49 protein-coding genes, 2 tRNA genes and 2 pseudogenes (2 of these 53 cut by a window edge) are annotated in these 55,969 nt (G+C 74.2%); 26 read left to right on the forward strand and 27 right to left on the reverse strand.

Translation table 11 applies throughout. The features are described from left to right. The 7 genes from ACH4TG_RS17820 to ACH4TG_RS17850 form a co-directional block, all read right to left on the reverse strand. Positions 1-291: the start of an ABC transporter ATP-binding protein gene (locus tag ACH4TG_RS17820; RefSeq protein WP_398243251.1), read on the reverse strand. It extends 519 nt beyond the left edge of the window; the window shows 291 of its 810 coding nt (coding positions 1-291); its start codon is at positions 289-291; the stop codon falls past the left edge of the window. Then, on the reverse strand, positions 278-1,207 hold the full coding sequence (locus ACH4TG_RS17825) for an ABC transporter permease (RefSeq protein ID WP_398243252.1): 930 nt from the start codon (positions 1,205-1,207) through the stop codon (positions 278-280). The genes ACH4TG_RS17820 and ACH4TG_RS17825 overlap by 14 nt, the downstream gene beginning before the upstream one ends. An 83-nt stretch (positions 1,208-1,290) precedes the next feature. Continuing rightward, the gene (locus ACH4TG_RS17830) at positions 1,291-2,145 is read right to left on the reverse strand and encodes a glycosyltransferase family 2 protein (RefSeq protein WP_398243456.1); all 855 of its coding nucleotides are present in this window, start codon (positions 2,143-2,145) and stop codon (positions 1,291-1,293) included. Between the two features lie 44 nt (positions 2,146-2,189). Then, entirely contained in the window at positions 2,190-2,969 is a 780-nt protein-coding gene (locus ACH4TG_RS17835; RefSeq protein ID WP_398243253.1) for a CDP-alcohol phosphatidyltransferase family protein, read from the reverse strand. Continuing rightward, positions 2,947-4,008: an iron-containing alcohol dehydrogenase family protein gene (locus ACH4TG_RS17840; protein ID WP_398243254.1), complete on the reverse strand. Its 1,062-nt coding sequence runs from the start codon at positions 4,006-4,008 to the stop codon at positions 2,947-2,949. Before ACH4TG_RS17840 ends, ACH4TG_RS17835 begins: the two co-directional genes overlap by 23 nt. Continuing rightward, entirely contained in the window at positions 3,996-4,772 is a 777-nt protein-coding gene (locus ACH4TG_RS17845; RefSeq protein WP_398243255.1) for a sugar phosphate nucleotidyltransferase, read from the reverse strand. The genes ACH4TG_RS17840 and ACH4TG_RS17845 overlap by 13 nt, the downstream gene beginning before the upstream one ends. Then, positions 4,769-6,691: a DUF5941 domain-containing protein gene (locus tag ACH4TG_RS17850; RefSeq protein WP_398243457.1), complete on the reverse strand. Its 1,923-nt coding sequence runs from the start codon at positions 6,689-6,691 to the stop codon at positions 4,769-4,771. The genes ACH4TG_RS17845 and ACH4TG_RS17850 overlap by 4 nt, the downstream gene beginning before the upstream one ends. 407 nt (positions 6,692-7,098) lie before the next feature. On the opposite strand from ACH4TG_RS17850, the gene ACH4TG_RS17855 reads away from it, so the two are divergent. Next, positions 7,099-8,046 (forward strand): cation diffusion facilitator family transporter, encoded by a 948-nt coding sequence (locus ACH4TG_RS17855; protein ID WP_398243256.1) that lies wholly within the window; start codon positions 7,099-7,101, stop codon positions 8,044-8,046. 140 nt (positions 8,047-8,186) lie between these two features. Next, positions 8,187-8,801, forward strand: a complete 615-nt coding sequence (gene idi, locus ACH4TG_RS17860; RefSeq protein ID WP_398243257.1) for an isopentenyl-diphosphate Delta-isomerase — start codon at positions 8,187-8,189, stop codon at positions 8,799-8,801. Positions 8,802-8,810: 9 nt separating this feature from the next. On the opposite strand, the gene ACH4TG_RS17865 is transcribed toward idi, so the two are convergent. Then, positions 8,811-9,281: an ATP-binding protein gene (locus ACH4TG_RS17865; protein ID WP_398243259.1), complete on the reverse strand. Its 471-nt coding sequence runs from the start codon at positions 9,279-9,281 to the stop codon at positions 8,811-8,813. A 261-nt stretch (positions 9,282-9,542) separates the two neighbouring features. On the opposite strand from ACH4TG_RS17865, the gene ACH4TG_RS17870 reads away from it, so the two are divergent. Both ACH4TG_RS17870 and ACH4TG_RS17875 read left to right on the forward strand, forming a co-directional pair. Further along, positions 9,543-10,412, forward strand: a complete 870-nt coding sequence (locus tag ACH4TG_RS17870) for an enoyl-CoA hydratase/isomerase family protein (protein ID WP_398243260.1) — start codon at positions 9,543-9,545, stop codon at positions 10,410-10,412. Between the two features lie 3 nt (positions 10,413-10,415). Next, entirely contained in the window at positions 10,416-11,534 is a 1,119-nt protein-coding gene (locus tag ACH4TG_RS17875; protein ID WP_398243261.1) for a winged helix DNA-binding domain-containing protein, read from the forward strand. Positions 11,535-12,161: 627 nt separating this feature from the next. On the opposite strand, the gene ACH4TG_RS17880 is transcribed toward ACH4TG_RS17875, so the two are convergent. Both ACH4TG_RS17880 and ACH4TG_RS17885 read right to left on the reverse strand, forming a co-directional pair. Next, entirely contained in the window at positions 12,162-13,049 is an 888-nt protein-coding gene (locus ACH4TG_RS17880; RefSeq protein WP_398243262.1) for a DMT family transporter, read from the reverse strand. An 82-nt stretch (positions 13,050-13,131) separates the two neighbouring features. Continuing rightward, the gene (locus ACH4TG_RS17885) at positions 13,132-13,992 is read right to left on the reverse strand and encodes a TrmB family transcriptional regulator (RefSeq protein WP_398243263.1); all 861 of its coding nucleotides are present in this window, start codon (positions 13,990-13,992) and stop codon (positions 13,132-13,134) included. Positions 13,993-14,299: 307 nt separating this feature from the next. On the opposite strand from ACH4TG_RS17885, the gene ACH4TG_RS17890 reads away from it, so the two are divergent. Further along, the gene (locus ACH4TG_RS17890; RefSeq protein WP_398243264.1) at positions 14,300-16,327 is read left to right on the forward strand and encodes a putative Ig domain-containing protein; all 2,028 of its coding nucleotides are present in this window, start codon (positions 14,300-14,302) and stop codon (positions 16,325-16,327) included. 117 nt (positions 16,328-16,444) lie between these two features. On the opposite strand, the gene ACH4TG_RS17895 is transcribed toward ACH4TG_RS17890, so the two are convergent. Then, the gene (locus ACH4TG_RS17895) at positions 16,445-16,846 is read right to left on the reverse strand and encodes a hypothetical protein (protein ID WP_398243265.1); all 402 of its coding nucleotides are present in this window, start codon (positions 16,844-16,846) and stop codon (positions 16,445-16,447) included. Positions 16,847-16,989: 143 nt separating this feature from the next. Next, positions 16,990-18,624, reverse strand: coding sequence for an ABC-F family ATP-binding cassette domain-containing protein (locus tag ACH4TG_RS17900; protein ID WP_398243266.1), 1,635 nt, complete (start codon positions 18,622-18,624; stop codon positions 16,990-16,992). Between the two features lie 195 nt (positions 18,625-18,819). Between ACH4TG_RS17900 and ACH4TG_RS17905 the strand changes: the two genes are divergently transcribed. The 6 genes from ACH4TG_RS17905 (at position 18,820) to ACH4TG_RS17930 (ending at position 26,260) form a co-directional block, all read left to right on the forward strand. Continuing rightward, complete coding sequence (locus ACH4TG_RS17905; protein ID WP_398243267.1) at positions 18,820-19,635, forward strand: TIGR03084 family metal-binding protein; 816 nt, start codon at positions 18,820-18,822, stop codon at positions 19,633-19,635. A gap of 47 nt (positions 19,636-19,682) precedes the next feature. Continuing rightward, positions 19,683-21,221, forward strand: a complete 1,539-nt coding sequence (locus ACH4TG_RS17910) for an acyl-CoA carboxylase subunit beta (RefSeq protein WP_398243458.1) — start codon at positions 19,683-19,685, stop codon at positions 21,219-21,221. Between the two features lie 198 nt (positions 21,222-21,419). Beyond that, a complete protein-coding gene (locus tag ACH4TG_RS17915; RefSeq protein ID WP_398243459.1) occupies positions 21,420-23,639 on the forward strand; it encodes an acetyl/propionyl/methylcrotonyl-CoA carboxylase subunit alpha in 2,220 nt (739 codons plus the stop codon). Continuing rightward, on the forward strand, positions 23,636-24,826 hold the full coding sequence (locus ACH4TG_RS17920) for an acyl-CoA dehydrogenase family protein (protein WP_398243268.1): 1,191 nt from the start codon (positions 23,636-23,638) through the stop codon (positions 24,824-24,826). The genes ACH4TG_RS17915 and ACH4TG_RS17920 overlap by 4 nt, the downstream gene beginning before the upstream one ends. Positions 24,827-24,911: 85 nt before the next feature. Further along, positions 24,912-25,652 (forward strand): enoyl-CoA hydratase family protein, encoded by a 741-nt coding sequence (locus ACH4TG_RS17925; protein WP_398243269.1) that lies wholly within the window; start codon positions 24,912-24,914, stop codon positions 25,650-25,652. Further along, positions 25,640-26,260, forward strand: coding sequence for a TetR/AcrR family transcriptional regulator (locus ACH4TG_RS17930; protein ID WP_398243270.1), 621 nt, complete (start codon positions 25,640-25,642; stop codon positions 26,258-26,260). The genes ACH4TG_RS17925 and ACH4TG_RS17930 overlap by 13 nt, the downstream gene beginning before the upstream one ends. Positions 26,261-26,426: 166 nt before the next feature. On the opposite strand, the gene ACH4TG_RS17935 is transcribed toward ACH4TG_RS17930, so the two are convergent. Both ACH4TG_RS17935 and ACH4TG_RS17940 read right to left on the reverse strand, forming a co-directional pair. Further along, entirely contained in the window at positions 26,427-27,020 is a 594-nt protein-coding gene (locus ACH4TG_RS17935) for a DUF1349 domain-containing protein (RefSeq protein ID WP_398243271.1), read from the reverse strand. Then, a complete protein-coding gene (locus ACH4TG_RS17940) occupies positions 26,998-27,933 on the reverse strand; it encodes a GNAT family N-acetyltransferase (RefSeq protein ID WP_398243272.1) in 936 nt (311 codons plus the stop codon). Before ACH4TG_RS17940 ends, ACH4TG_RS17935 begins: the two co-directional genes overlap by 23 nt. A 348-nt stretch (positions 27,934-28,281) precedes the next feature. On the opposite strand from ACH4TG_RS17940, the gene ACH4TG_RS17945 reads away from it, so the two are divergent. Together ACH4TG_RS17945 and ACH4TG_RS17950 are read left to right on the forward strand one after the other, a co-directional pair. After that, the gene (locus tag ACH4TG_RS17945; protein ID WP_398243273.1) at positions 28,282-28,593 is read left to right on the forward strand and encodes a DUF6343 family protein; all 312 of its coding nucleotides are present in this window, start codon (positions 28,282-28,284) and stop codon (positions 28,591-28,593) included. Between the two features lie 160 nt (positions 28,594-28,753). Next, complete coding sequence (locus tag ACH4TG_RS17950) at positions 28,754-29,572, forward strand: DUF899 family protein (RefSeq protein WP_398243274.1); 819 nt, start codon at positions 28,754-28,756, stop codon at positions 29,570-29,572. 104 nt (positions 29,573-29,676) lie between these two features. On the opposite strand, the gene ACH4TG_RS17955 is transcribed toward ACH4TG_RS17950, so the two are convergent. Together ACH4TG_RS17955 and ACH4TG_RS17960 are read right to left on the reverse strand one after the other, a co-directional pair. Continuing rightward, a tRNA-Met gene (locus ACH4TG_RS17955) sits at positions 29,677-29,750 on the reverse strand. A gap of 95 nt (positions 29,751-29,845) precedes the next feature. Then, positions 29,846-30,217: a hypothetical protein gene (locus ACH4TG_RS17960; RefSeq protein WP_398243275.1), complete on the reverse strand. Its 372-nt coding sequence runs from the start codon at positions 30,215-30,217 to the stop codon at positions 29,846-29,848. Between the two features lie 372 nt (positions 30,218-30,589). On the opposite strand from ACH4TG_RS17960, the gene ACH4TG_RS17965 reads away from it, so the two are divergent. The 5 genes and pseudogenes from ACH4TG_RS17965 (at position 30,590) to ACH4TG_RS17985 (ending at position 35,655) form a co-directional block, all read left to right on the forward strand. Next, positions 30,590-32,206, forward strand: coding sequence for an ABC-F family ATP-binding cassette domain-containing protein (locus ACH4TG_RS17965; RefSeq protein WP_398243276.1), 1,617 nt, complete (start codon positions 30,590-30,592; stop codon positions 32,204-32,206). 151 nt (positions 32,207-32,357) lie between these two features. Further along, complete coding sequence (locus ACH4TG_RS17970) at positions 32,358-33,299, forward strand: pseudouridine-5'-phosphate glycosidase (protein ID WP_398243277.1); 942 nt, start codon at positions 32,358-32,360, stop codon at positions 33,297-33,299. Then, a pseudogene (locus ACH4TG_RS17975) lies at positions 33,296-33,685 on the forward strand (carbohydrate kinase family protein); the annotation flags it as partial. The gene ACH4TG_RS17970 and the pseudogene ACH4TG_RS17975, both read left to right, overlap by 4 nt. A 165-nt stretch (positions 33,686-33,850) precedes the next feature. Next, positions 33,851-34,582, forward strand: a pseudogene (locus tag ACH4TG_RS17980) (carbohydrate kinase family protein); the annotation flags it as partial. 188 nt (positions 34,583-34,770) lie between these two features. Then, entirely contained in the window at positions 34,771-35,655 is an 885-nt protein-coding gene (locus ACH4TG_RS17985; protein ID WP_398243278.1) for an endonuclease/exonuclease/phosphatase family protein, read from the forward strand. Between the two features lie 25 nt (positions 35,656-35,680). On the opposite strand, the gene ACH4TG_RS17990 is transcribed toward ACH4TG_RS17985, so the two are convergent. Together ACH4TG_RS17990 and ACH4TG_RS17995 are read right to left on the reverse strand one after the other, a co-directional pair. Continuing rightward, positions 35,681-36,475: an aminotransferase class IV gene (locus ACH4TG_RS17990; protein WP_398243279.1), complete on the reverse strand. Its 795-nt coding sequence runs from the start codon at positions 36,473-36,475 to the stop codon at positions 35,681-35,683. Between the two features lie 94 nt (positions 36,476-36,569). Continuing rightward, the gene (locus ACH4TG_RS17995; RefSeq protein ID WP_398243280.1) at positions 36,570-38,909 is read right to left on the reverse strand and encodes a helix-turn-helix domain-containing protein; all 2,340 of its coding nucleotides are present in this window, start codon (positions 38,907-38,909) and stop codon (positions 36,570-36,572) included. Positions 38,910-39,028: 119 nt separating this feature from the next. On the opposite strand from ACH4TG_RS17995, the gene ACH4TG_RS18000 reads away from it, so the two are divergent. Continuing rightward, the gene (locus tag ACH4TG_RS18000) at positions 39,029-39,226 is read left to right on the forward strand and encodes a hypothetical protein (RefSeq protein ID WP_398243281.1); all 198 of its coding nucleotides are present in this window, start codon (positions 39,029-39,031) and stop codon (positions 39,224-39,226) included. A gap of 100 nt (positions 39,227-39,326) precedes the next feature. On the opposite strand, the gene ACH4TG_RS18005 is transcribed toward ACH4TG_RS18000, so the two are convergent. Continuing rightward, complete coding sequence (locus ACH4TG_RS18005; RefSeq protein WP_398243282.1) at positions 39,327-39,968, reverse strand: TetR/AcrR family transcriptional regulator; 642 nt, start codon at positions 39,966-39,968, stop codon at positions 39,327-39,329. Positions 39,969-40,178: 210 nt separating this feature from the next. On the opposite strand from ACH4TG_RS18005, the gene ACH4TG_RS18010 reads away from it, so the two are divergent. Continuing rightward, complete coding sequence (locus ACH4TG_RS18010) at positions 40,179-40,979, forward strand: SDR family oxidoreductase (RefSeq protein ID WP_398243283.1); 801 nt, start codon at positions 40,179-40,181, stop codon at positions 40,977-40,979. Between the two features lie 82 nt (positions 40,980-41,061). Here ACH4TG_RS18010 and ACH4TG_RS18015 read toward each other — a convergent pair whose 3' ends face one another. Further along, on the reverse strand, positions 41,062-41,514 hold the full coding sequence (locus tag ACH4TG_RS18015) for a RidA family protein (RefSeq protein WP_398243284.1): 453 nt from the start codon (positions 41,512-41,514) through the stop codon (positions 41,062-41,064). 180 nt (positions 41,515-41,694) lie between these two features. Between ACH4TG_RS18015 and ACH4TG_RS18020 the strand changes: the two genes are divergently transcribed. Together ACH4TG_RS18020 and ACH4TG_RS18025 are read left to right on the forward strand one after the other, a co-directional pair. Beyond that, positions 41,695-42,558 (forward strand): Scr1 family TA system antitoxin-like transcriptional regulator, encoded by an 864-nt coding sequence (locus ACH4TG_RS18020; protein ID WP_398243285.1) that lies wholly within the window; start codon positions 41,695-41,697, stop codon positions 42,556-42,558. After that, positions 42,555-42,740: a DUF397 domain-containing protein gene (locus ACH4TG_RS18025; RefSeq protein WP_398243286.1), complete on the forward strand. Its 186-nt coding sequence runs from the start codon at positions 42,555-42,557 to the stop codon at positions 42,738-42,740. The genes ACH4TG_RS18020 and ACH4TG_RS18025 overlap by 4 nt, the downstream gene beginning before the upstream one ends. 169 nt (positions 42,741-42,909) lie before the next feature. Here the strand turns inward: ACH4TG_RS18025 and ACH4TG_RS18030 are convergent. The 3 genes from ACH4TG_RS18030 to ACH4TG_RS18040 form a co-directional block, all read right to left on the reverse strand. Then, positions 42,910-42,993, reverse strand: a tRNA-Leu gene (locus ACH4TG_RS18030). Positions 42,994-43,150: 157 nt separating this feature from the next. Beyond that, a complete protein-coding gene (locus tag ACH4TG_RS18035; protein WP_398243287.1) occupies positions 43,151-43,816 on the reverse strand; it encodes an NAD(P)-dependent oxidoreductase in 666 nt (221 codons plus the stop codon). A 172-nt stretch (positions 43,817-43,988) separates the two neighbouring features. Then, the gene (locus tag ACH4TG_RS18040) at positions 43,989-44,342 is read right to left on the reverse strand and encodes a chorismate mutase (RefSeq protein ID WP_398243288.1); all 354 of its coding nucleotides are present in this window, start codon (positions 44,340-44,342) and stop codon (positions 43,989-43,991) included. A gap of 164 nt (positions 44,343-44,506) precedes the next feature. Here ACH4TG_RS18040 and fdhD point away from each other — a divergent pair, with 164 nt between their 5' ends. Both fdhD and ACH4TG_RS18050 read left to right on the forward strand, forming a co-directional pair. Beyond that, positions 44,507-45,352 (forward strand): formate dehydrogenase accessory sulfurtransferase FdhD, encoded by an 846-nt coding sequence (gene fdhD / locus ACH4TG_RS18045; protein ID WP_398243289.1) that lies wholly within the window; start codon positions 44,507-44,509, stop codon positions 45,350-45,352. 90 nt (positions 45,353-45,442) lie between these two features. Continuing rightward, on the forward strand, positions 45,443-45,817 hold the full coding sequence (locus ACH4TG_RS18050; protein ID WP_398243290.1) for a hypothetical protein: 375 nt from the start codon (positions 45,443-45,445) through the stop codon (positions 45,815-45,817). Positions 45,818-45,860: 43 nt separating this feature from the next. Here ACH4TG_RS18050 and ACH4TG_RS18055 read toward each other — a convergent pair whose 3' ends face one another. Further along, positions 45,861-46,391 (reverse strand): DinB family protein, encoded by a 531-nt coding sequence (locus tag ACH4TG_RS18055; protein ID WP_398243291.1) that lies wholly within the window; start codon positions 46,389-46,391, stop codon positions 45,861-45,863. Then, positions 46,309-47,379 carry a bile acid:sodium symporter family protein gene (locus ACH4TG_RS18060; protein WP_398243292.1) on the reverse strand — a complete coding sequence of 357 codons (1,071 nt, stop codon included), beginning with the start codon at positions 47,377-47,379 and terminating at the stop codon, positions 46,309-46,311. Before ACH4TG_RS18060 ends, ACH4TG_RS18055 begins: the two co-directional genes overlap by 83 nt. A gap of 71 nt (positions 47,380-47,450) precedes the next feature. Here ACH4TG_RS18060 and ACH4TG_RS18065 point away from each other — a divergent pair, with 71 nt between their 5' ends. Both ACH4TG_RS18065 and ACH4TG_RS18070 read left to right on the forward strand, forming a co-directional pair. Then, positions 47,451-48,344, forward strand: a complete 894-nt coding sequence (locus tag ACH4TG_RS18065; protein WP_398243293.1) for a LysR family transcriptional regulator — start codon at positions 47,451-47,453, stop codon at positions 48,342-48,344. A 358-nt stretch (positions 48,345-48,702) separates the two neighbouring features. After that, positions 48,703-50,529 (forward strand): AMP-dependent synthetase/ligase, encoded by a 1,827-nt coding sequence (locus tag ACH4TG_RS18070; protein WP_398243294.1) that lies wholly within the window; start codon positions 48,703-48,705, stop codon positions 50,527-50,529. 19 nt (positions 50,530-50,548) lie between these two features. Here ACH4TG_RS18070 and ACH4TG_RS18075 read toward each other — a convergent pair whose 3' ends face one another. After that, positions 50,549-52,522 (reverse strand): metallophosphoesterase family protein, encoded by a 1,974-nt coding sequence (locus tag ACH4TG_RS18075; RefSeq protein ID WP_398243295.1) that lies wholly within the window; start codon positions 52,520-52,522, stop codon positions 50,549-50,551. Continuing rightward, positions 52,519-55,969, reverse strand: the 3' portion of a protein-coding gene (locus ACH4TG_RS18080; protein WP_398243296.1) for an FtsK/SpoIIIE domain-containing protein. It continues 1,142 nt past the right edge of the window; 3,451 of the gene's 4,593 nt are visible here — the last part of the coding sequence; the start codon falls outside the window, past its right edge; the stop codon is at positions 52,519-52,521. Before ACH4TG_RS18080 ends, ACH4TG_RS18075 begins: the two co-directional genes overlap by 4 nt.

A 55,969-nucleotide genomic window follows, 5' to 3' on the forward strand; every position in this document is an offset into this window, starting at 1 on the left:
GGCGATCGCCCGCAGGATCGTGGACTTGCCCGATCCGTTGGAGCCGATGATCCCGATCGCCTCGCCGCGGTAGGCGGTGAAGCTGACGCCCTTGACCGCGTGCACCCGGCGGATGTTCGGGTTCGCCTTCCGGGACAGCAGCCGGGCCAGGGCCGAGGTCGCGCTGCCCTTGCCGGTGCCGGCGCCGTAGACCGTGTAGACGATGTGCACGTCGTCGACGATCACGGTGGGGACGGGGGCGCCCGCCGCAGGGGTGGCGTCCGCGACGGTCTGCTGCTCAGCCACGGCCATAGGACTCTTCAGCCTTCCAGAAGTAGACGTATCCTCCGACGCCGACCAGCACCGCCCAGCCCACGGCACTCACCCAGATGTGCGGCGGGAGCTGCGCGGAGGTGACGCTGTCGATCAGCGCGAAGCGCATCAGGTCGATGTAGACCGCGGCCGGGTTGATGTCCAGCAGGATCCGCACGATGTGCGGGGCCTTCGCGGCCAGGTTCGAGATGCTGTACATCACACCGGACATGTACATCCAGGTCCGGAGTATGAACGGCATCAGCTGGGCGAGGTCCGTCATCTTACTGCCGAGCCGGGCCATGATGAGCGCCAGGCCGGTGTTGAAGACCCACTGCGTCAGCAGGGCCGGGACCATCAGGAACCAGGACGCGTCCGGCACCTCGCCGGTCATCAGCACGATCGCCACCAGCACGAACATCGACATCATCAGCTGCTGGAGCTGCATGAGCGTGAACGCCACCGGCATCGAGGCGCGCGGGAAGTGCAGCGCCCGGATCAGCCCGAGGTTACCGGAGATCGCGCGCACGCCGCTGAGGACCGAGTTCTGCGTGAACGTGAAGATGAAGATGCCGGTGACCAGGTAGGCGATGAAGTTGTCGATGCCCTTGCTGGTGCCGATGAGCAGACCGAAGATCAGGTAGTACACGGCCGCGTTGAGGAGCGGCGTCATCACCTGCCACAGCTGTCCCAGGCGGGCCTGGGTGTACTGGGCGGCGGTTCGTGCCTTGGCGAACTCGTTGATGAAATGTCGCCGGCCCCACAGCTGTCGGGTGTACTCCGCCAGCCCGGGCCGGGCGCCACTGACGGTCAGGCCGTACTTGGCCGCCAGCTGGGAGGGGCTGAGGCCGTCGTCGGCCGAAGGGGCCGGCAGGGCCCCGACGGCGACCGCACCATCGTGCGTTGTCTCGCTCACAGTTGACACTTTCGTCCTCAAGGTGCGCTCCGGGAGGCAGGGGGGTTCCCGGACTGCGCCTGATGCTCTCAGGTCTGAGCTTGTCAGATGATCGGGGGTCGGCCTAGCCGGGTCAACCGCCAGACCGTTCGCCATCGCATGGGCCGGCGTTCACCGCACGGGGTGCGCCACCCCTCGCGGAATCCGCCGAGCCAGGCGCGCAGCGCCGGACGTGACGGACGTCGCACCAGGGTCAGTGCGAACCACACGCCGAGGTACACCGGGACCAGCGGCCACGGCAGGTTGCGTCGCGCCAGCCACACCCGGTTGCGGGCCACCAGCCGGTGGTAGACCGCGTGCCGGGCGGGGGACGTGGCCGGATGGTGCAGCACGAGGTCGGAGCGGTAGTCGATCAGCCAGCCCGCGTCAAGAGCACGCCAGGCCAGATCCGTCTCCTCGTGGGCGTAGAAGAACTCCGCGGGCAGCGCGCCGACCTGCTGGATGACGCGGGTGCGCACCGCGCTGGCCCCGCCGAGGAAGGTGGTCACCCGCGAGTTGCGCATCGGGTCGGCGGCCCGCAGCCGCGGCACGTGCCGCCGCTGCGTGACGCCGGTCTCCGGGTCGGCGATCCGGAAGCTGACGATGCCCAGCTGCGGGTCCTCCTCGAACGCGCGGCGCACCAGTTCACCGGTGTCGTCGCCGGGCAGCAGCCCGTCGTCGTCGAGGAACAGCAGGACGTCGACGTCCCGGCCGCCCGGCCCGAACAGCTCGATGCCGACGTTGCGGCCGCCGGGGATGCCGAGGTTCTCCGGGACCTCCGCGGTGCGCAGCCCGCCGGGCAGCGCGGCGAGCGGGGGCAGCGGCGAACCGTTGCCGACCACGGCCACCTCGATGGCCGGGCCCTGCTGCTTGGCGACCGAGTCCAGCAGGTCCTGCAGCTCGGCGGGCCGGTTGCCCATGGTGATGATGACCGCGCCGACCTTCAGCGGCGTCCCCGGCGTACTCACTTCAGCCTGCTCGACGCGAGGACGGACACCAGGTGGAGCAGCGTCTGCAGCATGGCGATCGCGGCGAGCACCGCGACGCCGAGCCGGGTGAAGAACAGGTCGCCGTGGATCTGGTCCAGTATCGCCAGCAGCAGGATCAGCAGGGACGCCTCGACGCCGAGCACCAGCCGGTGGAACTTCAGCGCGGCGGCGGCCCGGCGGGCCAGCGCCACCCCGGAGGAACGCGGCTCGGACGCCGCCTCCTTGACGGGGGGCAGCCCGCCCTGGTGGCGGGCCACGCCGACCAGGTCGGTCTCGGCCTTGATCAGCACCGCGCCCAGCGCGGCGAGGGTGCCCAGGAACGCCCACAGCCAGTCGATCCGGCCGTCGCCGAACAGGTCGGCGGCCCGCAGACCGAGGCCGACGAGCACCGCCGCGTCGCACAGGTACGCGCCGACCCGGTCCAGGTACACACCGCTGAGCGAGAACTGCTGCTTCCAGCGCGCGATCTCACCGTCGACGCAGTCCAGGAGCAGGTACAGCTGCACCATGAGCACACCGAGTACGGCGCCCGCGATCCCGGGCACCAGCAGTGCCGGGGCGGCGAGCACGCCGAAGACGGTCATGAGGTACGTCAGCTGATTGGGCGTGATGCGGGTGAGCACCAGGTGCCGGTCTATGCGGAGGGAGAGCTCCCGCATGTAGAGCCGGCCGGCCCAGTGCTCGCCGCTGCGCCGGTCCTTGACCCCCGGGGGGTGAACGACCGGGCGCAGTTCAGCTACTGATGGCTTTGGCATAGTCGGCGTACGCGTCTCTGATCTCGGTGTCGGACAGGTCCAGGTGTTCCAGGATCGTGTAGCGGCCGGGGCGGGTCTGCGGTGCGTAGCGCACCACCTCGACGAACTCCGGGTCGGTGAAGCCGGTGTCGGAGGCGAGCACCGGCAGGCCGTGCCGGCGCAGCACCTCCGCGATCAGCCCGGCCTGCTCGGTCGCGCCGCGCAGGTGCATGGCGAACGCGGCGCCCAGTCCGGCGCCCTCGCCGTGCGCCGGCGCCCGCTGCGGGAAGAGCAGGTCGAAGGCGTGCAGGATCTCGTGGCACGCGCCGGACGCCGGGCGGCTGTCGCCGCTCACCGACATCGCGATGCCGGAGAGCACCAGCGCCTCGGCGAGCGTGGTGAGGAAGTCGTCGTCGCCGATGCCGCCGGTGTGCCGCAGCACGGCCTCGCCCGCGGTGCGGGCCATGGCCGCGGCCAGGCCGTCGATGCGCTCGCCGGTCTCCCGGTGCGACAGCTCCCAGTCGGCGATCGCGTTGATGTTGGAGACGGCGTCGCCGATGCCCGAGCGCACGAAGCGGGCGGGCGCCTGGCGCACCACGTCGAGGTCGATGACCAGCGCGATCGGCGAGGGGACGCCGTAGGAGCCGCGGCCGTTGTCGTTGTCCAGGGTGGCCACGGGCGAGCAGATGCCGTCGTGGGAGAGGTTGGTGGCGACCGCGACCAGCGGCAGCCCGACCCGGGCGGCGGCGTACTTCGAGGCGTCGATGATCTTGCCGCCGCCGAGCGCCACCACCGCGTCGTAGCGGCTGCCGCGCATCGCGTCGGCGAGCTTGACGGCCGCGTCGATGCTGCCGCCGCCGACCTCGATCCAGTCCGCGCCGGGCAGGGTGGCCGAAAGTCGCTCCCGCAGTGCGGCGCCGGAGCCGCGGCTGATCGCCACGGCCAGCCGGCCGAAGCTGGAGATGCGCTGGTCGGCGAGGAGCGTGCCGAGGCCGTCCAGCGCGCCCGGCCTGATGTCGACGACGACCGGCGACGGGACGAGCCGGGTCAGTACCGGCATGCGATCTCCCTGCCCTTGGCGAGGTCCTCGTGGTTGTCGATCTCCACCCAGGACACCTCGCCGATGGGCGCGACGTCGATGGTGAAGCCGCGGTCGACCAGCTCCTGGTAGCCGTCCTCGTAGTAGAGGTCGGGGTCCCGCTCGAAGGTCGCCTTGAGCGCGTCGGCCAGTTCGGCGGCGGCGTCGCCCTCGATGAGGGTGACGCCGATGTACTCGCCGGTGGCCTCGGCGGGGTCCATCAGCTTGGTGATCCGGCGCACGCCCTTGCCGGGCTCGGCGACGACCTTCATCTCCTCGTCGGCGAGCTTCTTGACGGTGTCCAGCGCCAGGATGATCCGCCGCCCCTCACCGCGGGCGGCGAGCAGCGTCCGCTCCACCGACACCGGGTGGACCGTGTCGCCGTTGGCGAGGATCACGCCGTCCTTGAGGGCGTCGCGGGCGCACCACAGGGAGTAGGCGTTGTTCCACTCCTCCGCCTTGTCGTTGTCGATCAGGGTCAGGCGCACGCCGTACTTGGCCTCCAGCGCCTCCTTGCGCGCGTAGACCGCCTCCTTGCGGTACCCGACGACGACCGCGACCTCGGTCAGCCCGATCTCGGCGAAGTTCGCGAGGGTGAGGTCGAGCACGGTGAGGCTCTCCCCGCCGGCTTCGGCTCCGTCCGTCCCTCCCGCCCTTTCGACCACCGGCACCAGCGCCTTCGGCAGGGTGTCGGTGTAGGGACGCAGACGGCGGCCGGCGCCGGCCGCCAGCACGAGGCCGATCATGCGGGTTCTCCTGATTCGTCGTGGACGGCGGGCGCACCCGCCCGGTGGGCGGACACCCAGAAGCGGATGCTCTCGGTCAGGACCAGCAGCGCGAGGGCGACGGCGAGGACCGTCAGCGCCACGGTGAGTCCCGTGTGGTGCGCGAGAGCGGCCGCGAGGACGGCCACCAGCAGTGCCCGGCCCTCGTGCCCGCCGGCCGCCCGCACCAGGGCCCGAGGCGGCGCCCCGGTGCCGCCGCGGATGCGGTACACCGTGTCGTAGTGATGGTAGGCGACCGCCGCCACCAGGCCGAAAGCAGCGGGCAACGCCCCGTTTACCCCTGAGATGGCAGAAAGGGCCAGCAGGGTTCCGTATTCGGCGGCCCGGAAGAAGGGCGGCACCAGCCAGTCGAGCGCGCCCTTGAGCGGGCGGGCCACGGCCAGCCCGGACGTGACGACGTAGACGGCGGCGGCCGCGACCACCCACCAGCTGCCCGCGGGCGCCAGCGCGGCGGTCGCCACCAGCACGCCGCCGCCGGCCAGCGCGACCGCGGGCGGAGCGAAGGCGGGCAGCCGGGCGGCCAGCGGGCGGGCGGCACCGGCCACGGCCTCGGCCAGCGGGCCGCTGTCCGCCAGGTCGTGGAGGGCCTGCGCGGCCCGGTCGGTCCGGCCGGCCCTGCGGGTCAGCGAGCGCAGCACCCGCCCTGCGGTGGTGTAGCAGGCGGCCAGCGCGCAGCCGACGAGCAGCACCACGAAGGTGATCCTGGGCGTGGTGACCGCGGTCAGCACCGCTATCAGGGCCCAGCGCTCGCCGATCGGCAGCACGATCATCCGGCGCACCCAGACCGTCCAGCCGACGCTGTCCAGCCGGTCGGAGAGGGCCGCGGTGGGGCTGGTGTTGCCGGTCGCGTCGTGGTTGGCCTCGGTGAACGCGAAGTCGACGACGTGCCGGCAGGTCTGCAGCACCATCGCGCCCAGGGCCAGCGCCCACACGTCGTCGCCGCCGCGGGCCGCGCCCAGCGCGAGACCCGCGTAGTAGGCGTACTCCTTGGCCCGGTCGAAGGTCGCGTCGAGCCAGGCGCCGAGCGTGGAGTACTGCAGCGAGTAGCGGGCCAGCTGGCCGTCGGTGCAGTCGAGCACGAAGGAGGCGATGAGCAGCACGCCGGCCGCGACGAACCCGGCGCGGGTGCCGGTCGCCGCGCACCCGGCAGCGATCAGCGCCACCAGCAGCGAGGCGGTGGTGACCTGGTTGGGCGTGAGCCCTCGGCGCGCGCACCAGCGGGCGACGTAGCGCGAGTAGGGGCTGATGAAGTGGGTGGTGAAGAAGCCGTCGCGCGCCTTGACGGCGCTGCGCAGCCGCACCGACTCCTCGTCGACCGCGCCGACGGCGGCGGTGGCCGCCGCGTGCGCGTCCGCGTCGGCGGGCACGGTGGCGACCAGCACGCCGAGCTCCGGCCGGTGCGGGGCGGCGCCCTCGGTGTCGAGGGCCGCGGCCACCGCGTCGGGCAGCACGCCGGCGCGCCCGGCCGGGTCGCCGGCCGCCTGGCCGGAAACGGTCCCGGAGGCACCGGGTGCGTCGGCCAGCGCGGTGCCGGTCTGGTGGCCGCCGGCCGCGCTGACGGCTGCCGGGGCGCCGGCGGCGAGTCCGCCGAGCGCCCGGACGAGGGCCGGGCGGGCCTTGGCCTGCACCGAGACGGCGCCCGGTACGGCGGCGGCGTCGAAGCGCGGGTCGGTCAGCGCCAGCCGCAGCGCGTGCCGGTGGCCGACGAACCGCGGGTCGACCAGCGCGACCCGGTCCGCGGCGGGGACGGCGGCCAGCCGGGCCGCGGCGTCCGCGGCGTCCACGGCCTCGGTGACCTGGAACCCCAGCGCCCGCAGGTCGTCCGCGAGCGGAGACGGCGCCCCGGCGGCGGGCGGGCCGGTGAGAATAGCGGTCGGCAGAGGAACCCACTCCCTGGAAGCGTGCGGAGGCGTGCCCGCGGGGCCGCCCGTTGAGGCGGGGCCGGGCCGGACACGACGGCGAGGCTATCGGATTCACGACGGCAGGCGTTCACTGCCTGTTCGCCTGAACGTGGCACCCCTGGTGTGATCATCATCTCGGATCACCCCCACCAGGGACAACGCCCCTGCACGCTGAGCCGTCCGGGGGATGTCCCCGCCAGGTCGCCTGACACCCGCCGCGGGGTCCGTCGCCGCAGCTCACCGCACATGACAATGGTCTCCAGTACCGGCTTGCCCACGGTGCGTGACCGGTGTTGACTGGGCCGCCGCACGGCAGGGCCGGAGGACCGGCCGGCCGACTCCGCAGCCGGAGGAGCCGGCGGAACCCGACGAAGGGAAGCGCCGCGATGGGGGCAGGGCACCAGCACGGCCATGGTCACGGCCACGGCCACCGGCACGGGCCCGGAACCGCCGGCTCGGCCCACCGCGGCAGGCTGCGGATCGCCCTGGGCATCACGCTGCTGGTCCTGGTCACGGAGGCGGCCGGCAGCGCGGTCACCGGCTCGCTCGCCCTGCTCGCCGACGCCGGCCACATGGCCACCGATGCGGCGGGCCTGGCCATGGCGCTGCTCGCCATCCAGATGGCGGCCCGACCGCCGAGCGAGCGCCGTACGTTCGGCTTCGCCCGCGCCGAGATCCTCGCCGCCGCGCTGAACGCGGGGCTGCTGTTCGCCGTCGGGGCGTTCGTCTTCTACGAGGGTGTTCGCCGGCTGATCAGCCCGCACGCCCTCGACGGCGGCGCGACCGTGGCGTTCGGCCTGTTCGGGCTGGCCGCCAACTCGGTGTCGCTGATGGTGCTGATGCGCGGGCAGCGGGAGAGCCTGAACGTGCGCGGGGCGTTCCTCGAGGTCATGGCGGACGCGTTCGGCTCGTGCGCCGTGGTGGTCGCCGCGGTCGTCTACCTGACCACCGGCTGGCGGCAGGCGGACGCGGTGGCGTCGCTGCTGATCGGCGTGCTGATCGTGCCGCGCACCTGGCAGCTGCTGCGCGAGGCGCTGGACGTGCTGCTGGAGGCGGCGCCCAAGCACGTCGACATGGGCCAGGTCCGCCGGCACATCGTGTCCCTCCCCGGGGTGGAGGGCCTGCACGACCTGCACGTGTGGACGATCACCTCGGGCATGCCGGTGCTGTCCGCGCACGTGGTGGTCGGCCACGGCGTCCTGGAGGAGGTGGGCTACGAGAAGATGCTGCACGACCTGCAGGGCTGTCTGGGCACGCACTTCGACGTGGAGCACTGCACGTTCCAGCTGGAGCCGGCCGGGCACGCGGTGCACGAGGCGCGGCTCTGCCACTGAACGCCCGCCGCCCGTCCGCCGGAGCCGCCGGTGGCCGGTTCCGCGCCTCAGGGCGCCGGTGCCGGTCGGCGCAGTTGGGCGCGGGCCGGGGCCCCGGGTGAGGCAGACTAAGGGCTTGTCGTCGAACGCGAAGGATGGATATGCCCACCAGTCCTGCCACCGGCCGACCCGGCTCGTCTCCCGCCGCGCCGCCCTCGCCCAACGGGGTCGCGGAACAGATCCTGCTCGAACTGGTCGACGAGGACGGCGTCACGATCGGCACGGCGGAGAAGGTGTCGGCGCATCTGGCCCCGGGGCGGCTGCACCGGGCGTTCTCGGTGTTCCTCTTCGACGAGGCCGGCCGGCTGCTGCTGCAGCGCAGGGCGCTGGGCAAGTACCACTCGCCAGGCGTGTGGTCCAACACCTGCTGCGGGCACCCGTACCCCGGTGAGCAGCCGTTCGTGGCCGCGGCCCGGCGCACCGCGGAGGAGCTGGGCGTCGCCCCGGCCCTGATGCGCGAGGCCGGCACGGTCCGCTACAACCACCCGGACCCGGCGTCGGGCCTGGTGGAGCAGGAGTTCAACCACCTGTTCGTGGGCGTGGTGCGCGATCCGCTGCACCCGGACCCCGAGGAGATCGGCGAGACGGCGTTCGTCAGCGCGGCGGAGCTGGCCGCGATGCGCGAGCAGGGCCCGTTCTCCGCGTGGTTCCAGACGGTGCTCGACGCGGTGCTGCCCGCGGTGCGCGAGGTGACCGGCGGCGCCGGCGGCTGGTGAGCCGCCGGCTCAGCCGGCCGCGCCGAACAGCGGCATCGCCGCCCAGATCACCTTGCCGCCGGTCGGCGTGGGCGCGATGTCGCAGGAGCCGCCGGCCTCGTCGGTGATCGCCTTCACCAGGAGCAGCCCACGGCCGCCGGTACGCCCGTGGTCGTTCTCCAGCGCCTTGGGCCGGTACGGGTGGTTGTCCTCGACGGCCACCCGGATCCACTCGGCGCCGACCGCCACCTCCACCGCGACCTCGGGGGACAGCACCGCGGCGTGCTTGACCGCGTTGGTGACCAGCTCGGAGACGATCAGCAGCAGCCCGTACAGCACGTCGCCGTCGACCGGCACGCCGCGGTCGCGGACGAGCGAGCGGACCGCGTGCCGCACCTGGGGCACCGAGGAGTCCAGCGCCGGGGCGGTGAACCGCCACACCCCCTCGTACGGCCTCGGCGCCGGAGCCTGACCCTGCGGGACGCTCCCGCGCACCTCCATGACCGCACCCACCATCGCCTTCTGACATTCCGTCTGGCGGTGAACCGGCCGGTCCGACCGGCCGGTTCCCCCTCACCGTTCGAGTGTCCGTGACCGCTGCAATTGCACGTGCAGGAGACCGTAAGTCCGCGCCTTTCAGCGATTCCCGACCGGTGGTGAACGGTTCTGGCGTCCCGCCGACCGATTCCGGCCGCGGGAGGCGTGGCTAGGATCATGACCGCCGCTTCGCGGCCCGCCGCCGACTGCGTACGAGGAGCCCGCATGTCCGACGCCGATCCGCTCGCGCCACGTTCCGCTTCCGGCCCGTCGGTGGCGGACGCCGGGTCGCCGCAGGGCCCGGACCGGCCCGTCCCGGCGGGCCCCACCGGCTCCCCCGGGCTGCTGGTGGCCACCGGCGACGGCACCGCCACCGTCACCATCAGCAACCCGGCCCGCCGCAACGCGATGACGCTGGCGATGTGGCGGTCGCTGCCGCCGCTGCTGGACGCGCTGGCCGGCGACCCGACGGTGCGGGTGCTGGTGCTGACCGGCGCCGGGGACACCTTCTGCGCGGGCGCGGACATCGGCGACCTGGCCGGGCCCGACGGCATGCGCGCCATCCGGGAGGCGGCCGTGGCGGCGGAGGAGGCGCTGGCCGTCTTCGCCAAGCCGACGATCGCGGCGGTCCGCGGCTACTGCGTCGGCGGCGGCTGCCAGCTCGCGGTCGCCTGCGACCTCCGCTTCGCGGCGCAGGGCGCGCGCTTCGGCGTCACCCCGGCCCGGCTCGGCATCGTCTACCCGGCCTCCTCCACCCGGCGGCTGGCCTTGCTGGCCGGGCAGTCGACGGCCAAACACCTGCTGTTCTCGGCCGAGTTGATCGACGACGAGCGGGCGCTGCGCACCGGCCTGGTCGACGAGGTGCTGCCCGCGGACCGGCTCGACGCGCGGGTACGGGAGTTCACCGCCGTACTGCGGTCCCGGTCGCAGCTGACGCAGGCCGCCGCCAAGGAGTTCGCCGCGGGCGAGCCGCCCGCGGAGCGCCTGGCCCACTGGGCGGAGCAGGCCGCCGCCAGCGGCGACGCGGCCGAGGGCGCCGCGGCGTTCCTGGAACGCCGCGAGCCGCGGTTCACCTGGACCCCGGGCAAGGGCTGACCGGTGGGGGCGTTCGGGGACGACGAGGTACGGCGGCTGCGGGCGCAGGCCCAGGGGCTGCTCGGGCCCGGCGGCCGCACGGTGGCGGACGCGGTGCGGCTGGCCGCCGGGCTGCAGGCCCAGGACGCCAAGGCGTGCCGGCTGCAGGTGCGGGCGCGCAGCCGCGGCCTGACCGCGGGCGACGTCGACGCGGCCTGCGCCGCCCGCCCGCCGGCGGTGGTGCGCACCTGGCTGATGCGCGGCACCCTGCACGCGGTGGCCGCCTCCGACGTGCGCTGGCTGACCGCGCTGCTCGGCCCGCGCGCCGCGGACATGTACCGCGGGCGGCGCGCCCGGCTCGGCCTGGACGACGACCTGCTGGCGCGGGCGCTCCCCGCGCTGGAGCGGGTCCTGTCCGGGCGGGCGCTGCAGCGCGACGCGCTGGTGGAGCGGCTGGCGGAGGAGGGCGTCGCCCTGGACCCGCGCGGCCAGGCCCCGGCGCACCTGCTGCTGTACGCCGCGGCCCGCGGCGTGGTGTGCCGCGGGCCGGAGGCGGCGGCCGACGCGGCCACGTACGTGCTGGCCGAGGAGTGGCTGGCGGGCGTCGCCGACGCGGGGCCGGCCGGCGACGAGGCGCTGGCCGAACTCGCGGTGCGGCACGCGGCGTCCTATGGCCCGGTGTCCGCGGCCGACCTGGCGCGCTGGTCCGGGCTGCCGATGACCGCGGCCCGCCGCGGTCAGGCGGCCGCCGCAGGCCGGCTCGCGCCGGTCGGAAGCCCGCGGGGTCCGCTGCTGGCCCCGGCCGGCGCGGCGTCCCGGGTGCCGCCACCCGGCGCGGTGCGGATGACCGGCCACTTCGACCCGTACCTGCTCGGCTACCGCGACCGGGACCTGATGCTGCCGCCCGCGATCGCCCCGCGCATCGCGACCGGCGGCGGCTTCCTCATGCCGTGCGTCCTGCGCGACGGCGCGGTGGTGGCGACCTGGCGGCACGAACGGCGGGGCTCGGGCCTGGCGGTGCGGGTCGAGTCGCTGACCGGCGACCCGGACCGCGCCCTGTCCGAGGGCATCGACGCGGAGGTGGCCGATATCGGCCGGTTCCTGGGCCTGCCCGCGGCCTGGGAGTGGACGACGGGACTGTGACCCGGCGACCCGGCCCAGGCCCGAGGGCCTCTCCCGGCGGACGCGGTCCTCGCGGGGGCGTGTCCTGGCAGCCCGGCCCAGGCACGAGGGCTGTCCGGCGGACGCGGTCGACGCGAGGGCATGTCCTGGCAGCCCGGCGCAGGCCCGAGGGCTGTCCGGCGGACACGGTCGACGCGGGGGCGTGTCCTGGCGACCCGGCCCAGGCCCGAGGGCTGTCCGGCGGACACGGTCGACGCGAGGGCATGTCCCGGCGGCCCGGACCCCGAGGGCCTCTCCCGGCGGAGGCGGTCGACGCGAGGGCAGTCCAGGCGACCCGGGCCCAGGCACGAGGGCTGTCCGGCGGACACGGTCGACGCGAGGGCAGTCCAGGCGACCCGGATCCGACCCGACGGCTTGTCCCGGCGGCCCGGACCCCGAGGGCCTCTCCCGATGGACGCGGTCGGCGGGACTGCATATCCCGGCAGCCCGGCCCAGGCCCGAGGGCGTGTCCCGGCAGCCCGGACCCCGAGGGCCTCTCCCGGCGGACGCCGTCCTCGCGGGGGCGTGTCCCGGCCGGAGGCCGTCGGCGGGAGGGGGCTCGCGGTGGGCGCGTGAGCCGGACGGCAGGGGTCTTCGGCGTGCTCGCGGTCAGTTGATGCGGCTGGCGCCGACCGGCTGGCGCTCGGTCACGCCGGTCGGCATCGCGGGGTGGCGGCCGAGCAGGATGATGCCGATGACCACCGCGGCCAGGCCGGCGGCCTCCCAGGCCAGGGCTCCCGGGGTGACCCGCAGCCGGTCGCCGAGGAACCCGACGCCGCAGGCGATGCCGGCCAGCGGCTGGGCGGCGGTCAGCGACGGCAGCGACATCCGCAGCGGCGCGGTCTCGAAGGCGCTCTGCACCAGCAGCAGCCCGGTCAGGCCGAGGACGGCGATCCCGTACGGCTGCCAGTGCACGAAGAGCGGCGGGATCCCGTGGTCGCGGATGATCTGCCCGCACACCCGGGTGAGGGCGTCCTGCAGGCCGTAGAGCAGGCCGGCGGCGAGCGCGAGCAGGGCCGCCTCCGAGGAAGGCGGCAGCCGGCGGGACCTGATCGTGAGCAGCAGGGCGAGGCCGGCCACGATGCCGAAGACCAGCCAGTGCCGCAGCGGTCCGGCCGGGCCGCTGCCGCCGCTGGGCCGCCCCGCCACGATGAAGGCGGTCACCCCGAGGGCGAGCAGGGCGACGCCGCCCCAGCCGCTCCAGCCCAGCGGCTGCTTGGTCAGCCAGCGCGACAAGGCCATGGCGAACAGCAGGTTGGTGGCGGTCAGCGGCTCGACCAGCGAGACCTCGCCGTAGGCCAGCGCGACGGCGCCGAGCACCAGGCCGCTGACGAAGAAGGCGATGCCCAGCAGCCAGTCCGGCATCCGGATCAGGTCGAGGAGCAGCCGGAAGGAGAGGAAGTCCGCCAGCGGCGCACGGGCGGCCGCGCGCTGCTGCAGCACGAATCCCAGGCCGAGGCAGCAGGCGGCACCGACTCCGAGCAGGAACACGGCCACGCCGTCACTGTAACCCCCCACATGCCCGACCAGCCCCGATCCGCACGAGTGCGCCCTGGTGGGTCCCGGTCTGCGCCGCTTTTCAGGCCGGCTCGGCGGGTGCGGCGGGATCGGCCGGATCGGCGGGATCGGCGGGATCGGCCGGTGCGGTCTGCGCGCCGTCCCACACGGTGAGGAACGCCATCCGCAGGCAGGCGGCGAGCGCCGGGTGCTCGATGTACAGGGCGGTGGTCGAGCCGGTGCCGGCGACCGGGTCCGGCATGTCGCACAGCACGAGCGAGGCGTCCGCCACCACCAGCTTCAGCGGCAGGTCCGCGGCGAACCGGCACTCCTCCCCCGCCGCGCTGGACCGCCGGACGTTGTCGAGGGTCTCGGGGTCGGCGAGCGCCTCGTGGGTGTAGATGGCGCGGACCGAGCCGCCGTTGCGCCGCAGCCGCCGCACCGCCCTGATCCCCGGGGTGTTCAAGCCGGGGGCGACGAACGGCGGTTTGGAGAAGCTGAGCAGCTCGTGCTGGGCGTGGTTCTGGATGTCGGTGAACGCCTCGGATATCGACTTGGGGTCGCGGAGGATCTCGATGTAGTCCAGCGGCACGGTGTGCGACCGCCCGTCGGCCCAGATCGGCACCAGGCCGGCGGTCAGGTTCGCCGACACCCGGTCCAGCCGTTCCAGCGCCTCGCGCTGCAGGGCCATCAGCCGGGCCACCGCCAGCTCCGGGGCGACCGCCGTGAACGTGGCGACCCGCCCGGGATGCGCGGTGGCCAGCCGCCGCCTGACCAGGGCGTCCAGCACGTCGTACACGCGCTGCCTGGGGACATCGGCCTCGCGCGCCACCTCTGCCGCGGTGTACGACTCGCGGCGCACAAGGGCGAGGTAGACCCGCGCCTCGTAGCGGGCGAGACCCAGTGAGACCAGGTCGTTGACCGGTCCTTCCTCCGACTCCATGGCGCCACAAGCTATACGCCGGAGATCGTTCCGGGGAAGCGAGGGAGGGGGTCCCGGAAGGTGACTCGAGGTCAATCCTTTGCCATTACCCGGTAGTTCCTTTAAACCGGTCTCACTACCTTCATCATGGCCACCACTGCACGGGGTGGCAGTCAGCACGAATGGCTGAAGTCGTCAGCCAGATCACCAGTGAACGAGCGCCACATGCTTCCCGGGCGTAGCCGCACGATGATCGGTTGTCATGACCTTGACAGATCTGCCATCGTCGGGCGCCCCCAGGCTCGATCCCCCCATGGAGGGCAGTTCATTGCAGTCGACAAGTCCCGGCCGGTTGAGAGAGACCGTCCGCCGCGCAACCCTCGCGGTGGTCGCCGCGGGGGCCCTGGTGACCGGCGGCATGGTCGCGGTGGCGGCTCCCTCGGTCGCCAGCACGCCCGCGTCCAACGCCGGCTCGTCCGCCACCGGCGCCACCGGCACCACCCTGGGCAAGGCCCAGCACCTGTGCGCCTCGCCCGCCGAGGGCCGGATGTCCTGCCTGTCGCTGGTGCGCACGGACGTCGTGCACCACATGGGTGTCACCCCCAACGCCACCCCCTCCGGATACGGTCCCAGCGACCTGCAGGGCGCCTACGCCCTGCCGTCCGGCGGTTCGGGGGCCACCGTGGCCATCGTCGACGCCCAGGACGACCCCAACGCGGAGTCGGACCTGGCCACTTACCGCTCGCAGTACGGCCTGCCGGCCTGCACCACGGCCAACGGCTGCTTCAAGAAGGTGGACCAGAACGGCGGCACCAGCTACCCCACCGCCGACTCCGGCTGGGCCGGCGAGATATCGCTCGACCTCGACATGGTCAGCGCCGTCTGCCCGTCCTGCCACATCCTGCTGGTCGAGGCCACCTCGGCGAGCATGAGCGACCTGGGCATCTCGGTGAACCGCGCGGTCACCATGGGCGCGAAGTACGTGTCCAACAGCTACGGCGGTTCCGAGTCCTCCTCGGACACCTCGTACGACAGCTCGTACTTCAACCACCCGGGCGTCGCCATCACCGTCAGCTCCGGTGACAGCGGCTACGGCGTGGAGTACCCGGCCGCGTCCCAGTACGTGACCTCGGTCGGCGGCACCTCGCTGAGCCGCGCCAGCGGCACCTCCCGCGGCTGGACCGAGTCGGTCTGGGGCAGCAGCGCCGGCGGTGAGGGCGCGGGCTCCGGCTGCTCGTCCTACGACCCCAAGCCCAGCTGGCAGACCGACACCGGCTGCTCCAAGCGCACCGTCGCGGACGTCTCCGCGGTCGCCGACCCGAACACCGGTCTGGCGGTCTACGACTCCTACGGTGCCAGCGGCTGGCAGGTCTACGGCGGCACCAGCGCCTCGTCGCCGATCATCGCCTCGGTCTACGCGCTCGCCGGCACCCCCGCCTCGGGCACGACCCCGTCGTCCTACCCGTACGCCCACACCGGCTCGCTCAACGACGTGACCAGCGGCGCCAACGGTTCCTGCAGCAGCAGCTACCTGTGCACCGCCAAGGCCGGCTACGACGGCCCGACGGGTCTGGGCACGCCGAACGGCACCGCCGCCTTCACCAACGGCACCTCGACCGGCAACACGGTCACCGTCACCAACCCGGGCAGCCAGTCCACGGTGGTCAACACCGCGGCCAGCCTGCAGATCAGCGCGAGCGACTCGGCCTCCGGCCAGACCCTGACCTACTCGGCCACCGGTCTGCCCGCGGGTCTGTCGATCAACGCCTCCTCCGGCCTGATCTCCGGCACCCCGACCGCGACCGGCAGCTCCAGCGTGACGGTCACCGCCAAGGACTCCACCGGCGCGACCGGCTCGGCGAGCTTCACCTGGGCGGTCACCGGCACCGGTGGCGGCGGCTGCACCGCCGGCCAGCTGCTGGCCAACCCGGGCTTCGAGTCCGGCAACACCGGCTGGACCACCAGCTCCGGCGTCATCGACAACAGCACCGGCGCCCCGGCGCACACCGGCTCCTACAAGGCGTGGCTGGACGGCTACGGCAGCACCCACACCGACACGCTGTCCCAGTCGGTGACCATCCCGTCCACCTGCACCAGCGCCAACCTGACCTTCTACCTGTACATCTCCACCCAGGAGACCACCACCACGACGGCCTACGACACCCTGAAGGTGACCGCGGGCAGCACCACCCTGGCCACCTACTCCAACCTCAACCACACGACCGGCTACGTGCAGAAGTCGATCAACCTGTCCTCGTACATCGGGCAGACCGTCACCCTGAAGTTCACCGGCACCGAGGACTCCCTCTACGCCACGTCGTTCCTCATCGACGACACCGCCGCCAACGTGAGCTGATGCCCGCGCGCATGGCCTGGCAGCACCGCACGACGCGCTCCGGCGCGGCAGAACACGACGGACCCGGGTCGGCCCCCACTGCCGACCCGGGTCCGCCGCTCTCCCCCGGTGTGCCGGTCACCGCACGTCGACGGTGACCTTCCACCCGACGATGGCGTGACAGGACACGCCGCCGGGTGTCGCGCTCGGGCAGGCGTGCCGGAAGCCGCTCAGCTGGGCACTGCCGGCCCGTGCGCCGCGATAGACGCCGGGCGAGACCTGGGTGAGTGCCGTCCCGTGCTCGACGGCCGGCACCCATCGGTCGTCCAGTCGCAGCCGCAGGGTGCTGCCCACGCTCAGGCACAGTTCGCGCGCGTTGCTGGAGGCCAGGTCGACGACGACGTCGCCGCAGTCCTGCTGCGTGCTCGTCGGGGCGGCTTCCGGTGCCCCCACCCGGACCCCGTTCGCCGAGCCGCACCCCGTCACCAGCACGAAGGACGCGACGGCCGCCCCCACGGCCGCACCTGTCCGAGCGCGCATGCCCCAACCTCCCTCGCCCGGGCCGCCCTTGGTCGGAAGGCGGCCGGTCATGGGTGTGACGCAGCACGGCGCGGGCCGGTTCCCTCCGGTTGTGGACGGCCCGGCTCCAAGGACGCGTTCGGCGCCCGGTGACCCGGCCGCGTTCAGCGCTCGGTGATCCGGCCGCCGTCCACCTCGATGCGGCGGGTGGTGTGCACCGCGTCCAGCATCCGCCGGTCGTGTGTGACCAGCAGCAGGGTGCCCTGGTAGGAGGCGAGCGCGGACTCCAGCTGCTCGATGGCGGGCAGGTCGAGGTGGTTGGTCGGCTCGTCGAGGACCAGCAGGTTGACGCCCCGGGCCTGCAGCAGGGCCAGCGCCGCGCGGGTGCGCTCGCCGGGCGAGAGGGTGGCGGCGGAGCGCAGCACGTGGTCGGCCTTGAGGCCGAACTTGGCCAGCAGGGTGCGGATCTCGGCCGGATCCATCTCGGGTGCCGGGGCGCGGAACGCGTCCAGCAGCGTCTCCTCGCCGCGGAACAGGGCGCGGGCCTGGTCGACCTCGCCGACCTGCACGCCCGGGCCGAGCGCCGCGGTGCCCTCGTCCAGCGGCAGCCGGCCGAGCAGGGCGGCGAGCAGCGTCGACTTGCCGGAGCCGTTGGCCCCGGTGATCGCCACCCGGTCCGCCCAGTCGATCTGCAGGTCCACCGGGCCGAAGGCGAAGTCGCCGCGCCGGACCCGAGCGCCGCGCAGGGTGGCCACCACGGCCCCCGAGCGGGGCGCGGCGGCGATCTCCATCCGCAGCTCCCACTCCTTGCGGGGCTCCTCCACGACCTCCAGCCGCTCGATCATCCGCTCGGTCTGCCGGGCCTTGGCGGCCTGCTTCTCGCTGCCCTCGACGCGGGCCTTGCGGGCGATCTTGTCGGGGTCGGGAGCCTTGCGCAGGGCGTTGCGGGTGCCCTTGTCCATCCAGCCGCGCTGCATCCGGGCGCGGGCCTCAAGCCCGGCCTTGGTGTCGGCGTAGTCCTCGTACTCCTCGCGGGCGTGCCGCCGGGCGGTCGCGCGCTCCTCCAGGTAGGAGGTGTAGCCGCCGCCGTAGACGGAGACCTGGTGCTGGGCGAGGTCGAGCTCGACGACGCTGGTGACGGTGCGGGTGAGGAACTCGCGGTCGTGGCTGACCAGGACGGTGCCGGCGCGCAGCCCGGTGACGAACTTCTCCAGCCGCTCCAGGCCGTCCAGGTCCAGGTCGTTGGTGGGCTCGTCGAGCAGGAAGACGTCGTAGCGGCTGAGCAGCAGGGAGGCGAGCCCGGCCCGGGCGGCCTGGCCGCCGGACAGCCCGCGCATGTCCGCGTCGAGCGCGACGCCCAGGCCCAGCGAGGCCGCGGCCTCCTCCGCGCGGTCCTCCAGGTCGGCGCCGCCGAGCGCGAGCCAGCGGTCGAGCGCGGCGGCGTAGGCGTCGTCGGCGCCCGGCGTTCCGTCGACGAGTGCCTGGGTGGCGGTGTCCAGGGCGGCCTGCGCGGCGGTCACCCCGGTACGGCGGGACAGGAAGTCGCGGACGGACTCCGCCCGGCGGTCCGGCTCCTGCGGCAGGTGGCCGACGGTGGCGTCGGCGGGGCTCAGCCGCAGCGCCCCCTCCTCGGGGGCGTCGAGGCCGGCGAGGATCCGCAGCAGCGTGGACTTGCCGGCACCGTTGGCACCGACCAGGCCGATGACGTCTCCCGGGGCGACGACCAGGTCGAGGCCGGAGAACAGGGCACGGTCGCCGTGTCCTGCGGCGAGCTTCTTGGCAACGAGGGTGGCACTCATCTCAGGCCGGATCCTACCGTTTCGCCCCCGCCCGCGACCAAGGCGTTTCCCCGGCGGCGGCTTCCCCGTCCCCCTCCCCCGGGTCCGGTGGATTCTCCGCGCAAAAAAATGCATGCACGCTTGATTGTTTTTTGGCGGGCTGCCACGCTCGGGGCGCACGCTGTCATGTACCGGCGGTTTGTCCGAGGGGTGGCCATGGCCGATCCGCAGTCCGTACGCACCGTCCTGGACGATCTCCGTGCCGAGAGCGACGCGCTCGACAGCCTGGTGGCGGACCTGCCGGCCGGGCGCTGGGGCGCCGTCACGCCGGCCGAGGGCTGGACCGTCGCCCACCAGATCGCCCACTTGAGCTGGACCGACCGCCAGGCGCTGCTGGCGATCGAGGACCCGGACGCGTTCTCCGCGGAACTCACTTACGCTCTGGGCCACTTGGACACCTATGTGGACGAGGCCGCGACCCGGGACGCCGCGATGCCGCCCGCCGCGCTGCTGGAGCGGTGGCGGTCCAGCCGGGCCCGGCTGTGGGCGACGCTGGTCGCGCAGCCGCCGGGGGTGCGGCACCCCTGGTACGGACCGCCGATGAGCACCGCGGCCGTCGCCACCGGGCGGCTGATGGAGACCTGGGCGCACGGCCAGGACATCGCCGACACCCTGGGCGTGCTCCGCACGCCCACCGCGCGCCTGCGGCATGTCGTACGGATCACGGTGCGCGCCCGGGACTACGCCTTCGCGGCGCACGGGCGTCCGGCCCCGCAGGCCGAGTTCCGGTGGGAACTGACCGCGCCCGACGGGTCGTTGTGGACCTTCGGCCCTGAGGACGCCGACCAGCGGGTGAGCGGGCCCGCGGAGGACCTGTGCCTGCTCGCGGTGCAGCGCCGGCACCGCGACGACGTGGCGCTGACCGCCGAAGGGGCCGACGCCGACGCGTGGTTGTCGATCGCCCAGGCCTTCGCCGGACCGCCCGGCAAGGGCCGGCCGGCCGGGGCGGCGTCCGGCGGCGGTGCCGCGTGAGGGGCACGGTCCTGCGCGGGACGGAGTTCGCCGAGCGGCGCGCGACGATGCTGGAACGGCTGGCCGAGGTGGCCGCAGCGCACGCCGAGGCGCTGGCCGGCGGCGGCCCCAAGTACCAGGAACGGCATCGCGGTCGGGGCAAGCTCCTGGCCCGCGAGCGGATCGAGCTGCTGCTCGACCCGGACACCCCGTTCCTCGAACTGTCCCCGCTCGCCGGGTGGGGCAGCGACTTCACCACCGGCGCCTCCCTCGTCACCGGCATCGGCGTCATCGATGGCGTCGAGTGCCTGGTGACCGCCAACGACCCGACCGTGCGCGGCGGGGCGAGCAATCCGTGGACGCTGAAGAAGGCGCTGCGGGCCAACGAGATCGCCTTCGCCAACCGGCTGCCGGTGGTGAGCCTGGTGGAGTCCGGCGGCGCCGACCTGCCCAGCCAGAAGGAGATCTTCATCCCCGGCGGGGCGCTCTTCCGCGACCTGACGCGGCTGTCGGCCGCCGGAATCCCCACCGTGGCAGTGGTGTTCGGCAACTCCACCGCGGGCGGCGCGTACGTGCCGGGGATGTCCGACCACGTCATCATGGTCAAGGAGCGCTCGAAGGTGTTCCTCGGCGGCCCGCCGCTGGTGAAGATGGCCACCGGCGAGGAGAGCGACGACGAGGAACTGGGCGGCGCCGACATGCACGCCCGCGTCTCGGGCCTGGCCGACTACTTCGCCCTGGACGAGCCGGACGCCCTGCGCACCGCCCGCCGGGTCGTCGCCCGCCTCAACTGGCGCAAGGCGGGCCCCGATCCGCGGCCGGACCCGCGCCCCCCGCTGTTCGACGAGGAGGACCTGCTCGGCATCGTGCCGGGCGACCTGCGCACCCCGTTCGACCCGCGCGAGGTGATCGTGCGGATCGCCGACGGCTCGGAGTTCGACGAGTTCAAGCCGCTGTACGGGCCCAGTCTGGCGACCGGCTGGGCGGAGGTCCACGGCTATCCGGTCGGCATCCTGGCCAACGCGCAGGGCGTGCTGTTCAGCGCGGAGTCGCAGAAGGCGGCCCAGTTCATCCAGCTGGCCAACCAGCGCGACATCCCGCTGGTCTTCCTGCACAACACCACCGGCTACATGGTCGGCCGCGAGTACGAGCAGGGCGGCATCATCAAGCACGGCTCGATGATGATCAACGCCGTCTCCAACTCGCGGGTCCCGCACATCTCCCTGCTGATGGGCGCGAGTTACGGCGCCGGGCACTACGGCATGTGCGGCCGGGCGTACGAGCCGCGGTTCCTGTTCTCCTGGCCGAGCGCGAAGTCCGCGGTGATGGGCCCGGCGCAGCTCGCCGGGGTGCTGTCGATCGTGGCCCGGCAGTCGGCGCTGGCCAAGGGCCAGGCGTACGACGAGGCGGCGGACGCGGCGCTGCGGGCGATGGTGGAGCAGCAGATCGAGGCGGAGTCGCTGCCGATGTTCCTGTCGGGGCGGCTGTACGACGACGGGGTGATCGACCCGCGGGACACCCGCACGGTGCTGGGGCTGTGCCTGTCCGCGGTGCACGGTGCGCCGGTTGAGGGCGCCCGCGGCGGCTTCGGCGTCTTCCGGATGTGAGGGGCGGCAGGCATGAGCAGTGGGAGCGGTCGGCCGGACGGCTCGAAGGCGCCGGTGGATGCGACGGAGGGCACGGCCGCGGGCACATCCGCGGGCGCGGGTACGGGCCGGGCGGCGGGCAGTTCGACCGGGACGGCGGGGGAGGCGAGCGCGGGTACGGGGGCCGGCGGATCGGCCGGGACGGCGGCGCGGCCGGCGGTGATCGGCCGCCTGCTGGTGGCCAACCGCGGGGAGATCGCCCGGCGGGTGTTCCGCACCTGCCGCGGCCTGGGCATCGCCACCGTCGCGGTGCACTCCGACGCCGACGCGCGGGCTCTGCACGTCCGCGAGGCCGACGCCGCGGTGCGGCTGCCGGGGAACGCCCCGGCCGACACGTACCTGCGCGCCGACCTGCTGGTCGCCGCGGCGCTGGCCGCGGGTGCCGACGCGGTGCACCCGGGGTACGGATTCCTGTCCGAGAGCGCGGAGTTCGCCCGTGCCGTCCAGGACGCGGGCCTGGTCTGGATCGGGCCGCGGCCGGACGCGGTCGCGGCGATGGGCTCCAAGACCCGCGCCAAGGAGCTGATGTCGGATGCCGGCGTGCCGGTGTTCGGCGCGCTGGACCCGGCGCGGGTCGGCGCCGGCGATCTGCCGCTGCTGGTGAAGGCGGCCGCGGGCGGCGGCGGGCGCGGCATGCGGATCGTGCGCGAACTGGACCGGCTGCCGGAGGAGTTGGCGGCGGCCGCGCAGGAGGCGCGGTCGGCGTTCGGTGACGGCGAGGTGTTCCTGGAGCCGTACGCGGAGGGCGCCCGGCACGTCGAGGTGCAGGTGCTGGCCGACACCCACGGCACCGTGTGGGTGCTCGGCGAGCGGGACTGCTCGCTGCAGCGGCGGCACCAGAAGGTGATCGAGGAGGCCCCGGCGCCCGCGCTGCCGCAGGAGGTGCGCACCGCCCTGCACGCGGCGGCCGAACGTGCGGCCCGCTCGATCGGCTACACCGGCGCGGGCACCGTGGAGTTCCTGGTCGCCCGCGACGGCCGGCCGTACTTCCTGGAGATGAACACCCGCCTGCAGGTGGAGCATCCGGTCACCGAGTGCGTCACCGGGCTCGACCTGGTGGCGTGGCAGATCCGGGTCGCCGAGGGCGCCGCGCTGCCACCGAACCCGCCCCAGCCGCGCGGCCACGCCGTCGAGGCGCGGCTGTACGCGGAGGACCCCGCGCACGGCTGGCAGCCGCAGCCGGGACTCCTGCACCTGCTGGAACTCCCGGGAGTGGACGCGGAGTTCGCCGTGCCGCCGGGCCGTGACGCGGGTCTGCGGCTCGACGCCGGGGTGACCGGCGGCGACACCATCGGCGTGCACTACGACCCGATGCTGGCGAAGGTCGTGGCGTGGGCGCCGACCCGGGCCGAGGCCGTCCGCCGGCTGGCCCACGCGTTGGAGCGGGCCCGCTTGCACGGCCCGCGCACCAACCGCGACCTGCTGGTCCGCACGCTGCGGCACCCGGAGTTCACCGCGGCCCGGCTCGACACCGCGTTCCTGGCGCGGCACGGCGCGGAGCTGGGCGTGGGGCAGCCGGCCGACCCGGCGGCCCCGGCCGGCGGGCTCGCCGGGTCATCGACGGAGGCGTCAGGCGGCCAGGCGGCCGGAGCGCCGGCGGGCGGATCGCAGGCGTCCGGCGCGCAGGCGGCCGGAGCGCCGGCGGGCGGATCGCAGGCGTCCGGCTTGCAGGCGGGCGGCGGGAACGGCGCCGGGACGGGCTCCGGCCCGAACGATCGGGTGGCGCTCGCCGCGCTGGTCGCTGCCCTCGCCGACGCGGCCGCGCGCACGGCGGCCGGGACGACCGCGGCGGGCCCCGGCGCCGCGGGTCCGTGGGCCGGTGGCGGAGCGGGCGCGGGCGTCGCGGTCCGGCTCGGGGGCTGGCGGAACGTTCCCTCGCAACCGCAGCTGAAGCGGTTCCGGGCCGACGGGTCCGGGACGGTCCACGAGGTCCGCTACCGCCTTACCCGCGAGGGCCTGACCGCGCCGGACTTCGCCGGCGTCGCGCTGGTGAGCGCGGCCCCCGGCCGTGTCGTGCTCGACGTCGCGGGCGTGCGGCAGGCGTTCGAAGTGGCCGCCTACGCCGAACGGGTGTTCGTGGACTCGCCCTTCGTGTGCACCTCGCTGACCGCCCTCCCCCGCTTCACCGAACCCGGGGAGCATTCGGCACCCGGGTCGCTGCGTGCGCCGATGCCCGGCACGGTCGTCCGGATAGGTGAATTCTCGCCCGGCGACCGCGTCCAGGCGGGCAGCCCGCTGCTGTGGCTGGAGGCGATGAAGATGGAGCACGTCGTCGCGGCACCCGCCGCGGGCACCCTCACCGAACTCACCGCCGAGGTGGGCCGCCAGGTCGAACTCGGCGCCGTACTCGCCGTCGTCAAGGAGGAAACGGGACCATGACCACCGTCCGCAGCACCTTCGACAGCACCTTGCTGGAGAGCGAGGAGCGGCGCGCGCTGCGCGAGGCCGTCGGCTCCCTCGCGCGCCGGTACGGGCGCGAGTACTTCGCGGCGACCGTACGCGCAGGCAAGCACACCGACGAGTTGTGGCAGGAGGCCGGGCGGCTCGGCTACCTGGGCGTGAACATCCCCGAGGAGTACGGCGGCGGAGGCGGCGGGCTGGCCGAACTGTCCATCGTGCTGGAGGAGCTGGGCGCGGCCGGCTGCCCGCTGCTGCTGCTGATCGTCTCTCCCGCCATCTGCGGCACGGTCATCGCGCGCTTCGGCACCGACGCCCAGAAGGAGCGCTGGCTGCCGGGCATCGCGGACGGCTCGCTGCGGATGGCGTTCGGCATCACCGAGCCCGACGCCGGCTCCAACTCGCACCGGATCACCACGACCGCCCGCCGTGACCCGGACACCGGCGGCTGGCTGCTGACCGGCCGCAAGGTCTTCATCTCGGGCGTCGACATCGCCGACGCGACGCTCGTCGTGGGCCGCACCGAGGACGCCAGGACCGGCAAGCTCAAGCCCTGCCTGTTCATCGTCGAGCGGGAGACCCCCGGCTTCGAGTACCGGCAGATCGAGATGGAACTGGCCGCGCCGGAGAAGCAGTTCCAGCTGTTCCTCGACGATGTGGCGCTGCCCGCCGAGGCGCTGGTCGGCGACGAGGACGCCGGGCTGCTCCAGCTGTTCGCCGGGCTCAACCCCGAGCGGATCATGACCGCCGCGTTCTCCCTCGGCATGGGCCGCTACGCCCTGGACACGGCCGTGGACTACGCCCGCACCCGGCAGGTGTGGAAGGCGCCGATCGGCTCCCACCAGGCCATCGCCCATCCGCTGGCGCAGGCGCACATCGAGCTGGAACTGGCCCGGCTGATGATGCAGAAGGCCGCGTACCTGTACGACGCGGGGGACGACATGGGCGCCGGCGAGGCCGCGAACATGGCCAAGTACGCGGCGGCCGAGGCCGGCGCCCGTGCCGTGGACCAGGCCGTGCACACTCTCGGCGGCAACGGCCTGACCACCGAGTACGGCCTGGCCTCGCTGCTGACCGCATCCCGGGTCGGGCGAATAGCCCCGGTGAGCCGTGAGATGATCCTCAACTTCGTCTCGCACTACACCCTCGGCCTGCCCAAGTCCTACTGACGGGCCCGGTCCGCGACGTCCCCCGCGTTCCCCTCCCGCACTCCCCCAGCCCCCGATCACGACCTCGCACGACAGGAGCCCCGCAGTGACCACAGCGCCGCTGGTGCGGCGGCACACCGACCGCGGTGTCGCCGTCCTCAACCTCGACTCGCCGGGCAACCGCAACGCCCTGTCCGCCGGCCTCGTCGCCGAGCTGGCCGCCGCGCTCGACGACGCGGCGGCGGACACCGGGGCGCGGGCGGTGCTGCTCACCCACACCGGCTCCTCGTTCTGCGCCGGCGCGGACCTGAAGGCGACCGGCGACCGCAAGGGGCCGGAGCTGCTGGTCGACCTGATGCGGCAGATCGCCGTCCTGCCCAAGCCGGTGGTCGCCCGGGTCGACGGGCACGTGCGGGCCGGCGGCCTGGGGCTGCTGGCCGCCTGCGACATCTCGGTGGCCACCCAGGCGGCCTCGTTCGCCTTCACCGAGAGCCGGTTGGGGCTGGCGCCCGCGGTGGCGTCCATACCCGTGCTGGCCAGGGCCGACCCGCGGGCGGCCGCGCGCTGGATCATCACCGGCGAGCGGTTCGACACCGAGGAGGCGGTGCGCATGGGCCTGGTCACCGGCCGGGTCGACGCCCTGCACGGGATCCTGGCCGGGCTGCGGGCGGCCTCGCCGCAGGGCCTCGCGGCGTCCAAGGAGCTGACGACGGCGGCGTTCCTGCGGCGGCTCGACGAGGACGCCGAGGAGATGTGCCGGCGCAGCGCCCGGCTGTTCGCGTCCGACGACGCGGCGGTGGGCGTCCGCGCGCTGCTCGAACGCCGGGACCCGCCATGGGCGTTGTGACCGAGCGCGCCCCGAAGCAGGATCGCAGCCGGGCCACCCGCCAGCGCATCCTGGAGGCGGCGGTGGCCTGCCTGACCGAGCACGGCTGGTCCGGCAGCACGGTGGCCGTGGTGTGCACGAGGGCCGGGGTGTCGAGGGGCGCCGCCCAGCACCACTTCCGAACCCGGGAGGAGCTGTTCACCGCGGCCATCGCGCACGTGGCCGAGCAGTGGCTGACCGCGGTCCGCGAGCGGGCCCTGGCGCTGCCGCGCGAGGGCCCGGACCGCACCTACGCGGTGGTGGACATGCTCGTGGCGGTGCACACCGGGCCGCTGTTCCGGGCGGCGCTGCACCTGTGGGTGGCGGCCGGTGAGGAGGAGGCGCTGCGGCCGCGGGTCACCGCGCTGGAGTCCCGGATCGGCCGCGAGGCGCACCGGCTGGCGGTGGACTTCCTCGGCGCCGACGAGAGCCGGCCCGGGGTCAGGGAGACCGTCCAGGGCATCCTCGACATGGCCCGCGGGCTCGGCCTGGCGAACCTGCTCAGCGACGACTCCGCGCGCCGGGCCGGGATCGTCCGCCAGTGGTCGCGGATCCTGGACGCGGAGCTGCGCCGGGAGCCCGCGGCCTGACCGCGGCCTGACCGCCGCCCGACCTCGGCCCGGTGCTTGGCAGCCCGCGGGCGACGCGACGTGGTCCCCGCGGCCGGATCAGTGCAGGGTGGTCCCCGCGGCCGGGTCAGTGCAGGGCGGCGTCCGCGCGGCCGGGTCAGTACAGGGCGGCGTCCCCGCGGCCGGATCAGTGCAGGGCGGCGTCCGCGGGGCCGGTGGCCAGGCGGGTGAAGCGCACCTCCAGGCCGGCGTGCAGCGGCGAGCAGCAGAGCGGCCCGGCCTGGGCGTCGGCGTCAGGGTCGAGGTGGGCCAGCCGCACCATGCGCCACGGCCCGCCGTCGCAGCGGGCCCGCACCGTCACCGCGTCGCCGGCGCGACTGGCCCGCACGGTGACCTCGCGCCCGGCCCAGTCGGGCACCGGGGCCAGCGACCAGTCGGAGGTGCCGTGCGTGACGACCGCGCCCAACTGGGGCTCCCCGTCGGAGTGTTCGATGCCGGCCTTGATCCACGTGCCGGCGTCCACCCGGACCATGACGCCGGCCTGGTCGTACAGCTCCGGAAAGTCTGCGACGAAGGACACCTCGACGGCGGTGCCCGGCGGGAAGGGGACGAGCAGCGCGTGCCCGTCGTCGTGGACGAAGCCGTAGCTGGTGGTGCGCCAGAAGTCGCTGCCCTCGCGGGTCGTGACGACCAGATCGGCGCCGTCCTGGCGCGTCCCGGCGGGCGGGTTCAGCCAGCTGCCGGCGCTCCAGGGCAGGTCACGCTCGGTCGGTGAGGTCACGGATGTACCGCCATTCTGTAGCGCACGGCTCGTAGCCGAGCCATCGGTTGACGGCGAGCATGGGCGCGTTGCCCCCGTCGTTGCTGGTGTACGCCTCGCGCAGGCCGCGGTCGCGGGCCAGGTGCAGGGAGTGGGCCTTGGCGGCCCTGGCGAGGCCGCGGCCGCGGTGGGCGGGGTGGACGGCGGTGCCGCTGGACCAGTACCGGCCGCGGTCGTCGGTCTCCGCCAGGAGCAGCCCCGCTATGGCGCCGTCGACCACGGCCACGGTGCTCAGCTGCTGGTCGAAGTCGGGCCGGTCCCAGATCGTGGCGCGCCAGTCCTGGAAGCTGATGGCGTCGGGCGTCACGTCGCCGGGCTCGCCGACGAAGCACTCCTGGTCGGCCTCGTGCAGCTCGGGCAGGTCGTCGGCCCAGTGCCCGGCGGGCAGCAGCTGCACGCCGGACGGCAGGTCGGCCCGCTCGGGGAGCGGGCCGCCCGGGGCCAGGTCCAGGCGCAGATAGGTCGCGGAGCGGCCGCGGCGGTAGCCGTGCCCGGCGGCGAAGCCGTGGGCAGCGGGGTCGTCGAAGGCCCAGCTGTAGACGGTGTGCGCCCCGACGGCGGCGAGGTGTTCCTCGGCGGCGGCCAGCAGCGCGCTGCCGACGCCCGCGCCGCGGTCCCCGGGGGCGACGACCAGGCTGGTGAAGGACAGCCCCGGGTCGCTGGTGTCGGCGAAGATGGCGGCGCGTACGAATCCGCCGATCCGCCCCTGCCCGTCCTCGGCGACCAGCAGCCGGTAGTGCTGGCGGGCGGGCGAGCCGACGACCTGGGCGTGCAGTCCCCGCGGGGTCATGACCCGGTAGGGCGCGTTCGCGTACAGCAGGGCGACGACGGCTTCGGCGTCGCCGTCCCGGTAGTCCCGGATGATCAAGGTCACGGTGAGGCACCCTACGCGCCGCAGGGGCCGGGCGCCCCTGGTTTTCCGGCTCCATTTTCCGCCCCCGGTTTCCGCCCCCGGTTTCCGCCCCCGGGCCGGATGCCCCCTGCCGCGGCCGGGCAGGCGCACAGCAAGGGAGCGGGCACGGGGTGCGGGGTACGAGTCGCGGGCCGACGGGCACGGGCTACGAGTGGCACACCGACAGGCGCGGCCGCGCGGACAGCGTACGGAACGCGGGCCCGTGGGAACCGGCAAGGCCGGCCGGGGCGGGCCGCGGACTCCGATGCGGCACGGAAGGTCTGCAGACGACCGGGCGACCGCTTTCGGAGGGATGCTGGAAGGAGGGAGATGGAACGGATGCACAGGACCGGATCGGAGCCCGTCCAGGCGCGCAGCCCGCTGCGGCTGCGGCTGGGGCTGGCGCTGTGCGGGGTGGTCTGGGGGGCGGCCGCCGCCGTCGGCTTCGCCTTGGCCCACCAGCCCGGCTGGGCCGCCTTCGTCGCCCTGGTCGGCGCGGTGGCCCTGGTCGACGTGATCGTGGTGATCCGCCACATCCGGCAGGGCCCGCACTGGCAGCCGGGGCCGGGGATCCCACCGTACCGCCCGGTGGAGCCCGACCGCCGGCCACCGCGGACCACGCGGACGACGAGGCACCAGTGAACGCACCCCCATGACGCGGCCGGCGGCCCGCGCGTGTGCGGGCCGGGCCAGGACGCTGGTGACGCCTGCCGCGATGAGTTCCGGCGGGGTCGCCGGTCTGTTCCGGTGACCGTCACGACGCCGTGCGGGGACGCCCGGCACCAGACACCACGGAGGACCCATGACGCCGTCCACGCCGAGCGACCCGACCACCGCGCTGCCCGGCCGCCCGCCCATCGTGGACCTGGCCGCCTGGCAGACCGCGCGTGACGAGCTGCTGGCCCGCGAGAAGGCCCACACCCGCGAGGGCGACGCCCTCGCCGCCGCGCGCCGCCGGCTGCCGATGGTGGAGTTCGACGGGACGGTCGAGGTCGTCGGACCCGACGGCCCGATCCCGTTCCTCGACCTGTTCCAGGGCCGCGACGAGCTCGTCGTCTACAAGCACATGTGGTACGACGGCGCGCCGCACCAGGGGCAGTGCGAGGGCTGCACGACCACCGCCTGGCATGTGAAGGACGCGGTCTACCTCAACGCCCGGGGCGTCTCGTTCGCCGTCCTGACCACGGGCCGCTGGGACGAGGTGGCCGCGTACACGGAGTTCATGGGGTACACCGAGCCCTGGTACTCGGTGCGTGGCGTGCCCGCGCCGGTCGGCGACAGCATGGGGTCGCTGACCTGCTACCTGCGCGACGGCGACCGCACGTTCCTCACCTACTCCACGACGGGCCGCGGCAACGAGCCGGTCAACGGGTCCCTCGGCCTGCTCGACATGACGCCCTACGGGCGCCGCGAGGGGTGGGAGGACGACCCGGACGGCTGGCCCGGGGCTCCTGACGCCGGCTCGCCGGTCGGCGGCCACGGCGCGCCGATCTGCTGGTACTGGCGCGCGGACGCGGACGGGAACGCCTCCTGGGGCCCGACCAGCCGCCCCGTGCCGCAGTGGACCCGCCCCGGTGCGACCCCCGTGGAGACCCTCGGCCGCCGGGGCCACCACCACTGACACGGCTCCGCGGCCAGCGGGCAGCAAAGAAGCAGACAGCGGACAGCAGGACAGCAGGACAGCAGGAAGGCCCGGCACATGATGTGCCGGGCCTTCCTGTTCAGTAGCGGGGACAGGATTTGAACCTGCGACCTCTGGGTTATGAGCCCAGCGAGCTACCGAGCTGCTCCACCCCGCGTCGGTGAACTCCACCTTACGGGGTGTTCACCCTGGCGCCAAATCCATATCGGCGGCGCCCCGCCGCGGGCGCGCCCGGACTCCGGGCGAGGGGCCTCAGCGGGCCCGGAGCAGCCGGCGCCGCCGCGGCCCCTCGGTGACCAGCGTCACGGCGGCCAGCACCGTCACGCACACGGCGGCCCACACCGGCCACAGCGCCCAGGCCGAGACGACGGCCGCGGCGATCTCCATCAGCACCAGCAGCACCGTCCCCCAACCGGGCACGGCCACGATCACCTGGGCCTTGTCGCCGGGCGTGGCGAACACCGTCGGCAGCCCGACGAGCACGACCAGTGACAGCACCGCGAGAACCCACGACGTGTGCGCCAGCCACCACGGGGTCGCGATCCACGCCACCAGTTCCGTCGCGAACCGGAACACCGAGGGGAGGCCGTCCCTGGACGGGTGCTCCGCCGCCTGAGTCGTCATCGGGGCAGCGTCTCACGAGGCCAGGACCGCGTATATGAGCGCGGTGAGAGGGACCGCGGGAAATTGCGTTGCCCGGCGCCGGCCGCCCCCTTACGGTTCTTCCTGGCCGAGTTGCCGTCCGTCCGTCAGGAGTAGGCCGTTGTACGTCTGAGGTCCCGGGTCACCGTTGCCCGCCTGCCGCGTCCCGCGTGAATGCGTGACGCCGCGCGCGGCGCGTGTGTGCGACCTCAGCTTCCGAGCAGGCCGTCGGACGGCCGGCGGGCGGCGTCTGCCCCCTGCCTTCGCGAGCCGCGATCCCGTCCTCCGCACACGTACACCGGTGTCCCGTTCCGTCGCCATGCACACACCATCAGCGACCCGGGAGACCTTTTCATGTCATTCATCCCCGCATCCGTGACCTGCGCGCAGCTCAGCTTCGGATGGCCGGACGGCACCCCTGTCTTCGACGGCCTCCAGTGGACGGCCGCCCCCGGCCGCACCGGGCTGATCGGCCTCAACGGCGCAGGGAAGTCCACCCTGCTCAAGCTGCTCGCCGGTGAACTCACCCCAGCCGCCGGCACCGTGAAGGTGTCCGGGGAGGTCGGCTACCTGCCGCAGGACGCGGCGCTGGCCACCTCGCTGCGCGTGGACCGCGCGCTCGGCATCGACGTGGCGCGGGCCGCGCTGCACGCGATCGAGGCCGGCGACACCCGCGAGGAGCACTTCGCGGCGATCGGCGACGGCTGGGACGTCGAGGAGCGCGCCCGCGCCACCCTCGACTCCCTCGGCCTGGAGCGGATCGGCCTGGACCGGACCGTCGGCGAGCTGTCCGGCGGCGAGTCGGTGCTGCTGCGGCTGGCCGCGCTGCTGATGCGGCGGCCGGACGTGCTGCTGCTCGACGAGCCGACGAACAACCTGGACCTGCGCGCCCGGCGCAGGCTCCACGACGCCGTCGCGTCGTGGCACGGCCTGCTCATCGTGGTCAGCCATGACCGGGAACTGCTGGAGTACGTGGACCAGATCGCCGACCTGCGCGGCGGCGAGGTGCACGGCTACGGCGGCAACCTGTCGGCCTACGAGGAGGCGCTGGCCGTGGAACAGGAGGCCGCCGAACGGACGATGCGCGCCGCGGAGGCCGACGTGAAGCGGCAGAAGCGCGAACTGGTCGAGGCACAGCTGAAGTTGGCCCGGCGGGTGCGCTACGGCCAGAAGATGTACGAGATCAAGCGGGAGCCGCGGGCGGTGATGAAGCTGCGCAAGCGCTCGGCCGAGGTCTCCGCGGGCAAGCACCGCCAGCTGCACGCCGACCGTCTCGCCGGCGCCAAGGAGCGGCTGGACGAGGCGGTGCTGGCGGTACGGGACGACGACGAGATCCGCGTCGACCTGCCGCACACCGCGGTGCCGGCCGGCCGGACCGTGCTCACCCTGAACGGCGTGCGGCTGCGCTACGGCACGCGCGCCATGTGGGAGGTGCGCGGGCCCGAGCGGATCGCGCTGCTGGGAGACAACGGCGCCGGGAAGTCGACGCTGCTGCGCACGCTGGCCGGGGAGATCCCCCCGGCGGCGGGCGAGGCGCTGGTGCACGTCCCGGTCCGGTACCTGCCGCAGCGACTGAACGTGCTGGACGAGGCGGCGACGGTCGCCGAGAACGTGGCGGCGCTCGCGCCCTCGGCCACGGACAACGCGATCAGGGCCCGGCTCGCCCGGTTCCTGTTCCGCGGGGCGCGGGCGGACCAGCCGGCCGGGTCGCTGTCCGGCGGCGAGCGGTTCAGGGCGACGCTGGCCGCGCTGATGCTGGCCGAGCCGGCGCCGCAACTGCTGCTGCTGGACGAGCCGACGAACAACCTGGACATGTCCTCGGTACGGCAGTTGGCGTCCGCGCTCGCCTCGTACGAGGGCGCGCTGATGGTGGCCGGCCACGACCTGCCGTTCCTGCGGTCGCTGGGGATCACCCGGTGGGTGCGGATCGAGGACGGCGTGCTGAAGGAGGTGGATCCGGCGCTGGTGTGACCGTGCGGACATGAGCGGCGGGTGCCGACGCGGGCCGCGGGTGCCGACATGAGTGGCGGCCGGGGGGCGAGCGGCGGGTGCGGGCATGAGCGGCGACCGGGCGGCCCTCCCCGAGGTTTGGGGAGGGCGGGACCGGGGTCAGGTAAGGGCCATGACCACTGACGGATCTGTCCCGGCGCCCGCCCTCGCCTTCTCGGAGGAGGTGGCGGACGCGCTGGCCCGCCGCGCCCCCGTGGTGGCCCTGGAGTCCACGATCATCGCCCACGGCCTGCCCCGGCCGCGCAACCTGCAAGTGGCGGGCGAGCTGGAGCAGATCGTGCGTGACGCGGGGGCGGTGCCGGCGACGGTGGCCGTCCTCGACGGGGTGCCGCGGATCGGCCTGGACAAGGGCCAGGTCGAGCGGGTGGCGCAGGATCCGGCGCTGCGCAAGCTCGGGTTCCGCGACCTGGCGCCGGCCCTCGCCTCGGGGGCCTGCGGTGCAACGACCGTGTCGGGCACGGCCTTTCTGGCCGCGCGGGCGGGCATCCGGGTGTTCGGCACCGGCGGGCTCGGCGGGGTGCACCGCGGCTGGACCGAGGTGCAGGACGAGTCCGCCGACCTGGGGCTGCTGGCCAGGACCAGGATCACCGTGGTGTGCGCGGGCGTGAAGTCGATCCTCGACGTGCCCGCGACCCTGCAGCGCCTGGAGACCTTGGGCGTCGGCGTCCTCGGCTACGGTACCGACCGCTTCCCCGGCTTCTATCTCACCGACTCCGGCGAGCCGGTGGACTGGACGGTCGGCACGCCGGGGGAGGTCGCCGCGGCCATGGCCGCCCAGGACGCCCTGGACGGGCTCGAGTCGGCGCTGGTGGTCGCCAACCCGGTGCCGCGCGAGCGGCAGTTGGACCCGGAGCAGCACGACCGGGTGCTCGCGGAGGCGCTGGCCGCCGCCGACCGGGAGGGGATCACCGGCCAGGCCGTGACCCCGTTCCTGCTGGCGTACCTGACCGAGCACACCGCGGGCGCCTCGCTGGAGGCCAACCTGGCGGCGGTGCGGGGCAACGTGGCGCTGGCGGCAGCGATCGCCGTGCAGTGGTCGCGCCGCGCGGCGTGAACGGCGCGGCGCCCGGCCTGCTGGTGGTCGGGGACGTGGTCACCGACGTGGTGGCGCGGCACGGCGAGCCGCTCGCGCCGCACACCGACACCGCGGCGCGCATCGCGGTCACGCCGGGCGGTGCGGGCGCCAACGTGGCCTGCTGGGCGGCCCGTTGCGGTGCCCGGGTGCGCCTGCTGGGCCGGGTGGGGGCGGACTCCGCGGACTGGCACCGTGCGGCGCTGCTGTCCGCGGGCGTCGAGCCGGCGCTGCGGGTGGACCCCGAGCTGCCGACCGCGGTCGTGGTGGCCCTGGTGGACGCGGCGGCCGAGCGCACGCTGGTCACCGACTCCGGGGCGGCGTTCCGGCTCGGCCCGCAGGACTGGGACGACGCGCTGCTCGACGGCCCGTGGGACGGCGGCGAGGCGGACGACGCAGCGCTCGACACGGGTTCGCTGGACGCGGACCTGCTGGACGCGGGCCCGCCGGACGTCGTGCAACCGGGCGGCACGCCACCCCGCGGCGCGGCGCGGCTGCCCGAGGACCGGGCCCCCATCGGTCACGTCCATCTGTCGGGGTATCTCTTCTTCTCCGCGCCCGGGCGGGAGTTGGCGGCCGTGGTGCGCGAAGCGGCGCTGGCCCGCGGGGTTCCGGTGAGTGTCGACCCGGCCTCCGCGGGCTTCCTGCGCCGGCTCGGGACGGAGGCGTTCCTGGACGCGGTGCACGGGACGGATCTGCTGCTGCCGAACGCCGCGGAGGCCGCCCTGCTGTCCGGGCGGCACGAACCACGGGACGCGGCGGCCGCGTTGAGCGCACGGCACGGCGGCACCGTCGTGGTGACGCTGGGCGCCGCGGGCGCGCTGGCCGCCGAGCGCGGCATCGTCACCGCCCGGGTCGCCGCGCCGGCCGCCGCGGCGGTGGACAGCACGGGCGCGGGCGACGCGTTCACCGGCGGGCTGCTGGCGGCACGGCTGGCCGGCGCGGATCTGGCGGCGGCGCTCGGTGCGGGGTGCCGGGCGGGGGCCGGGGCCGTGACGGTGGTCGGCGGACGCCCGCCCGGGCCGCGCGCCGCCGCTGCGGGTGCGGGTGCGCACCGCAAGGCGGCGGAGCGGAACGGGACTTCGGGCCGGACCGGGGTGCCCGACGGGACCGCGGTGCCCGCACGGACCCTGGCTCCGCGCGGGAGCGGCGTGCCGCGCCTCGACGGGGCGCAGGGTGGGACCGATGCGCCGGGCAACAACAGGCTTGCTGGTCCCGGAGCGACCGGCCCGGCGACGCCCACCTCCGGCACGCCCGGCGGCTAGCCGTCCGGCACTCGTCTCTGACCTGCGGTTCACGGCCACGCCCGCCACTATTGGCGAAAAATTTCACCTCGTCAGTTCCTTGTGGCAGAAGGTTCCCTGAGCGCGCGCGGGCCGCTAGCGTGATCGCCTGTTACGGCGGCCCGGCCGGTGTGGCTGCGCCGCTGCGTTCCGATGCCAGGAGGTTGCTCATGCATGCCGGAAACCGCCGCCGGCGGTCCGCGGTCCTGCTCTGCTCCACCGCCCTGCTCTGCGCCGCCGCGACCGTGCCCGCCGCCGCCCAGGTCGCCCGGCCCGCGGCCCCGCCGCCGGTGGCGATGCGCGCGATGACGTTCAACATCCGCGCGGGATCGGGTGAGGACGGCGTGTTCGACGTCGCCAGGACGGCCGCCGCGATCAACGACCAGCACCCGGACGTCGTCGCCCTGGAGGAGGTCGACGTGCACTGGGGCGCGCGCAGCGACTGGCAGGACGAGGCGCGGGAGATCGCCGATGCCACCGGCATGCCGGTGTTCTTCGCGCCGATCTACAGCCTCGACCCGCCCTCGGCGGGCGCGCCCCGCGAGGAGTTCGGCATCGCGCTGCTGTCCCGGCACCCGATCCTGTCCGCCGTGAACCACCAGCTGACGCGGCTGTCCACCCAGGTGTCCGACCCGGCGCCGGCGCCCGCGCCCGGCTTCCCGGAGATCGTCACCGAGATCGGCGGCGCCCGCGTGCACGTCTACGGCACGCACCTGGACTACCGCGGCGACCCGTCGGTGCGCCGGTTGCAGGTGGCCGACACGCTGCGGATCCTCGACGAGGACCACGGCGAGCAGCAGATCCTGATGGGCGACATGAACGCCACGCCGAGTGCGCCCGAACTCGCGCCGCTGCTGGGCCGGTTGACCGACTCCTGGGCGGTCGCGAACCCCGGCGACCCGGGTCTGACCTACCCGGCGGGCACTCCGGCCCAGCGCATCGACTACGTGCTGGTCTCCCCCGGCATCGGCGTCCGTCGCGCGCAGGTCCCGGTGACCGAGGCGTCCGACCACCGCCCGGTGGTCGCCGACCTGGCCGTCGCCCGGGGCCGCTGACCGCGGACCGGCGCCGCGGCAGCCGTCAGATCGCGTCCCACGGCGCGGACTCGTACAACTCGCCGATCCTGGCCAGGAGTTCCGCGTCGGTGGGCAGCGGCGTGTCGTCGATGCGCGAGATCGACGCCGTGCCGCGGGAGTTGGCGAGGAAGGCGCCGTCGTGGCCCGGGACGTCGGCCAGCCGCAGCGGGCGCCGGACCTGCGGGATCCCGGCGGCGTCGAGGAGTTCCTCCAGCACCTGGAGGGTGACGCCGCGCAGGTGCGGGGCGGTCGGCCACACCACCGTGCCGCCGGTCGCGAAGCCGATGTTGGTGACCGCGCCTTCGGCGATCTCCCCGCCGGGGCCGGTCAGCAGCGCCTCGTCGAAGCCCTCGGCCGCCACCCGCCGCAGGTGGTAGCTCTGCCCGAAGCCGCCGAGGTGCTTGAGGTGCGCGGCCGGGCGCTGGTACGCCACGGACTTCACCCGCAGCGGGCCGGGGGCCATCTGCCCGGGCGGCCGGACGGCGACGACCAGCGTCACGGGCGCGCCCGGGGTGTCCTGCGGCTGGTAGGCGTGGACGCGGACCGAGGCGTCGCCGCGCCCCGCGGAGGACAGGGCGTGGCCGACCAGGTCCCGCACCCGCTCGCCGTCCAGGCCGGTGCCGAACAGCTCCCTGGTGGCGCCGTCCAGCCGCGCCAGATGGAACCGCAGCCCGCGCACCCGCCCGTCTCTGACCTGCATCGCGGTGAAGTGGCCGTAGCCGCTGAGCACGGTGGGCAGTTGGGCCGCGGTGGCGGGCTCGCCGTCCACCTCGACCAGGTGCGCGGGGGCGTCGGTCATGGCGCCCACTCTAGCCTCGCCCTTTCCTGGAGCGGCCCGCCGCAGCTCCGCCTCCGCACCCTCGCCCCTCCACATCAACGGCCTGCACACGCCCCTAGGACCAGGGGGCGGTCCGTGTGCCGTCCGGGTTCAAGCCGTACGGCCAAAGGCGCTGGTAATCGATTCGGCCATTCTGGCCGAAGGACCTGTCCTCAGCGTCAGCTGCTCGCCTCAGCAGGGCCTCGGCTCCGTCTCGATCGCCGGTCTTCTCGCGCAGAGTGGCGAGCCGGCGCAGAGCGGCGGAGTTGGCGGCGTCGGCGGCCTGCTGGACCAGGGCTTCGGCTCCGTCCCGATCTCCGGCCTTCTCCAGCAGCGTGGTCAGCCGGAGCAGGGCGGCGAAGTCGCCGGCGTCAACGGCCCGCCTCAGCAGCGCTTCGGCTGTGTCCCGATCGCCGTACTTCTCCCGCAGTTCGGCCAGCCAGACCAGGCCGGCGAGGTTGCCGGCGTCGGCGGCCTGGTGGACCAGGGCTTCGGCTGCGTCCCGATCGCCGTCCTCCTCCCGCAGTTCGGCCAGCGCCAGCAGGCCGATGGGGTAGCCGGCGTCGGCGACCTGCTGGGCCAGGGCTTCGGCTGCCTCCCGATCGCTGGTCTTCTCCCGCCGATGGACCAGGATCTGCAGGGCGCCCGGGTCTCTCGCGCCGGCGGCCCGCTGGGCCGGGGCCTCGGTTGCCTCCCGATCGCTGGCCTTCCCCCGCCGATCTGCCAGGTGGACCGGGGCGATCGGATCGCCGCCGTCGGCAGCCCGCCTCACCAACTCCTGGGCTTCCGCCCGATCCCCGGCCCTCTGCCGCAGCTTTGCCAGCCGGAGCAGGCCGTCGGGGTTGCCGGCATCAACGGCCCGCCTCAGCAGCTCCTCGGCTGTGTCCCATTCCCTGGCCTCCACCCGCTCTTCGGCCAGCCGGATCAGGGCGTCGGAGCTGCCCGCGTCAGCGGCGCGGTGGACGAGGTGGTGGGCCCATTGCAGGCGGTGCTTGCCGCGGGCGGCCTCGCTGAGGTTGCAGAGATCTCGGGGGTTGCGCAGGTAAGTGTGAGCGGCGTGCCAGAAGGAGGCGGGCGGGCACTGACCGCGTCGCGATGCGCGGCCGTGTTGTTCGAGGTAGTCGGCCAGTCGGAGCACCGGGTCAAGTGCACTGGGGGCGGGGGTGGTTGGTAAGGGCGGGGCCATGGGTGTGTCGCGCGCTGGGCGTGGGCGGTTGCGGTGGAGGGGGGCTTGTCTGCCGTGGACGGGGCGGGCGAGTTCGGCGTAGGCGGCCTCCGCCCAGTCCTCGGTGAGGTGCTGGAAGTCGGTGTCGGTGAGGTAGTCGCAGGCCGCGTCGGTCAGGAAGGACTGGCTGAGGTCCAGGCCGACGCCCAGGCGGCGGGCGTCCATGGCCGCTTGCAGGATGGCCCGCGCGGCAGGTGTTCCCTCCTCGTAGCGCTGCAGGAGTTCGGGGGCTCCGGCCAGATCCTGTGCGAGACGGCCGTGGGCTGCGGCTCGATTCAGCGCGCCGGCCAGCAGGTCGTCGCCGGCGGCTGCCAGCGACCTTGCCGTCGCCAGCGCGGCGTTGTCGAAGGTGTCGAGGACGGTGAGGCGCCGTCCGCTGAGCAGTTCACGCGTCCGGCTGTGCGGGTCCGGCTCGCCGGCAACGGGAAGGGCGCCGTACCGCTCGGCGTACTCCGGCCACAGCGTGCCCAGGACCAGGACAGGTGCGCACTCCGGAGCGGTGAGCAGACGGTGTAACGCGGCCGCTGTGAGCTCGCCGTGCACGGGGTCCCCCAGATAGTGCTGGGCCTCGTTCAGCCACACCACCGTCCGCGGGCCCACCCGGTGCAGGTCCTTCAACGCGGCATCGGCCCGGGTCGGGTCGAACGGGTGCCACAACCGCCAACCCCGGTCGGCCAGCGGCTGGACGGCCTCCCAGCACGCCCGGGTCTTGCCGGTCGAGGACGACCCCACCAGCACCACCATCTGGCTGCGCCCGGCAGCGGCCTCCCGCACCGCCTCAGCCAGCGCCTGGTCATGGGTGCGCCCCACATAGCTCGCCAGCACCCGCCGTTTCCGCACACCCGCAGGGCCACTCCCCGCGTCCCCGGCGGGATGGACTTCCAGATCGTGCGGATCCCACTGCGCCAGCGGGCGCCCTGGCCCCGACGGCTCCTCAGCAGGTGGGGCGGCCCGGCGGCGCAGTTCCAGCAGCTCCTGCACCGGAAGTCTCAGCACCTTCGCCAGCGCCGCCACCGTTTCCAGCGACGGGACAGGACCGTCAGGCCGCAACGCCTCGTACACGGTGGTGCGCGAGACCTCCGCCTTCGTGGCCAGCTGCGTCTTGGTCAGCCGGGCAGATGCCCGACCGTCCTCCAGCCGGCGACGCAGCCCCAACAGGGCCTCGCCGGGCTCCTGCTGGTCCTGGCCCACCCGTCATTCCCCCCAGCGCTTCGGTATCCGCAGGTGTTCATCATCGTCCCCACGGACCCCGGCGTACGCCGAATCCGCGACGGTCAGGGCACGACCCACCCCACCTACGGGAGCCCGCCGTGAACGTCGCCCTCATCCTTCTCACCACCGCGCTCGTGGTAGCCGTCGCGATACTGGCCGCGGTAGGCGCCGGATTCCTCGCCCGCATCGACCAGGCCACCGTTCCCGCCGCCATCACACGCGCCGCGGCCGTGTTCGCCGCCGTCCTCACCCTCGCCTGCGCCGCCACCGGGGCCGTGGCCTCCGTCATCCGCTGATTCACCAGGGAGTTGCGCCGACGAAACCGGCCCTGCCGAAGTTCCGGGACACAGTGCAGCCGCCGCCATCGGGCCCGGCACATGATCGGCCGGAGAGGCTCTAGCCGGGACGGCCCGGGGGCGGGGGGCGGACGCCGGGGGGCGGCCAGGACGCCAGGGCGATGTCGGCGACCTCCTGGAGTTCGTCGCGGCTGAGGCCGCTGGCGGCCTGGACGGCGATGCCGAACGTCACCGTCGCGAGATAGCGGGCGAGCTGTCCGGGGTCGGCGTCGCGCGGCAGATCGCCCTCGTCGACGGCCCGCCGGAAGCGCTCCTCGACGCGTCGAACGGACGTGTTCCGCCACTCGACCAGCATGTCGTGCGCGGGCCGCGCCGCCTCGTTCGACGCCAGCGCGACCTGCACGCCCAGGCATCCCGCGGGGCCGCCGGGGCGCGTCGTGGTCCGTACCGCTCCGCGGAGAATCGCCTCGGCCACGCCTCGCGCGGTCGGCTCCTCCAGGGCGCGCGTCCCGTAGTCGCCCGGGCCCTCGGTGTAGCGCTCCAGGGCTTTGCGGAACAGCTCCTTCTTGTCGCCGAAGGCCGCGTACAGGCTCGGCTTCGTGATGCCCATGGCCTTGGTCAGATCGGTGAGGCTGACCCCCTCGTATCCCCGTTCCCAGAACACCAGCATGGCTCGCTCGAGCGCCTCGTCGATGTCGAATTCCCGAGGCCGACCCATGACGACGCTCCGCGAACCAGCCATGTCTGGAGCGTACTCCACCCCCCGGCAGCGATCCCGCGGCCGCGTGCGGCGCGACCCGCGTCATCGGCGCGACGACTTCTATTCCGCTCGGAATAGAAGTCGGGGAGGTCGGGGTTCCCCCCTTCGCGACCGCCACCGCGACCCGGGCGCGGGGGCGCCGCACGTCATGTGCACCCGGCACCGCCCGATCCAGGGCGACAGAAAGGCATCATGTCTGACACCGACCTGCGCGACATCGAAGCGCTCGACGCCCGTACGTCCGACGGCATCGCCGTTGTCAGCGGCGCCAGCCGCGGCATCGGGGCGGCCATCGCCGGCCGCCTCGGCGCCGACGGGTACACCGTCGCCGTTCACTACCGTCAGGACTCGGCCGCCGCGGCCGACGTCGTCGAGAAGATCACCGCGGCCGGCGGCACGGCGTTCTCCTTCGCCGCCGACCTCGCCGAACCCGACACCGGCACCGCCTTCTGGGCTTCCTACGACGCGGCCGCGGGCGCGCTGCGCGACGTACCCGTGCGGGTGCTGGTGAACAACGCCGGGATCGTCGTGAACGGCCTCATCGAGGAGACCACCACCGAGGACTTCCTCCGCCAGCAGCAGATCAACACCACCGCGCCGTTCCTGATCATCAAGGCCGCCCTGCCGCGCCTGGCCGACGGCGGACGCGTGGTGAACGTCTCGTCAGGCGCCACCCGCGTCCCCATCCCCGGCATCATCGGTTACACCATGACCAAGGGAGCCCTCGAAGCTCTCACGCTCCCGCTCGCCCAGCACCTCGGCCCGCGCGGCATCACGGTCAACGCCGTCCGCCCCGGCACCACCGACACGGACATGAACGCCTCCTGGTTGCGCGGCAACTCCGAGGCCCTCGCCACCCTCGTCGCGCAGCGCGCCCTCCGCCGCGACGGCGACGCCACCGACGTCGCCGACGTCGTCGCCCTTCTCGCCTCCCGCGACGCCCGGTGGGTCACGGGCCAGATCATCGACGCCACCGGCGGCGAGCGCCTGTAGCCGGTACTCCTCCGGGAGCCCGGCCGGCGGCCGGGCTCCCGGAGGTGTGGTGACGTCGGGTACGGGAGGTCCGGCGACCGCGCTAGTCGGGGGCGCGGTCCGGCAGGGCGGCCGTGAGGTCCAGTTCGACGAGCTGGCCGGTGAAGCCGAGCCGGGTGACGCCCAGCAGCGTGCTCGCCGTGCCGAACGCCGGCCCCAGATCGGTGGCGTTGAGGGTTGCCCAGACCAGGCCGAGCATCTCCCTGCTGTCGCTCGCCACGTAGATCACCGACCGCACCACGTCCTCGGGCCGGGCGCCCGCCGCGGCCAGCGCGACCAGGCTGTTGGCGGCGACCTGACGGGCCTGGGCGGCGTGGTCGCCGGCGCCGACGAGGTCCCCCTCGGCGTCGAGCGGGCACTGTCCCGCGAGGTGGGCGGTGCGGCCGGCCTCCACCACGGTGATGTGGTGGTACCCGGGCGTCGCGTGCAGGGTGTCGGGGTTGATCCGGGTGATCCGGGGCGTCCCGGAGCTGTCGGGGGCGGCAGGAAGGTCCATGCGCGCGAGTCTGCCCGCCGGGGCCCCGCGCCTCCCACCGGTTTTCCGCGGTCGCGGGGAGCCGGCCCGTACGCTGCGCCACCGTACGGGCACGTTCGGTGGACAGTACGCTGGCCGGTCCTTCACGCTGAGTGCGTCCATCGCGGGGACAACGACGTACCGCACTTGGAGGGGCCGCGTATGACAACCGAGAACGCCGAGACCACGGGCGAGGCGACGGGCGAGTGGGAACGGGAGCCCGACCCGTCGGACAGCCTGCGGACCTTCGGGGCCGTCGTCCAGGCCCTCCGCGAACACGCCGGCCTCAGCCGCGCCCAGTTCGCGGAGCGCGTCCGCTTCTCCAAACACACCGTGGAGTCGGTGGAGTTGGGCCGCCGGATGCCCGACGAGTCCTTCGTCGAACGCGCGGAGGAGGCCACCGGCGACACGGGCGCGCTGCGCCGGGCGGCCCGCCATCTCACCCGCGGCGAACCGGGATTGGCGGCGTGGTTCCGCCGCTGGGCCCGCCTGGAGAAGGTCGCGGCCAGCCTGTGCACGTACGAGTGCCGGCTGGTGCCGGGGCTGCTGCAGTCGGAGGAGTACGCGCGGGCGGTCTTCGAGGGCACCATCCCGCTGCTGACCGACGAGCAGTTGGAGGCCCAGGTGACCGCCCGGACCGCACGCCAGAGGATGTTACGGGAGCGGCCGCAGGTCCCGTTCAGCTTCATCGTCGAAGAGCCCGTCTTCCGGCGCCGGTTCGGCAGCAGGCAGGCCGTGCGCGATCTGCTGGACCACGTGCTGGAGCAGACCGCACCGAGGAACGTGACCCTCCAAGTCGTGCCGTTGGACGCGGCGTTGCACGCCTGCCTCGACGGGCCTGTCCGCCTGCTGGAAACCGCGGACGGGCGCCGGTTCGCCTACTCCGAAGGCCAGCAGAACGGCCGGCTGATCGCCGACCAGAAAGAAGTCAGCCTCCTCCAGTTGCGCTATGACACACTGCGCTCGCAGGCCCTCAACCCCCGGGAGTCGCGGGGCCTGTTGGAGCGACTGCGAGGAGAGATATGAGTACGTCGGAACTCGCCTGGTTCAAGTCCAGCCACAGCGGCAGCCAGGGTGACGACTGCGTGGAAGTCGCGGTGACAGAGCAGGCGATCCTGGTACGGGACTCGAAGGACAAGAGCGGCCCGCACCTCACCATCGAGCGCGAGGCATGGGCGCGGTTCGTGGCGTTCGCCGCGCACGCCTGAGCCTCCGGGCTCCAGCGCAAATGCTCGGCCCCCACGCGGCCGGCCCCGGACCGGGGTTCCTGACAGGGCCCCGGTCCGCCGGCGGCGGGCACGTGGCGGCGGCGATCGGGCCGCGGACACACGAAAAAGGTGCCGGCCGTGACGGCCGACACCGATCGTTGACGCAGAGTGTCCGAGGGGGGACTTGAACCCCCACGCCCAATAAGGGCACTAGCACCTCAAGCTAGCGCGTCTGCCATTCCGCCACCCGGACCGGGTATGACGCCGCGACCTGCGTGGTCGCGGTGACAGGAACAACGATACCAAGGAATCGGAGTGCTCCTCACCTGCATTGCGGGCGGGCGGCACCGTCGCGGGCGGGCGCGGCCGCGGGGGTGCGGGCCGACCGCGCGGGCCCGGTCCGGTCACGCCTAGTCGGCGATTCCCACGGCCTGCCGGACGGTGCCGGGGTCCTCCAGGGCGCGCAGCATGAAGTGGGCCACGTCGGCGCGGGAGATCGTGAGCCCGTGCGGCAGGTTCTGCCCGATCGCGGTGCGGTAGGCGCCGGTGAGCGGCCTGTCGGTGAGGCGCGGCGGGCGGACCGCGGTCCATTCCAGGCCGCTGTCGCGCAGCACGTCCTCCATGACGGCCAGGTCGGTGTAATGCCGGCGCAGCGCCAGCCGCACCAGCGGTGTGCCGACGTACCGCAGCACCGGGCCCTCCCCCGGGTCGCGCCTGGGCGGGTTCGGGCGGCCCGGCGAGGGCGTGACGGACACCGGTGCCGCGCTGACCACGACGATCCGCCGCACTCCGGTGGCCCGCATCGCGTCGACGACGGCCCGGGTGCCGGCCGCGGTGATCCCCGCGTCGGCCCGCGAGCGCGGCCCGAGCCCCGACAGGACGGCGTCCGCGCCCTCGACGGCCGCGCGCAGGGCGGCGGGGTCGGGTGCGGCGAGGTCGGCGGTGACGGCCGGCACGTCCCGGGTGAGCCGTGCGGGGTGGCGGACGACGGCGGTGACGTCGTGTCCCGCGGTCACCGCCTGGTCCAGCAGCTGCCTGCCGATGCCTCCGGTGGCCGCGAAGATCGTGAGCTTCATCGGTCGCTCCTCGTGTCCGTTGCGTCGCCGTGCGCCGTCCCCGCGTGATCAACGCGGCGGCCGGGCGCCGGTTGCGGAAGCGTCCGCCGCCCGGGGGGGGGCGGTGGTGCGCCGGCTGTCCGGCCGGAGGTGCGGGAGCGGCCCCGGCCGGGGGCGCGCGGCGACCGCGGGCTCAGGAGGCGGGGGCGCCGTCCTGACGGGGGCGGGCGGCGATCGCCCGGTGGTGGCGCACGACCTCGTCGATGATGAAGTTGAGGAACTTCTCGGCGAACGCCGGATCCAGCCGGGCGTCCGCGGCCAGCCGCCGCAACCGGGCGATCTGGTCGGCCTCACGCGCGGGGTCGGCCGGCGGCAGGTTGTGGGACGCCTTGAGCTCACCCACCTGCTGGGTGCACTTGAAGCGCTCCGCCAGCAGGTGGACCAGTGCCGCATCGAGGTTGTCGATGCTGCCGCGCAGGGCCCGCAGTCTTTCCAGTGCGGCCTCGTCGCCCACCAGGGTGGTCTCGGCGGTCGGCTGGTCGTTCATCTCGGTCTGCCATCCTGGTAGGTCCGTGGTGCTCCGGTGCGCTGCCGGTTTCACCCTATGACACCCTGCACAAAGCGGGGCAGGAGCGCCCGAGGGGCGGACACCGCAGCCGGTACCCGGCACCGGGCCGCCGCAACGGGCACAGCGACAGGGCTGGTGAAGGCATGGGACGGGTCACCGAGCGGCGGCGGGTACTGCGCATCAGGGACGGCGCCACCGGGCACCGCGCGGACACCCTGGTCGCCGAGGAGCCGATGGAGATACGTCTCAACGGCCGGCCGCTGGCGGTCACCATGCGCACCCCGGGCGACGACTTCGCGCTGGCGGTGGGCTTCCTGGTCAGCGAGGGCGTGCTGGCCTCGGAGCAGGACGTGACCGGCGTCGTGTACTGCGCCGGGGCGACGGCCGACGGGGGGAACACCTACAACGTCGTCGACGTGACGCTCGCCCCCGGGGTGCCGATGCCGGACATCACCCTGGAGCGCAACGTCTACACCTCGTCGTCCTGCGGCCTGTGCGGCAAGGCCAGCCTGGACGCCGTGCGGACGGCGACCCGGATGCCGGCCGGCGATCCCCAACAGCCGCGGTTGACGCCGGAGTTGCTGGCCGCGCTGCCGGACCGGCTGCGCGCCGCACAGGCGGTGTTCGACCGGACCGGCGGGCTGCACGCGGCGGCGCTGTTCACCGGCGAGGGCGAACTCCTGGACGTGCGCGAGGACGTGGGCCGGCACAACGCGGTGGACAAGCTGGTCGGCCGGGCCCTCCAGCAGGGGCTGCTGCCGCTGCACGACCGGATCCTGATGGTGTCGGGCCGGGCCTCGTTCGAGCTGGTGCAGAAGGCGGTGATGGCCGGCATCCCGGTGCTCGCCGCGGTGTCCGCGCCCTCGTCCCTCGCCGTCGACCTGGCCGCCGAGTCGGGGCTGACCCTCGTCGGCTTCCTGCGCGGCTCGTCGATGAACGTCTATTCGGGCGCCGACCGTTTCGCACTGGCGGCCGAACAGGCACACTGACGTCTTCGCGTCTTCGCGTCTTCACGTCTTCGCGTCTTCGCGTCTTCGCGTCTTCGCGTCTTCGCGTCCGAACGTCCCTGGGGGCCCTGCTTGTTCGCGCTGAGCGCCGTCCTGACCGCGCTGCTCCTGCTGGAGGTCGTACCCTCCGCGCTCGCCGCGCTGAGCCGCTTCGGTCCCGGGGTGGAGCGCCTGGACGGCCTGACCCGGCTGGGTCTGAAGGAAGGGCGCGCCACCTGGGTGCTCACCGTCGCGGGCGTCCTGCACACCCTCGCCACCGCCGCCCTGCTGGTGGGGATCTGGCACCCCGCGTACGCGGTCGCCGGCGCGGGCGCCGAGGCGCTGTTCTTCGGCTGGGTGCTGGCCCGGCAGCTGCGCTTCGGCGACCGCGGCCGCGACCTGTTCGCCTACGGGCTGTTCACGTCCTGGTCGATGCTGGTGCTGCTGGTGGCGGCCGTCCGGCTGTGAGGACCCCCGGCCCTGACGCGCGCCAGCGGCCGGGGGTGGCGGGTCAGCGCCCCGCCGAGCCGTCGTACAGCTCGCGCAGGATGTCGGCGTGGCCGGCGTGCCGCCCGGTCTCCTCGATCATGTGCACCAGCACCCAGCGCAGGGTGGGCGGCGCGGTCTCGCGCAGCGAGCGGGCGCCGGGCCTGTCCAGGTCGTCGCAGGCGGCGACCACGGCGTCGGCCCGGGCGGCGGCCTCCCGGTAGGCGGCGACGAGTTGCTCGCGCGTCCGCCCGTCGCCGGGCTGCGGATCGTCGTCCCACAGCGGCACGTCGCGGCCCTCATAGGCCCAGACGAACCAGTTCAGCTCGACCGCCGTCAGATGCCTGAGCAGCCAGAACAGGCTGGTACCCGACGGCACCGCGGGGCTGTCGGCGACCGTGTCGGGGACGCCCTCGGTCTTGCGGACCACCGACTCGCGCAGGTAGCCGAGGAAGGTCAGCAGAGTGGTCTTCTCATCCGCGCTGGACTCCGGCGGGCGCAGGTCCCCGCCCGGGCCCGGCGTCCCGCCGTCCGGTGGTGTCGCGGTCTGGGTCATCGCGCCACGCTACCGTCTCCGCCGGCTGCCTCGCCCAGCGGCGGGCGAGGACCGCGCAGACCATCAGCTGCATCTGGTGGAAGAGCATCAGCGGCAGCACGGCCAGCCCGGCCTGGCCGCCGAACAGCACGGCGGCCATGGGGAGTCCGGACGCCAGGCTCTTCTTGGACCCGGCGAACACCACGGTGATGCGGTCGGCGCGCCCGAAGCCGAGGCGGCGGGCCCCGTAGCCGGTGACGGCGAGCATCGCGGCCAGCAGCAGCGCCTCGGCGGCGAGCAGGGCGGCCAGCCGCGGCAGGGACACCTGGTGCCAGATGCCCTCGGCCATGCCGGCGCTGAAGGCGGCGTAGACCACGAGCAGGATCGAGCCGCGGTCGACCAGCCCCAGCACCTTCTTGTGCCGGGTGACGTACCCGGCCGTCCAGCGGCGCAGCGCCTGCCCGGCGAGGAACGGCGCGAGCAGCTGTCCCGCGATGCCCAGCACCGCGTGCCCGCTGATCCCCGCGCTGCCGCCGATCAGCAGCGCCGCGAGCAGCGGGGTGAGCACGATGCCGGCCAGGCTGGAGAAGGAGCCGGCGCAGACCGCCGCCGCGACGTTGCCACGGGCGATCGAGGTGAACGCGATGGACGACTGGATCGTGGACGGCAGCAGGCACAGGAACAGGAAGCCGGTGTACAGCTGCGGCGACAGCACGTAGGGCACCAGCCCGCGGGCGGCCAGGCCCAGCAGCGGGAAGACCGCGAAGGTGGCGGCCAGCACGGCCAGGTGCAGCCGCCAGTGCCGCAGCCCGTCGAGCGCCTCGCGGGTCGACAGCCGGGTCCCGTAGAGGAAGAACAGCAGCGCGACCGCGCCGTTCGCCGCCCCGTCGGCCAGCCGCGCGCCGCCGCCTGTCGCCGGCAGCAGCGCCGCGAGCAGCACCGTGCCGAGCAGGGCCGCGATGTACGGGTCGAGGGGCAGGCGGCGGAGGAGCGCGGCGTCACGGGGCACCGCCCCAGCATGCGCGCGGCCACGGTGATCGGGAAAGGCGCTGGCCGCTCTGACTGTCATCACGGTTCGCGATGGGCGGGACTAGACTGGCGTCCGTGTTCGATCCGGTGCAGTTGCGCAGCTTCCTCGCCGTCGCCCAGACGCTGAGCTTCACCCAGGCCGCCCAGCGGCTGGGGCTGCGGCAGTCCACGGTCAGCCAGCATGTGCGGCGGCTGGAGGAGTCGGCGGGCGTGCGGCTGTTCGCGCGGGACACCCACAGCGTGGACCTCACCGAGGACGGCGAGGCGATGCTGGGCTTCGCCCGCACGATCCTGGAGGCCAACGAGCGGGCGGCGGGCTTCTTCGCGGGCACGCGGCCGCGCGGGCGCGTGCGCTTCGGGGTCTCGGAGGACTTCGTACTGACCCGCCTGCCCGAGATCCTGGAGGGCTTCCGGCGCGAACACCCTGAGGTGGAACTGGAGTTGACCGTCGAGCTGTCCGGCACCCTGCACCAGCGGCTGGACGCCGGGCTGCTCGACCTGTGCCTGGCCAAGCGGTACGGCGACGACGGGCCCGGCCGGCTGGTGTGGCGGGACAAGCTGGTGTGGATCAGCAGCGAGCGGCTGCGCCTGGACCCGCAGCGGCCGGTGCCGCTGATCGCGTTCCCGCCGCCGGGCATCACCCGGGCCCGCGCGCTGGACGTGCTCGAACGCCACGGCCGCAGCTGGCGGGTGGCCTGCACCAGCGCCTCGCTCAGCGGGCTGGTCGCCGCGGCCAGGGCCGGCCTCGGCGTGATGGCGCACACCCAGGGGCTGATCCCGCCGGGCCTGGTGCGGCTGCCGGCCCGGGCGGCCGGACTGCCCGAACTCGGCGCGGTGGACTTCGTACTGCTGCACGGCCGCCGGCCCACCCCGGCGCAGCCCGCGGCGGACGCCCTCGCCGCCGCGATCCTCGCCGGCGGGGACCGCCTGCACCGCTCCCTGTGACGAGTCCCTGCCACAGGCAGTGACGAGTCCCTGCCACAGGCCCGCCCGACCCGGAAAACCCCTGACCGCACGGCATGCGGATGCCCGTTCGAGCCGGGGACGGGTGGGGCGAAAGGGGCGAGTGGGAGCCCCGAGAATGGAGCGACGGTAACCGCTCGGGGCAGATTTGGTGGAGATCGGGTCCCTCTGGCTGCACCGCGGAGCCGGCCGGGACGGCCCCCGAACGACCTACCCACCCGTAACCAGGCGGCGACCTGGGCATATTCCGATCCGACGGGCCTGTGCGGCGGCTCTCCCGCTTCGCTGACGGATCGGGTAGCTTACGGGCCCGCACCGTGCGGTCCTAGGAGTACAACCGTTGCGCCAGTACAGCGTCCCCCCGTTGGTCACCACACCCCAGGCGGGAGGCTTGGCGGATGCCGTCTTCGGCAACGCCGAGAGCCATGCCGACCAGGTGGTGCTCGGGCGCGCGGACGGCCGCGGCGGCTGGCTCGACGTGACCGCCCGGCAGTTCCGCGACGAGGTCGTCGCCGTCGCCAAGGGCCTGCTCACCGAGGGCATCCGGTTCGGCGACCGGGTCGCGATCATGAGCCGCACCCGGTACGAGTGGACGCTCTTCGACTTCGCCCTGTGGGCGATCGGCGCGCAGTCGGTGCCGATCTACCCCACGTCCTCGTCCGAGCAGGTGCGCTGGATGCTCCACGACTCCGGCGCGGTCGCGGCGATCGTGGAGCACGAGGACCACGCGATGACGATCGGCGCGGCCGTGGACGAGCTGCCGCGGCTGACCCGGCTGTGGCAGCTGGACGCGAACTGCGTGGAGGAACTGTCGTACGCCGGGCGGATGCTCGGCGACGACGTGGTGGAGCGGCACCGGCTCGCGGTGACCCCGGACGCGGTCGCCACGATCATCTACACCTCCGGCACCACCGGGCGTCCCAAGGGCTGCGTGCTCACCCACGCCAACTTCATGGCCGAGTGCGACAACGTGGTGGCCCGCTGGGAGCCGGTGTTCGCCACCAAGCGCGGCGAGGAGCCGTCCACGCTGCTGTTCCTCCCCCTGGCGCACGTCTTCGGGCGGATGGTCGAGGTCGCGTGCATCCGGCACCGCATCCGGCTCGGCCACCAGCCGAGCATGGTCGCCGCCGACCTCATCCCGGACTTCGCCGCGTTCCGGCCGACGTTCGTGCTGGCCGTACCGTACGTCTTCGAGAAGATCTTCCAGGCCGCCCGCCGCAAGGCCGAACTGGGCGGCAAGATCGGCCCGTTCGACAAGGCCGTGGACATCGCGGTGCGGCACGCGGAGGCGATGGAGGCCAAGGCGTTCGGCATCGGCCCGGGCCCGAGCGCCGGCCTGCGGATGCAGCACCAGCTCTACGACAAGCTGGTGTACGCCAAGGTGCGCAACGCGCTCGGCGGCAAGGTCGGCCACGGCATCTCCGGCGGTTCGGCGATGGAGCGCCAGCTGGGGCTGTTCTTCTCCGGCGCGGGCGTGAACATCTACGAGGGCTACGGCCTCACCGAGACGTCGGCGGCGGCCACGGCGAACCCGCCCGAGCAGACCCGGTTCGGCACGGTGGGCCAGCCGGTGCCCGGCACCACGGTGCTGATCGCCGAGGACGGCGAGATCTGGCTGTACGGCGGCCAGGTCTTCCCCGGCTACCTCAACAACAAGAAGGCCACCGACGAGGTGCTGCGGGACGGCTGGCTGGCCACCGGGGACATCGGCACCCTGGACGACGACGGCTATCTGACGATCACCGGCCGCAAGAAGGAGATCCTGGTGACCAGCGGCGGCAAGAGCGTGTCGCCGGTCGCGCTGGAGGACAAGGTGCGCGCCCATCCGCTGGTCGCGCAGTGCGTGGCGGTCGGCAACAACCGCCCCTACGTGGCCGCCCTGATCACCCTGGACCCGGACGCGGTCGCGCACTGGCTGACCATGCGCGGCAAGCCGGCGATGCGGACCGCCGACCTGCTCCACGACACCGACCTGGAGCAGGAGATACGCCGGGCGGTGGTCGCCGCCAACACCCTGGTCTCGCAGGCCGAGTCGATCCGCACCTTCCGCATCCTCGCGGCCCAGTTCTCCGAGGAGCGCGGCACCCTGACGCCGTCGATGAAGCTGAAGCGGCGGGTGATCGAGACCGTGTACGCGCGCGAGATCGAGGCGCTGTACGGGCCCTGACGCCGGGCCCGCACGCGTATCACTCCTCCTGCGTGCACAGGACCGCCAGCGGCAGCTCGTCCGCTCCTCCCGGGCGGAAGGCGTACGCGGATCCCGCCGTCCACTGGCCGCCGTCGAACCGCAGGGTCCGGAACGCCAGCGCGTGCGCGCCGCCCTCCCGGGCCACGAACAGCTCGTTGTAGCCGTTGCGTTCGTCGGTCTCGCTGCTGGCCAGGGCCGGGGCCCCGGCGATCCGCATGGTCCACGGAGGTTCCGCGCCCAGCAGCCGCTCGGCCGCGCTGAACCCGAGGTGGGTGTGCCCATGCAGGATCAGCGCGGTGCCGGCGCCGGCCAGGGCCCGTTTGGCCTGGCCCGCGTTGACCACCCCGGCGTACGGCGCGACCTCGACCGCGGGCACCGGCGACAGCGGATGGTGCAGGGCGGCGACGGTGACGTAGCCGTGCTCCGCGGCCAGCCGGTCGAGCACCGCCCGGGAGACCACCCCCGGGTCGACCCGCTCGAAGTCGTGCAGGACGTCGGCCACCGCCTCCTCGTCGCACTCCTCGCCGGCCGCCGCCAGGTAGGCCTGCTGGAACGCGCGCAGCCGCTCCCGGTCCTCGTCGCGGGCCGCCTCGCCGCCGGACTCCGCGCTGCCCAGCAGGGCGAACCGCAGCCCCGCCGCCGGGTAGCGGACGTACAGCCGGCGGTCGGCGGCGTCGGCGAGGTGCAGGTCGGGGTGCGGGAAGCCGGCGAAGTGCGCGGCGAACCACGCGTGCCTGCGCTGCGGCGAGGGGTCCAGCGCCAGGTCCCAGGACACGTCGTGGTTGCCGCCGACGAGCAGGATCCGCGGTTCGCCGTCCAGGTCCGGGTGCGGCGCGAGCAGGCCGGCCAGGTCGTCCAGCCACTGGCGGGCGAGCGCGCCGTACTCGTCGTGCGGGCGGTTCACCAGGTCGCCGGTGACCACCACCAGGTGCGGGGCGCGGCCGTGCTCGCCGAGCTGGCGCACATGGTCGAGATAGCTGTCCATGGGCGTGCCCGCGCCCGCGACGGCCGCGATCTTCCGGCCCGCCGCGCTGCCGTCCTTGGCGTCGACGTTGGCGTTCAGCCGGCCGCCGTGGTGGAGGTCGGAGACATGGTGGACGCGCAGCACCTCGGGCAGGTGCCGGGCGAGCACCGGGTCCTCGGCGAGGCGTTCCTCGCCGCGCAGGTCGCCGGTGCCGGCGGGCACCTCCAGCCCGGCCGCACGCCAGCGGCCGGCCCGCAGCGCCGCGCGGTGGGCGGCGCCGAGCCCGTTGTGGAACCACTGCTCGATGTACTGGTGCTCCTGCTGGGCCCGTTGGGCGGCCGCGGCCAGCAGCGCGTCCGGCCGGTCGCGCAGCGCGGGCTGCTCCTCGCCGGTCTCCAGGGCGAGTTCGAGCAGGTACGGGGTGGCCAGCCAGCCTGCTTCCCGCTCCCGCAGCCGCTCCATCAGGGCGGGCGCCCAGTCGGGGGCGCGACCGGCCATCCGCGCCTGCTCGTCGGCGTCGAGCCGCGGCGGGCGCACCACGTCCTTCGGCGCGTCGGGACCCAAGTGGGGGGTGAGCAGGGCGTGTTCGGCCGGGGTGGCGAAGACCACCGGGATCCCGCCCTGCTCCCTGACCTGGGTCAGGCCCTCGACGAGCACGGCCGGATCGGTGCCCCCGGCGCCGAGCGCCGGCTCGTCGACGACGAGCAGCTGCCCGCGTTCCACCGCCGGCGGGTGGGGCCCGCCGGTCAGCCCGTCGAGGCCGCGCCTGCGCACCTGCCGCGGGTACCTGAGGTCGACGGCGACGGTGCCGTCCTGCGGGCGGGCGCGGGCGATGCCCTGCGCCAGCCAGCTCTTGCCGGCCCGCCGCGGCATCACCACCAGCCAGGAGACGCTGTTCGGCGACCGGCCGCCGACCAGCGGGTGGGCCCATCCGGGCACCGGCCGGCCGTCGACGAGCCGCACGTCCAGCTCGTGGTGGTACGACTGGCTGGCCGAGAACACCGTCATGCAGGAAGCTCCTCGTCACGCAGGGAGATCTCGTTCCTGGCGATCCAGGCGAGGAACGGCGGGTCGTCGGACCAGCGTTCCCCGGGAAGCAGCAGGCCCACCTCGCGCAGGTCCTGCCGCTGCGCCGGGGAGGCCTCGCGCGGTGGCTCGCCGGGGCGGTCGAGCAGCGCGGCCCGCCCGGCGCGGCCGATCTCCGCCCAGCGGGACCGGAAGTGGTCGGTCCAGTCGTCGAGCAGCCGCCGGCCGACGAGGGCGCGCAGCGCCTCCTGGCTGTTCAGCGCCTCCAGGTCGTTGCCCTGCACGGCGCGCACCACGCCGTCGCCGACGGCCTGCAGGTAGAACGGCCAGGTGCCGACCATGTCCACGATCCGGGTGGCGGTGGTCTCGCGGACGAGGTTGACGCCCAGGTTGGCGGCGGTGCCGGTGAGGAAGTCCAGGGCGGCGTCCCGGTCCAGCGGGCCCAGGGCGCGGCGGCTGATGTCGTTGCCGAAGCTCGATCCGGGCAGCGTCAGCGCCCATCGCACCACCGACAGCCAGTCCTTCTCGGTGCCGGTGTACATCAGCCAGGCGCCGGCCTGCCCGAGGTCGCGCAGCCAGGACACCGCGGCCGGGCCGTAGCTGGCGAGGCGGCCGACCTCGTCGAGCAGGAACACCAGCCGCTCGGACCCGGTGCCCTCCGAGGCCCGGTCGAGCAGCGCCTCCGCCGGGTACGCGGAGCCGCGGACGTCGCGCAGCAGGATCGAGGCGAGCGCGTCGGGGCTCTCCACCGAGGAGTTGGGCTCGGGCACCACGAGCTTGTGCACGGCGCGGAAGCCGTCCGCGCGCAACCGGTGCAGCAGTTCGTCCTGGACCCAGGTCTTGCCGGCGCGGCGCGGGCCCAGCAGCGCGGTGGAGGCGCCGGTGGCGCAGCGGTCGCGCAGCCAGGCCAGGACGTCCTCGCGGCCGACCGGGCGGCCCTTGCCCGAGCCGACCCTGAACTGGTCGGCGGCCCGGGGCGCGTCCTCGACGCGGAACGGCCGCCGTGACTCGGCCACGCCGGCGTCGCGTTCGCGGACCTGCGCGGCGAGCAGGTCGAGCGCGTCGGTCTGGCCGCGGCGGGTCGGGTCGCCGTCGAGCAGCGCCACCTGGGTCTCGATCGAGGTGCCGGCGTGGAACGCGCGGCCCGGGGTGAGGCTCACCGGGACCAGCCGGCGGTCGATCCCGGCGGCGGCGTAGTCGTCCCTGGACACCAGGCCCAGCACCAGCCGCTCCTCGAACCGGTTCGTCAACCGCCCGGTCAGCAGGCCGCGTTCACCGGTGACCACGATCCGCAGGCCCACGCCGGGGCCCTCGCGGAGCAGGCCGGTGAGTTCGGCGGCGAAGTCGGTGTGCCCGGAGTCCAGGGACGCGAACGCCTCCCAGCGGTCCACCAGCAGCACGAGGTACGGCAGCCGCTGGTCGGCGGGCACGGCCTGGCGCTGCGCGGCCAGGTCCCGGAAACCGCCGGTCGCCAGGAGTTCCTTGCGCAGGAAGACGGTGGCGGTGAGCCTGCCCAGCAGCCGGCCGATCAGGTCGGGGCGGCCCGGGGTGACCACGGCGCCGCAGTGCGGCAGCCCGGTGAGCGCCTGCAGGCCGCCGTCGCCGCAGTCGATGCCGAACAGGTGAACGTCCGCGGTGCTGTGCTGCCGGGCCACCGCCGCCGCGAAGGTCCGCAGGAACTGGGACCTGCCGCTGCGCGGCGCGCCGGCCACCGACAGCGAGCCGGTCCGCGCCAGGTCGAACAGCGCGGTCTGCTGGGCGGGGTCGTCGGGCGCGTCCTGGATGCCGTAGGCCACCGGCGGCAGGTCGGCGCCGTCCGGATCCGGCACGTCGACGTCGGCGAGCGTGACGGTCTCCGCGAGCGGCAGCGGCACCGGGCCGGGCGGGACCGCGATGTACAGCTCGCGGGTCGCCTGCCGCACGGCACGCACCAGTTCGTCGAGCGGCGTGTCCGGGACCGCCGGGGACTCCGGGCGCCTGGGGCGCGGCGGCAGTTCGCCGTGCCGGCCCGTCTCCCTGATCGCGATGTCCGGCGGCCCGGCCGGACTCGCCTCGCTCACCTGCGCGAACTGGACCTCTTCGAGGCGGCCCGAGCCGGCGCGCACCAGGGCCCTGCCGGGGGTGGAGCGGGCGATGTGCGCGGCGTCGGTGGTGTCCAGGACCCGCATGCTGTCCTGGTCGGTGGAGGCGCGCAGCCCGATCCGCAGGTTGGTGGTCGCCAGCACGTCCCCCGACACCACGTTGTCCGCGTGCTGGGTGGCCAGCACCAGGTGGATGCCCAGGCTGCGGCCGCGGCGCGCGGTGTCCAGCAGCCCGTCCACCAGGTCCGGCGCCTCGCGGGACAGGGCGGCGAACTCGTCGACGACGAACACCGTCCGCGGCATCGCCGGCAGCCGGGGGTCGTCCCAGCGCCGCGTCAGGTACTCCTCCAGGTCCTTCACGTTCGTGGAGGCGAGCTGCCGCTCCCGGGAGCGCAGCATCAGGCCGAGGCGGGTCACCACCCGGGCGCTCTGCCGCGCGTCGAAGTCGGTGAGCAGCGTGGTGACGTGCGGGAATTCGGCGAGCTTCTGGAACGCGGGGCCGCCGCCCTTGTAGTCCATCAGCACGACCGCCAGCTCGTCCGGCCGGTTGGCGACGGCGAGCGAGGACACCAGGGTGCGCAGGAACTCCGACTTGCCCGAGCCGATCGCGCCGGACACCAGCACGTGCGGGCCGTCGGCCCGCAGGTCGAGGGTGAAGCGGCCCAGGGTGCCCAGCCCCACCGGGACCTCGGTGCGGGGATGCGCGGGCCGCCACCCCTCGGCGATCCGCTGGGCGGTGACCGCCTCGGGGCCGAGGAGTTCGGGCAGCGAACTGCGGCGCAGCGCCTGCCTGCGGTCCTCGGCGTCCTTGTCGCGCAGCGGCGCCAGCGACCGGGCCAGGCGCTCGAAGAACGGCCAGGGCACCAGGTCGAGCAGCACGTCCCCGGAACTGCCGTCCGGCCCGCGCAGGCGACCCAGTCCGCTGTCGTCGGCGGTGATCACGGTCCGGCACTCCGCGGGGAGGTGCGCCTCGTCCTGGGCGACGCAGACCACGTGGACGCCGACCCGCGGGCCGCCGCGGACCAGCCTGGTCATGGCGGCCGTGGGCCCGGACTCCGGGCACTCGACGATCAGCAGCACCTCCGGGGCGCCACGCGCCGGCCCGTGCCAACTCCCCTGCCGCTCGGCCACGATGGCCTCGAACGACTCCATCGCCCGCAGCGCCGCGCGGGTGACGTGCAGCGGTGCCCCGATCAGGACGCGCGGCGGATCGTCCACGTCGAACGGCGACGACGAGCGCGGCAGCCAGCGCGACCAGCGCCACTCGGCCGCCCGCTCCTCGTCGGTGAGCACCCGCACCACCACGTCCTGCGGGCTGTGCAGCGCGGCGGCCTGCGCCGCGAACCAT

Origin of the sequence: Streptomyces sp. NPDC020917 (assembly GCF_044333795.1) — a bacterium.
Lineage (GTDB): Bacteria > Actinomycetota > Actinomycetes > Streptomycetales > Streptomycetaceae > Actinacidiphila.

Coding starts and splice junctions, on each gene's coding strand:
- ACH4TG_RS17830 (WP_398243456.1), bottom strand. CDS start 2,145: ATGGGCAACCGGCCCGCCGAGCTGCAGGACCTGCTGGACTCGGTCGCC.
- ACH4TG_RS17835 (WP_398243253.1), bottom strand. CDS start 2,969: ATGCCAAAGCCATCAGTAGCTGAACTGCGCCCGGTCGTTCACCCCCCG.
- ACH4TG_RS17840 (WP_398243254.1), bottom strand. CDS start 4,008: ATGCCGGTACTGACCCGGCTCGTCCCGTCGCCGGTCGTCGTCGACATC.
- ACH4TG_RS17845 (WP_398243255.1), bottom strand. CDS start 4,772: ATGATCGGCCTCGTGCTGGCGGCCGGCGCCGGCCGCCGTCTGCGTCCC.
- ACH4TG_RS17855 (WP_398243256.1), top strand. CDS start 7,099: ATGGGGGCAGGGCACCAGCACGGCCATGGTCACGGCCACGGCCACCGG.
- idi (WP_398243257.1), top strand. CDS start 8,187: ATGCCCACCAGTCCTGCCACCGGCCGACCCGGCTCGTCTCCCGCCGCG.
- ACH4TG_RS17865 (WP_398243259.1), bottom strand. CDS start 9,281: ATGGAGGTGCGCGGGAGCGTCCCGCAGGGTCAGGCTCCGGCGCCGAGG.
- ACH4TG_RS17870 (WP_398243260.1), top strand. CDS start 9,543: ATGTCCGACGCCGATCCGCTCGCGCCACGTTCCGCTTCCGGCCCGTCG.
- ACH4TG_RS17885 (WP_398243263.1), bottom strand. CDS start 13,992: ATGGAGTCGGAGGAAGGACCGGTCAACGACCTGGTCTCACTGGGTCTC.
- ACH4TG_RS17895 (WP_398243265.1), bottom strand. CDS start 16,846: ATGCGCGCTCGGACAGGTGCGGCCGTGGGGGCGGCCGTCGCGTCCTTC.
- ACH4TG_RS17900 (WP_398243266.1), bottom strand. CDS start 18,624: ATGAGTGCCACCCTCGTTGCCAAGAAGCTCGCCGCAGGACACGGCGAC.
- ACH4TG_RS17905 (WP_398243267.1), top strand. CDS start 18,820: ATGGCCGATCCGCAGTCCGTACGCACCGTCCTGGACGATCTCCGTGCC.
- ACH4TG_RS17910 (WP_398243458.1), top strand. CDS start 19,683: ATGCTGGAACGGCTGGCCGAGGTGGCCGCAGCGCACGCCGAGGCGCTG.
- ACH4TG_RS17920 (WP_398243268.1), top strand. CDS start 23,636: ATGACCACCGTCCGCAGCACCTTCGACAGCACCTTGCTGGAGAGCGAG.
- ACH4TG_RS17930 (WP_398243270.1), top strand. CDS start 25,640: ATGGGCGTTGTGACCGAGCGCGCCCCGAAGCAGGATCGCAGCCGGGCC.
- ACH4TG_RS17945 (WP_398243273.1), top strand. CDS start 28,282: ATGGAACGGATGCACAGGACCGGATCGGAGCCCGTCCAGGCGCGCAGC.
- ACH4TG_RS17950 (WP_398243274.1), top strand. CDS start 28,754: ATGACGCCGTCCACGCCGAGCGACCCGACCACCGCGCTGCCCGGCCGC.
- ACH4TG_RS17960 (WP_398243275.1), bottom strand. CDS start 30,217: ATGACGACTCAGGCGGCGGAGCACCCGTCCAGGGACGGCCTCCCCTCG.
- ACH4TG_RS17965 (WP_398243276.1), top strand. CDS start 30,590: ATGTCATTCATCCCCGCATCCGTGACCTGCGCGCAGCTCAGCTTCGGA.
- ACH4TG_RS17970 (WP_398243277.1), top strand. CDS start 32,358: ATGACCACTGACGGATCTGTCCCGGCGCCCGCCCTCGCCTTCTCGGAG.
- ACH4TG_RS17985 (WP_398243278.1), top strand. CDS start 34,771: ATGCATGCCGGAAACCGCCGCCGGCGGTCCGCGGTCCTGCTCTGCTCC.
- ACH4TG_RS17990 (WP_398243279.1), bottom strand. CDS start 36,475: ATGACCGACGCCCCCGCGCACCTGGTCGAGGTGGACGGCGAGCCCGCC.
- ACH4TG_RS18005 (WP_398243282.1), bottom strand. CDS start 39,968: ATGGCTGGTTCGCGGAGCGTCGTCATGGGTCGGCCTCGGGAATTCGAC.
- ACH4TG_RS18010 (WP_398243283.1), top strand. CDS start 40,179: ATGTCTGACACCGACCTGCGCGACATCGAAGCGCTCGACGCCCGTACG.
- ACH4TG_RS18015 (WP_398243284.1), bottom strand. CDS start 41,514: ATGGACCTTCCTGCCGCCCCCGACAGCTCCGGGACGCCCCGGATCACC.
- ACH4TG_RS18020 (WP_398243285.1), top strand. CDS start 41,695: ATGACAACCGAGAACGCCGAGACCACGGGCGAGGCGACGGGCGAGTGG.
- ACH4TG_RS18025 (WP_398243286.1), top strand. CDS start 42,555: ATGAGTACGTCGGAACTCGCCTGGTTCAAGTCCAGCCACAGCGGCAGC.
- ACH4TG_RS18035 (WP_398243287.1), bottom strand. CDS start 43,816: ATGAAGCTCACGATCTTCGCGGCCACCGGAGGCATCGGCAGGCAGCTG.
- ACH4TG_RS18040 (WP_398243288.1), bottom strand. CDS start 44,342: ATGAACGACCAGCCGACCGCCGAGACCACCCTGGTGGGCGACGAGGCC.
- fdhD (WP_398243289.1), top strand. CDS start 44,507: ATGGGACGGGTCACCGAGCGGCGGCGGGTACTGCGCATCAGGGACGGC.
- ACH4TG_RS18055 (WP_398243291.1), bottom strand. CDS start 46,391: ATGACCCAGACCGCGACACCACCGGACGGCGGGACGCCGGGCCCGGGC.
- ACH4TG_RS18065 (WP_398243293.1), top strand. CDS start 47,451: ATGGGCGGGACTAGACTGGCGTCCGTGTTCGATCCGGTGCAGTTGCGC.
- ACH4TG_RS18075 (WP_398243295.1), bottom strand. CDS start 52,522: ATGACGGTGTTCTCGGCCAGCCAGTCGTACCACCACGAGCTGGACGTG.